Genomic DNA, 55,339 nt, shown 5'->3' with positions numbered 1-55,339 from the left:
CGGAAAAGGTGGCGTCGGAAAGACGACGGCGACGGTGAACCTCGGGACGACACTCGCACAGGCTGGCGAGCGCGTCGCGATCGTCGACGTCGACCTCGGGATGGCGAACCTCGCCGGGTTCGTCAGTCTGGCTCCCGATTCGACGACGCTCCACGACGTTCTGGCCGACGACGCGTCGGTCGAGGACGCCACGTACAGACTCACAGATAACATCGTCGCCGTCCCGAGCGGTGCGACGCTCGAGGAGTACGCGAAGACCGAACCGGGGCGACTCCGCGAGGTCGTCGAGACGCTCCGCGAAGCGTACGACTACGTCCTGCTCGACGTCGGTGCGGGCGTGAGCCACGAGACCGTCCTCCCGCTCGGGCTCGCCGACGCCGTCCTCCTCGTCTCGACGCCCGAACCCGCGGCCGTCCACGACACCAAGAAAACCATCGAGCTGACCGAGCGAGCCGGTGGCGAGGTGGAAGGAATCGTCATCAATCGCGTCCGTCCCTCCGATGGCATCTCCTACGAAGAGATCGCCGACCGACTCGACGTCGACCTCCTCGCGACGATTCCCGAGGATTCGTCCGTCCGCGAGAGCGCCTTCGCTGGAACGCCGCTGGTCGTCCACGCCCCCCAGTGTCCCGCGTCGACGGCGTACCGCAAACTCGCCGTCGAACTCGCGGATCTCGAGATTTCCGTGGTCGACGCCGACGGTGAGGAAACCGACGACGAGGACGACGGATCGGCCACCGCCTCACACGACGACGTCTCGAGTGCGATCACGGAAGCCGAGTCGAACACCCAGTAGTCGCGCCTCGAGCGGAGTCGCTGTCGACGTCGCGAGAATCGGTTCGAGCGTTCAGAACAGTTCTACATCGAGTTCGGTGCCTCGACGCCCAGCACCGCCAACGCGTTGGCGATCGTGTGCCGGGAGGCAGCAACCAGCGCGAGGCGTGCCTCGCGGACGTCGGGGTCGACGTCGTCGGCGAGCACCGGACACTCCCGGTAGAAGGCGTTGAACCGCTCGGCGAACTCGCGCGTGTAGGTCGCGACGCCGTGTGGCTCCAGATCGTCTGCGGCCTCCTCGATCACCGCCGGGAACCGGGCGATCGTCTCGAGCAAGTCGCGTTCGGCGTCGGTCTCGAGGATGGCGGCGTCGACGTCGGTCTCGAGGTCGGCCGCCGCGGTCTCGAGGTCGAGTCCCGCCTCCTCGAGAATCCCACAGCAACGCGCGTGGACGTACTGGACGTACGGCGCGGACTGGGCCTCGAAGTCGAGCGCGCGGTCCCACTCGAAGGTGATCGCCTTCGTCGGCTGCTTGGCGACGATGTCGTAGCGCACCGCGCCGATGCCGACCTGGTGGGCGATGCGTTCGACGTCCGCCTCGTCTAGGTCGTCGTCCCGGATGCGGTCGTCCAGCCGGCGCTCGACCTCCTCACGGGCGCGGGAAATGGCCTCGTCGAGCAAGTCGTCTAAGTCGATGCCCGTCCCGCGACGGGTCGACATCTTCCCCTCCGGCAGGTTGACGTAGGAGTAGAGCACTTGCTCGAGTTGGTCCGTCTCGTTGCCGAGGAGTCTGAGCGTCGTCCGGAGCTGTTCGGCCTGGAGCTTGTGGTCCTCGCCAAGCACCGTCACCGCGCGGTCGTAGTTGTCGAACTTCCACTCGTGGTGGGCGAGGTCGCGGGTGGGATACAGCGAGGTGCCGTCCGAACGGAGGAAGACGAGGTTCTTCTCGATACCGTGGTCGGTGAGGTCGAGCTGCCAGGCGTCGTCCTCGTAGACGGCCTCCTCGAGCGCTTTGAGCTGGTCGACGAGCTCGTCGGTCGAGCCGTCGAGCATGAAGCGCGTCTCCTTGACGAACTCGTCGAACTCGGCGGGCAGGCGGGCGAGACACTCCTTCATCCCGCCGAGCACCTGATCGACGACCTCGCTGACGCGCTCGTAGGTCTCCTCGTCGCCGTCCTCGAGTCCGCGCATGATCGCGTCGATCTCGGCTTCGGCCGCGGCGACCTCCTCGTCGGGTCCGTCCTCGAGGAAGGCGTTGCCCTTCCGGTAGTAGCGCACGAGGTCGTACTCGATGCGGTCGCGTTCGGGCTCATCCTCGAGGTCGGCCTCGTCGAACGTCTCGTAGGCCCACGTGAAGACGGCCATCTGGCGGCCGGCGTCGTTGACGTAGTAGTGACGGGAAACGTCGAAGCCCGCGAAGTCGAGGACGTTCGCCACCGCGTCGCCGATGATCGGGTTGCGGGCGCGGCCGACGTGGACCGGCCCCGTCGGGTTCGCGCTCGTGTGCTCGACGACGACCGACTCCTCGCGGTCGGGGAGGCGGCCGTAGGACTCGTCGGTGCCCGCCGCGAGCGTCTCGGCGAAGTAGGCATCACCCGGCAGGAAGTTGAGGTACGGCCCCTGGGTCTCGACGGCCGAGACGTACGTCAGCTCGTCGGGGTCGATCTCGGCGGCGACCTGGGCGGCCGCCTGCGGCGGCGCCGCGCCGAGTTCGCCCGCCAGCCGGAAGGCGACGCTCGAGGCGAGCACTGCCTCGACGTCTTCCGGGGGCTCTTCGATCCCGAGGTCGTCGGTCGGGAGCTCGAGGGCCGAGAGCGCCCCGCGAAGGGCGTCCTCGACCTCCGCGCGTAGGGAGAGGAACATACCCGCCCGTTCCCGGGCGGGGAGTAAAGGAATGTCGGGTTGAACCGACGGCGACCGTCAGTTCATCGTATAAAAAGTTACTTCCCGGATTTCCGGCCCGGAACCGGTCGAGTCGGCTTAAAGGGTATCCACCACACAGGTGAGAGTATGACAGAACCCGTGTCACGACGTCGGCTGCTCGCTGGCGGTGTGGTGACCGCCGCGGCTGCGCTCGCGGGCTGCGTCGCAGCCGGCAGCCGAGAGGTACAGGAAGACGAAACCGAGACGTTTGCAGTCGACGACCTCGAGTCCGTCTCCGTCGGCGCCAGGAACGGTCAGCTCACGGTCCGAAGCGAGGACCGAGAGACGATCGCGGTACGCCGGGTGACGAGAGCCGCGAGCGAGGACGACGCCGAAAACGTCTGGCTCGAGTCGACGCAGACGGGCGACCGGCTCGACCTCGCCGTCGAGCGTGAGGACAGTCCCGGACTGATACGGATCGGTCCCAGCCCCCGGATGGATCTCGAAGTGACCGTCCCCGAGGGGTTCGAGGTCGAACGCGCCGCCGTCCGGAACGGGACCGTCGACGTGGCTGACGTCGCGGGACCGCTGGTCGTGGAAGCGCGAAACGGGATCGTCGAGATCCGAGACGTCGACGGCGACCTGACGGCGACGGCCAGAAACGGTACCGTCGACGTCGCGGGCGTCGCGGGATCGTTGACCGCCGAGACGAGAAACGGCCCCGTCGAGTTGGCCAACGTCGCCGGGGACGTCGAGGTGCAGACCCGAAACGGCGAGGTCTCGCTCGAGGTCCCGTCCACGCTCGACGCCGTCATCGGGATCTCGACCCGGAACGGAGAGATCTCCGTCGACGGGATCGACGACCTGACCGCGACCTCGGGAGACTCGTCGTTCCACGGGACGGCCGGCGAGGGCTCCCGTCGAATCGCCCTCGAGACGCGAAACGGGGCGGTGACCGTGCGCGGTCGGGAGTGATCGGAGCGGCCACACGAGTGTGCTCGTAATTCGGCGCCGACTCCCTCGAGGATTCGATCCGCGGACTCGCTGGGACGCTCCTCGTCTTGCAGTCGATCGATCGGGCGTTCGTACAGCCCCTTCCGAAGCTCGATCGAGTTACAGCGCTTCCTTGTACGCCTCGAGCGTCTGTTCGACGTCTTCTTCGGTGTGGGCGTAGCTGACGAACTGCGCCTCGAACTGATTCTGGCTGAGGAAGATCCCCTGTTCTTTCATCCGGCCCCAGAAGATGCGCCGCCAGCGGTCGGTCTCGGCGCGTTTGACGTCGCCGCCGGTTTTCGGACAGTGGTCGTACCGCGGACAGGCCGGTCGCTGTCGACAGCCCGCGTCGCACTGTCCCTCGAGGCTGTCCTTGCGGGGCCCCTCCCGCGTGAAGATCACTTTGAACGTGCTGCCGGCGCCGACGACGGTGTAGCTCGGCGCCTGGTCGGCGAGGATCTCGGTCAGGCCGGATCGCAGGCGCTCGCCGAGTCCGTCGACGTGGTCGTAGACGTCGTTTTCGGCGGCAAACTGGAGCGTCTCGAGGCCGGCGGCCATCGTCACGGGGTGGCCGGAGAAGGTGCCGGCCTGGAAGACGTCGCCCGAGGGGGCGAAGTGCTCGATTATCTCGGCCTTGCCGCCGATCGCACCGACGGGGAAGCCGCCGCCGATCACCTTGCCGAAGGTGGTGAGGTCGGGGGTGACGCCGAAGTGACTCTGGGCGCAGCCGAGGCCGCCGATCCGGAAGCCGGTGATCACCTCGTCGAAGAGCAGCAGGGAGCCGTATTCGGCGGTGAGTTCGCGCAGGAACTCGAGGTAGCCCTCCTCGGGGTAGACGATGCCGTAGTTGGCGAGGATGGGTTCGGTCATCACCGCGGCGATCTCCTCGCCGTGTTCCTCGAAGACCTCGCGCATCGCCTCTTCGTCGTTGAACGGCACCGGGAGGGTGTGCTCGGCGAACGATGCCGGGATACCAGCCGAGGATGGGCTGGGGTTTTCGGCGTCGCCGTCGACGAGCGTCGACTCCTGGGCGCCGTGGTAGCCACCCTGCATGATGACGATCTTGTTTCGGCCGGTGTAGCCGCGAGCGAGCCGAACGGCGGAGGTCGTCGCCTCCGTCCCGGAGTTGACGAAGCGGATTTTCTCGACGCTCGAGACGTGGCGGACGACGAACTCTGCGAGGTCCACCTCGACCTCGGTTGGGGTGCCGTACATCGGTCCTTCGCTGGCTTTCTGCTGGATCACCGCCTGGACGGGGTCGGGCAGGTCGTGGCCCAGCAGCAGTGGGCCGAGTCCCATCACCCAGTCGACGTACCGGTTGCCGTCGGCGTCGATCACGTGGCCGCCGTCGCCCTTCCGGACGAAGAAGGGATACGGCTCGATCGCGGCTCGAACCGCCGAGTTCACGCCGCCGGGAAGCACCGACAGCGCACGGTCGTACAGCGCCTGAGACTGCTCGTCGTTCATACGCGGGCGTTGGCGGCGGGGTGGCAAAGTAGTACCGAGGTTCGACGGACCACGCGATCGCAACCAGTCCCCGTGTCGGTCGACCCGTACGAATACGTCATTGCCCGGGAATCATAGGGGGTTAGCTTCGGTTCTCATGCTTTTCAGTGTGGCAAATCACGGATATGTTGAACCCGGCGTGCAAGATACAGAGGATTAGTGCAGCACGACGACTCCGTTTCTTCCACGTTGAGAGCGGTGAACCATCTGCTCATTACACGTGCAAACTGAGCTACAGACGATTGTCTGATTTCACCGAGACACATCAAACCCTACTGACTACAGAGGAGTTTCTTGACCGGAAAACCTGGTATCCGTTATATGTCCATCCTGCTCGACGACTTGAGTATGAGCGTAATCGGTTCGCTATCGACTGCAGTATCAGTCCTTCGAAATAACCCTGTGATTTTGCTCATTGGGGTGTTTTTCATACTCCCTGGCGAAATATCGGTCCTGTTGGACATTTACGTGAGTCCGCTCGCCCAGTGGCTGTTCATTCTGATTTCACTTTTCGTTACGCCGTTTCTGCTCGGTGGCCTGATCACGATGATCAACGAGGGACTCGAGGGATCGACCCGTCTCGGATCGTTCGTTCGTGGCGGGAAGGAAAACTATGTGTCGCTGCTCGGGGCGACGTTCCTGTTCGTGGTGCTCTTGATGGGTGTCTCGTTCATTGGAAGTTTGCTGATGGTATTCGTCGGCGTCATTGCAGCGGTTGCCGGCGCAGGGTTGGCTGGCATAGTAGTCGGAGCCGTTCTCCTGCTCGCGGTCCTGGCGCTTCTGTTTCTGTTCATCCAGTTCTACGACGCCGCGATCGTGGTCAGCGATGCCAGGGCGATCGAGTCCTTTTCCCACAGCATCGGTCTCGTTCGGGATAATTTCCTCAGCGTCGTCGGTTTCTCGATCGCTTTCCTTGTGATCACCCTCCTCGGACAGGGACCAGGGATGGCACTCTACCTCTCGGCCGTCGAGTTCACCGACACCGGCGAGACCGTGCTCGCCTCCGAATCGACGCTGTACCTCTCGGTCGCGGTGACGCTCGTCATCGGGACGATCGCGATGGCCTACGCCTACACCTACTTTATCACCTACTATCGGAGTCTCGTCGACGACCCGGCCGCCGCGACGATCCAGTAGGCAACGACGGGGCAGTCCGACGCCACCGTCGGCCGACCCGATCTTGCACAACAGCTGGTTCGAACTACTTTACTCGTCCAGATCAGCATACAGCCGACTTAATCCACACTCAGAGCAGACGAAGGTGTTTACACTAAATTTTTGTTTGGCTCCGAGGGAACCAAGAATCCCCTCTCTATCTTCTTCAGAGACGAACTGTAGATTATAGCCACTTGCAGTAAGAGTCATTTCGTCCGTTCCGACACCACAATCCGGACACCGTGGAGGTACCTCAACCATATAACGTGAGTTCTTTCGCTAACCATATCAATATCAGCGTGACCGACATGCGCTCTGTATTCATCAGATCCTATCTCTCAACTACTGGAGAGAAACAAAACAAAATTATGAGTCGCGTTGCTAATCCCTCTCAGTATCGCACCAGTGTTCTACGACCGCGAGGACGAACTCGAGTAGCCGCTGCCGGCTCGAGAACGGTTCGTCGTCTCAGACCGCCTCCGGGCCGGTGTCGCCGGTGCGGACCTGGCAGGCGTCCGTCACCGGGAGCACGAAGATCTTCCCGTCGCCGGGTTCGCCCGTGTTGGCTGCCTCGCGGATCGCCTCGACGACCTCCTCGGCGGGCACGTCCGCGACGACGACCTCGATCTTGACTTTCTGGTGGAGGTCGACGGCGTACTCCTCGCCGCGCCACTGGCCTTTCTTCGCGGGCTGGGAGCCCCGACCGGAGACGTTCGTCACGGTCAGCGAGGGGGCGCCGACGCCCGCGAGGGACTTCTTGACGGCACTCAGGCGGTCGGGGCGAACGATCGCGGTCACCAGTTCGATGTCGGTCGCGTACCCCCCGTCGGTGCGCAGGCTCTCTTCCGGAACGCCTCCGTCGGTCGCGAGTTCGGGCCTGCCGAATTCGGGGTAGGTGTCGACGCCGTGCTCGGCGACGTCGAGGCCGTCGCGCTCGTGCTCGGGCGTCACGCGAGCCTGGCCGGCGAGTTTGAACGCACCCCAGACCGCCGCGGTCGCGAGGACGGTCCAGATCGTGATGACCGCGACGCCGACGAGCTGGGGAACGAACGCGCCCGCTTCGATCGAGAAGATGCCGCCGGCGATCACACCGTCACCCACGGTCGTCGCGCCCTCGGCATTCGACCACAGCGGGAAGAGGATCAGGCCGAGCATCCCCGCGCTACCGTGGACGGGGAAGACGGCACAGACGTCGTCGATCTTCAGGCGCTTCTCGACGAACCGGAAGACGATCGGGAGCTGGGCGCCGGCGATGAATCCGATCGCGAGTGCACCCATCGGGGTGAGCAGGTCGGTCGGCCCCGTGACGCCGACCAGCCCGGCGAGCATGCCGTTGGCGACGTAGAGGGTGTCGACCTTCCCGTTCAGGTACAGCGAGACGGTCGCGGCGCCGATCGCGCCCAGTCCCATCCCCAGCGCCGTGACCATCGCGACGCTGCCGACGTAGTCGAAGTCGGCCAGTTCGAAGGTGCCGGGATCGATCACCGTCGCGGCCGTCCCGACGTTGAAGCCGAACCAGCCGAAACAGAGGATCAGCGTGCCGAGCACGGCGAACGTCATCGAGTGGCCGGGGATCACGTTCGGCGAGCCGTCGTCGTCGTACTTGTCCATCCGGGCACCGAGAATCCAGGCCGCGGTGAGCCCGGCGACGCCGCCGACGCCGTGGACGACCATCCCGCCCGCGAAGTCGGCAAAGCCGAGGCTCGCGAGGATCGGCGTCCCGCCGGGGGCGTACCAGACCAGCGCCGCGACGACCGGGTAGATGACCGCTGCCAACAGGAAGGTGTAGGCGACGTACGCGCGCAGCTTCGCGCGACCCGCGACCGCACCGGAGACGATCGTCGCCGCGGTCATCGCGAACACCGCGCTAAAGAGCCACATCGCCCAGTCGAACGAGCCCGCGCCGAACATCGTCAACGGCGAGGACTCCCCGCCGCCGAGGATCGAGCCGACGTTGTTCGCGATCCCCATCCCGATCAGGAAGAAAACGCCGATGCCGACCGCCCAGGTCAGCATGTTCTTCGTCAGCTGGTTCGCCACGTTCTTCGAGCGCACCTGGCCCGCCTCGAGCATCGCGAAGCCGGCGTGCATGAAGAAGATGAGGAAGGTGACGGTGAGCGCCCACATCAGGTTCATCCCCGTCGCCAGCGACTCGAGGTCGCCCGTCGTCACCTCGAGGACGGTCGGCTCGATCATCCGGCCACCTCCTCGAGTTCGGCACTGTGTCCGAGAATTTGTAAACGTTCGTCTATCGAATTCGGCGAATATCCTGCGAGTATTTCGAACATCACGGTTGAATCGGATGTCTGTCTATAGTATAAGGATTAGCGTTGACGTTCGTCTATGTATAATGGTGTGATGGTGACGAGCGTACAGAGGTGGGTACAGTCTAGTCGATATAAGGTCTTCGACCGTCCAGAAATCGGCCGGTTTCGGGTCTGAAACTGGGCGAACGACGACCGTCACAACGCCCGACCGTCGTCGAATCCGACAATTCGGCCCGACCGTTGGTTCGTTCTCGCCCGTGCGCGGCAAATATTGTCACACCGGGGCGCTCGAGCGGGTCGAAATCGGACGGGGTGGACGTTCGTCGGGTTCGGCGGCTGAACGCGCCGGCGCGATCTTACAGCTGGGTGGCGACGTCCTCGGCGAAGTAGGTGAGAATCAGGTCCGCGCCGGCACGTTTGATCGACAGCAGCGACTCGAGGGCCGTCTCCTCGAGGTCGAGCCAGCCCTTCTCGGCGGCGGCGTGGAGCATCGCGTACTCGCCGGAGACGTTGTAGGCGGCGATCGGATGGTCGAACTCCCGGCGGAGCGCCGAGACGATGTCGAGGTAGGGCAAGGCGGGTTTGACCATCAGCACGTCGGCGCCCTGCTCGACGTCGAGGCGAACCTCCCGTAGCGCCTCGCGCGCGTTGGCGGGGTCCATCTGGTAGTGACGACGATTTCCGAAGGCGGGCGCGCCGTCGGCGGCGTCCCGGAACGGCCCGTAGAAGGCGCTCTCGTACTTCGCCGCGTAGCTCATCACCGGAATTTCGGTAAATCCCTCGCGATCGAGTGCGCCTCGCAACGCGGCGACCATCCCGTCCATCATTCCGCTCGGGGCCACCATGTCCGCCCCGGCCTCGGCGTGAGAGACGGCGATCCGTTCGAGGCTCTCGAGGGTCGCGTCGTTGTCGACGGTGAGCGAGGCGTGGCCGCAGTCACCCTCCCGGATGCCCGTCTCGAGCGTCCCACAGTGGCCGTGGTCGGTGTACTCACAGAGGCAGACGTCGGTGAGCACGTAGGCGTCTGTCTCCGTCGTGATCCGTCGCGTCGCCTCCTGGATCACGCCGTCGTCGGCCCACGCCCGGGTACCCTCGGCGTCTTTCTCGGTCGGGATGCCGAACAGCATGACGGCCTCGACGCCCGTCTCGAGTACCTCCTCGACGCGGGCGACGCTCTCCTCGAGCGGGACGCGTTCGTGGCCGGGCATCGACTCGATCGGAATCCGGCTGTCGGTCGTCGCGTCGACGAAGACGGGTGCGATGAAGTCCGTCGGCTCGAGGCTCGTCTCGCTAACGAGCTCGCGGATGCGATCCTGGCGGAGTCGCCGCGGGCGATGAGTGAGGTCCATGTCCAGTGCTCCGGCCGGCAGGCGAAAAAACCACGCGTTCGATCTTCGCTCGTGCTCGCGTTCGCGTCGGTGAAATCGGCATTTCAGTGTTCCGAAAACTTATGGCCCACACTGGACACGGTACCGACATGAACCGCCGCACCCTCCTCACCGCCACGGCCGGTGGCGCCGCCCTCCTCGCGGGCTGTCTCGGGGCCGACGACGACTCCGGAACGGATCCCGGGAGCGAACCAGAATCCGAAGACGACCCATCTGAATCGGACTCCGAACCGACGAGTCGGGACGACCCCGAACTGCCCGTGTTCGACGAACCGTCCGTCGTGGACTTCGAGACGGCGCCGCTGACGGCGGCCGTCGTCGGCGGTCGGATTCGCACCGACGACGGCCTCGAGGTCGGCCTCGAGTTCGCGGAACCGGCGACCGAGGAGTCGCCGGCGACGCTCGTCGCGGCCGTGCGAAACGGGATGTCGTACGAACAGACGTTCCGACCACGCCGGCTGGTGGCCTTCGACGACCCCACCACCGGACGAACTGCGGACAGGGAGACGGTGTACCTCGTCCCCGCGGGAGACCACCCGCTCGCGGAGACGTCACCGGACTATGCCCGCGACGACGACGACGGCCGCTGGCGGCTCGAGTCGGTGGGTGAGGACTGGTTCCCGGAGACGATCACCCTGGCTGGCGAGGAGACGGTCGTCGGCGAGCACTACCTGCTGGGACATCACGCGCGAAACGAGCCGCCGATCGACGTCGGCCGGTACGACTTCCGCTGGCGCGGCCGCGGGTTCACGATCGCCGTCTGGGAGACGGACGCGCCGGGCCCCGACGAGACGTCGCGATTCGACGGGGCGTCCGTGCCCGACCTGCCCACCGAGGACGAACTCGCGTGGTACCACGAGGCGACGCCCGCGGCGGAAGCGTACCTCGAGCCCGACGTCGAATCGGTGACGGCCCCGGCGAAGGTCTCGTTCGAACTTGTCAACCACAGCCGGGAGACCATGAGCGGCAATCCCTACTACTGGCGGCTGTACAAACTCGAGGACGACGCGTGGTTTCCGATCGGGCCGTGGGAGTGGGTGCTTCCGTACGCGTCTCTCAAACCCGGCGCCGTCGACGAAACTGCGTTGTTCCTCTACGACGGCGAGCCGATCGACAGGCGTGGCGAACGAACCGTCGGCTACCTCGGCGGCGGTCGGTACGCCTACACGGTCGATTACAGCCGAGACGGCGAGACCCACGCGGCGATGGTCGACCTCGAGGCACCCTCACTCGAGGTCGAGCCCGAACCCAACGCGACGATCGAGGACGAGGGGGAGACGATCGTCGTCGAGTTGCCGAATTACGCCGACGCCCGTCGACCGGCGACGGTCACCGTCACGCGCGCCGACGCCGACGTCGAGGAGGTCGACGAGCGGCTGCTCCCCGAGCAGCTTCCCCGGCGGCCGTTGCGTGGCTTTCGGAACGCACTCCCCCTGTTCGACGACGGCGTGAAGACCGTCCGGGTGAAGACCGACCGGGGGACGGCTCTCCGACGGTTCGGCTACGAGGAAAGCGAGCGACGCACGATCGCCTACGAGGGGCGGACGTTCGAGGCGACCGGCGCGCTCGAGGACGAGTAACGAACCCGTTCAGACCATCGCCTCGTCGCCGACGTCCGGATGCTTCAGGACGTACGCCACGAGACGATCGACGTACGATTCGAACGGCGGGCACTCGAGGCCGCTCCCCTCGAGCGCGCGATGGGTGTTCGGACAGGCATACCGGGTGGGGTGATCGAGATAGTCGAGTGCGGCCGGCTCGAGTGGCGCACCGCGGGCGGCGAGGCGTTCCATCGTCGCCCGGCCGATCGATTTCGTCGTCGGCACCGTCACGGTCCGGTGGCCCGTCGCCGTCGCGAGCGCGTCGACGAACTGCGGGACGGTCAGCGGGGCGGGGTCACAGAGCTGGTAGACCTCGCCGACGGTGTCCTCGCGGCCGCTCAGGTGGGCAATGGCGTCGATCACGAAGTCGCGGGGGACGACGTTCAGTTCGGCCTCGGCCGAGCCAGGGAGCGAGAACGAGAGCGAGCCCCACCGCGGCTGGGCGAGCAGCCACCGGAGCAGGTAGTACGGCCCGTCGTACTTGTCGGTCTCCCCGCTCTGGCTGTCGCCGACAACGATCGCCGGCCGGTAGATCGTCGCCGGGAGCCCCTCGACCATCCGATCTTGTACCGCGACCTCGGCCAGGTACTTCGTCGCCTCGTAGTGGTTGTTGAAGCCCTGACCCTCCTCGAGGTGGGCCTCGGTGAACACGCCGTCGTACCGGCCGCTGACGTAGCACGTGCTGACGTACTGGAACCGATCGACGGCGAGGTCCTCGGCGACGTCGAGGACGTGCTCGGTGCCGCGGACGTTGACCGCCTCGGCGAGCCCCCGGTCGACGCCCAGGTCGTAGACCGCCGCGAGGTGGTACAGTTCTTCGACGGAATCGAGGTCCTCGAGGGCGTCCCCCAGCCCCAGGTCAGGGTCCGTGATGTCGCCCTCGTACAGCTGGATCGAGTCGTCGCCGACGTCGGCCTCGAGTTCCTCGACGATCGCCGTCGCCCGCCGCTCGGCCTGGTCGCGGTAGGCCGGCTGGACCAGACACGCGACGGGACCGTCGCCGCGGGCGAGCAGGCGTTCGATCAGGGCGGAGCCGAGAAAGCCCGGAAAGCCGGTGAGGAAGATCCGGGGGTCGGCCATCACAGCCACCTCATCAGCCGCCGCCGGAACTGCGTGAGCCCGCTCAGGATGCGAACGAACGCCGACGCCGGCACGCCCGGCGGGGCGTCGAGCGGCCCCAGCCGGGAGACGGCGATCGTTCGGGGCTCGAGGTAGCGACGCAGCCCCTCGGGGCCGTGTCGTCTGCCGAGCCCCGAGTCGCCGACGCCGCCCATCGGCGCGTCGACGGCCGCCCAGCCCGCCGTGTAGGCGTCGTTCACGCAGACGGTTCCGCAGTCGATCTCGCGGGCGACCTGGACCCCTCGTTCGCGATCGGCCGTCCAGACGCTCGCGTTCAGGCCGTAGGGCGAGTCGTTGGCCGCCTCGATTGCCGACTCGATGTCGGCCACCGGCGTCACCGACACCACGGGGCCGAACGTCTCCTCGCAGGCGACCCGCGAGCCCGGATCGACGTCGGTCAGGATCGTCGGCTCGTAACAGTACGGCCCGACGTCGGGGCGGTGACGACCCCCCGAGAGCACCGAGGCGCCCGACTCGACCGCCTCGGCGACGTGTGACTCGACTCGCTCGAGCTGGGCGCCGTCGATCAGCGAGCCGACGTCCGGCCCGTACTCGAACTCGAGGCCCATCGAGAGCCTGCGGGTTGTCCCGACGAAGGCGTCGAGAAAGTCTTCGTACCGGGACTCCTCGACGTAGATGCGTTCCGGGGCGAGACAGAGCTGGCCGGCGTTGGTGAACGCCCCTTGCACCGCACCGCGGGCGGCCGCCTCGAGGTCGGCGTCGGCGAGGACGATCATCGGATTCTTGCCGCCGAGCTCGAGCGAGCAGCCGATCAGGTTCCGCCCGGCACGCTCGGCGACGGTCCGCCCCGTCTCCGTGCTGCCCGTGAACGCGACGTAGTCGACCCGATCGATCAGCGCCGGACCGACGGTCGGCCCCTCGCCGGTGACGACCTCGAGGACGCCCTCGGGCAGCCCCGCTTCCTCGAGCAATTCGGCGAGCGCGAGCGCGATAAAGGGCGTCTTCTCGTCGGGTTTGAGCACGACGGCGTTACCCGCCAGTAAGGCGGGGATCGCGTCGGTCACCGCGAGCGTCAGCGGGTAGTTCCACGGCGCGATGATCCCCACGACGCCCACGGGGTCGACCGTTACGCGAGCGTCGGTCGCCAGCGGAATCGCGCCGCCTCGTCGCTCGTCGGCGAGCATCGACGGCCCGCGCTCGGCGTAGTACGAACTCGTCAGCGGGACGTCGAGGACCTCCTCGACGCCGTGGCGTCGAGATTTGCCCGTCTCGAGCTGGAGCAGGTCGAGCAACTGCTCGCGGCGCTCGAGGACGAGGTCGCCGAACCGGCGAAGCGTCTCCGCACGGGCGTCGACGGGGACGCGCTCCCAGGACGCCTGCGCCTCGCGAGCGCGCTCGACCGCGGCGTCGACGTCTGCCTCGTCGCAGTCCGGAATCCGACAGATCTCGTCGTCCGTGATCGGGGTCCGGACCTCGATCCCGCCCTCGCGCTCGGCGTCGATCCGGCCGGCGAGGGACTCGAGTCGCCTGGTGGTCAGACGCGTCTCCCCGAAGATCGGTGGGGCCGAAGATCGTGACATGGGTTCACTGATATGTCGAAAACACCTGTAGCTGTTGGTCGCTCGAGCGAACGGCTGGTGCCGGTATAGGGGATCACGGTCTCGGCAGAACCATTTACCTGGTAGAGTCTACTACTACAACTATGTCCACGTCGGTCAAGGTCACTGACCGGACGAAAGACTGCCTCGAGAAACTTCAGGCGGAGATTCGTCTCGAGACGGGTCGGAAGGTGACCCAGCAGGAACTCCTCGAACGGATCGTCACGGACACGTACGAGTCGAGAGCCGAGGTGATCGACTCGTTTCGTGACGAGTTCGAACCGCTTTCGGACGAAGAGACCGAGCGGTGGCTATCTGGAACGGTCGCTTCGGGAGTCGAAACGGACGAAGACGACATCGACGACATCCTGTACGGCGAATGAGCGTGTTCATCGATACTGGCGTGTTTTTTGCCCATCACGACCGGGACGCGGCGAGACACGAGTCGGCGACAGCGGCACTCGACACCGTTCTCGGTGGCGAATTCGGCCAGCCGTACACGAGTGAGTACGTCTTCGACGAAACCGTGACGCTGACCCGAACCCGTACGGGTCGATACGACGCAGCCGTGACCGTCGGACGACGGATCCTCGGTCGAGGGAAGTACCCGTCGGTCGTTGAACTCCTGTACGTGACGGAGTCGATCTTCGAGGCGACGATCGAGACGTTCGAACAGTACGACGACCATACACTCAGCTTCACCGACGCGAACACCATCACGCTCCTCGAGGAGCACGAGATCGACGCCGTGCTCAGCTTCGACGACGACTTCGACGGGATCGTCGAGCGACTCGATCCCACTACGCTCGCCGACTAGTACTCCGTCAAGCGTCGACTGCAGGGTCGAACCGGCCTTCGGCGACGGATTCGACCCTGCAGATCAGGCTTGACAAAGCACTAGCGTCGTTCGCCCCTGGAGCCATCACCGACGAGCGACGGCGGCGGCGCGATCCCCAGCGTCCGGCGTACCAGGTACTCGAGGCCCGCGAGCACGAGGACGCCGACGAGGAGTGCCGACGCGCCCCACGCGTACAGCGTCAGCGGCGTCGGACTGATCCCGAAGCCCGGGCCCTCGGGCGGCAGGGTCTCGAGCGAGCGCAGCCACGTCCGGTAGCTCGCCCAGCCGAAGGCGACGAGAACGGCTGCTGGCGGGGTGAGGAGGCGGAGCCGCCCCGCGAGGACGACGGGCACCGCTCCGAGGAGGACCAGGCTCACGGTGAACGCGATCAGAAGGGCGAGTCCGTAGGGGTCGACGGCACCGAGTTCGGTCGGCGGCGGGAGGAGGGGGCGGTGCTCGAGCGCGGTCTTCAGTCGGTCGACCGCCAGCAGGTGGCCGACGCCGACGGCCAGCGCGAGCCACTCGAGTCGCGTCGGTCGGGACCGGTCTGCGGTCCTGCGGACGTGCTCGATCGGGACGGCGACCAGCGCGAACGGGACCACGACGACCGCGGTTCCACCGAGGACGAACCAGGAGTCGGGTGATTCGCCGAACGCGATGGGTGGAACGGCCGGAAGGACGAGCAACAGCCCCACGATACCGGCGGCCGCGACCCGACACCCCTGCTGCCAGCCGACCCCGAGCGTCGCGCCGACGAACCCGAACACCCCGACGAAGAACAGCCACGTCGTGGCGTCGTACTGTCGCCACCAGGAGACCGGCGAGCCGGCCGGCAGGATCGAAAACGCGACGGCGACGACGAGGAGGAGGCCTGCGGCACCGAGGAGCGCCGCCCGGGCCACCGCCCGCCGACTCGAGTCGAAACCGCCGTCGATCGTGGCGCGTTCGTCGCCCGTCATAGTACGAATCGAAGCCAGCCGACGACGAGGAGAACGACCGCGACGGGGTGCGCCGCCAGCGCGACAACCACGCGGCGCGACGGCCCCGACGCGTCCCCGGCTCGTCTTCGAGCCAGACTTCCGACGAGGTAGGCGACCGATCCGAGCGGGAATCCGAGCAGGAGGAAGCTCGCGACGCCGGCGGCGACGAGTCCCGGCTCGAGTCCCGACCTGACGGCCTCACCTGCCACGAAATAGCCCCAGATCCCGGCGATGGGGGCGCTCGAGGCGAGCCAGCTCACCAGGATGCCGCCGTCGAGGCGCGCGTGGAAGGTGGCCACAACCGTCCCGAGCGGAACCGCCAGGAGCGCGGCGACAGCCGCCGCACCCGCGACGCGGGTCGCCCCCGTGAGGGTGACGTCGACGGCGAGAAACGCGCCGAGGCCGAGTGCGACGCTCCAGGCGGCGGTCCGTCGGGTCTGCCTCGAGTCGTGACCGACGAGGAGCGCCTGCCGACCCGTCCGACGGGTCTCGTCGCGGTCGAACGCGCCGCGACGATCGGCGATGAGGACGGCGGCCAGACCGAGGAGGAAGGCGGCAACGCCGGCGACTACAGCGGATACCGTCGTCGCCTCCCCGGCCAGCGGAGCCGTCTCTGCGGCCCGCGTGGTCGTCTCCGCGGCGGCGTCGTCGCCGAGCATTTTGAGCCGTTCCGGGCCACGAGCGACGACGGCTGCGACCATCGCCACCAGCCCGACGAGCACCACGGGCGCGAACAGTCGCTCGAGGGCGTCCGCGAGGCGCTCGACCAGCCCAGGCTCGCCCGCGGCGACGATCACCGCTCGCTTGCTCGGCTCGTACACCCGGACCTCGCGGCCGTTCTCGCCATATCGCGTCTCGACGGGCTCGAGCAGGCCCGCGGACTCGAGTTTGTCGACGTGGTAGCCGACGTTCTGGATGCTGGTCTCGAGGTCGTCGGCCAGCTCGGATCGGGTCCGGCCGCGCTCATAACAGGCGGCGAGGACGGCCCGGGAGGTCTCAGAGCCGAGGGCGTCGAACAGCTTGTCGGCTTCCTCGTCGTCCAGTCCGACGACGGAGGGCTCTTCCGGCTCGCCGCGCAGACGCTCGACGAGTCGGCCGGCCAGACGGTCCATACGCGGTGATCGTTACGGCGAGTGAAAGAGTCTCGGGGAACTCAAAGTGCGATTTGAGTCGGGAAACGAGATGGGTGCGGTGTGCAAACACCGTCCTCGAGCACCGCGCTCACCAGTCGGTCAGGTCGGCGGTCGTCGAATACGCGTCGCCGAAGACGTGGTGTTCGGTGACGGTGACGCGCCGGAGGTCGCCGCGAACCGTCGCCTCGATGCGGTAGCCGGTTTCGACGAGGTCGTCCGAGCACGACATCGGCCATCGCGAGTCGTCGACGGCGGCGACGAGCAGGTCCAGTCGGGCCTGTGAGGTCTCGTACGCCGCGTGGGCCAGCTCGACCGTTCCGCACTCGCTTGACGCGTACTCGACCGTGCCCCGGACGACGACGGTGTCGCCGTCGACGGTCACGTCCGGCGGGTCGTCGACGCCCAGCTCGGTGCCGGTCAGTTCGAACGACGTGTCGAGGCCGATCCCCGGAATCCGGTCGAGACAGCCGGCGCCGGCGACGACGCCGCTTCCGGCCGCGAGCGCGAGAAACCGCCGTCGATCCATACTCGAGTCGACGAACGAGGAGAACAAGTGCCTTCGGGGAGGTCAAATACCGACTGCACCTAGGCCGTCGCTTCCTCGAGGCCGGCCCGTTCTTGGGCGCCGAGTGCCTCGACGAGCAACTCGGCGACGTCGACGATCTCGATGTCGTCCTCGAAGCCGCCGGTCTTGCGGCCGTCCTCGTACATCGTCATGCACATCGGGCAGGCGACGACGAACTTCTCGACCTCGGCGCCGGCGTCGGTGTCCTCGAGCGCCTCGCGCAGGCGTTCCTCGCTCGGCTTGGGCTCTTCCTCGAAGTCCATCCAGAGGCCGCCGCCACCGCCGCCACAGCAAAAGGAGTCGGCGCGAGAACGGGGCATCTCGTACAGTTCGGCGCCGGTCGCGCGGATGATCTCGCGGGGGGCCTCGTACTCGTCGTTGTACCGGCCGAGGTGACAGGGGTCGTGGTAGGTGACGGTGTAGTCGAGTTCTGTTCCCGACAAGTCGAGTGCGCCCTCGGTGACGAGTTCCTCGATGGCCTGGGTCCAGTGGAGCACCTCGACCTCGCCCTCGGCGTTCCAGAACTCCTCGTACTCGAACGGCATCATCGGGTCGTCGGCGAACTCCGCGAAGTCGACCTCCGGATACTCGTTCTTGAAGGTGTTGTACGAGTGTGGGTCGGTACAGATGAGCTTCTCGAACTCGCAGGCCTCGAAGGACTCGACGTGGTGGCCGGCGAGCTCGAGGTAGAGGAACTCCTCGCCGATCCGGCGGACGTCGTTGCCGTCGTACTTCTCGTCCTCGAAGAGGATGCCGAAGCTGACGTCGGCTTCCTGGAGGATGGTCGCCAGCGAGCGGGCGACCTGCTTGTTGCGCTCGTCGTAGCTGGGGTAGTCGCCGACGTACCAGAGGTACTCGACTTCTTCTTCGCGGGCGTCGGTGAGGTCGAACTCGAGGTCGTCGGCCCAGTCCGCGCGCGAGTGTGGTGAGTCGCCGAACGTATTCCCGTTTTGCATCAGGTTCTGGAAGACGTCCTGGACGTTCGGGTCGACGTCGCCCTGGTCGGCCATCTGGCGGTTGAGCCGGGTGAACGACTTGAGGTGTTCGATCTCGACGGGACAGGCGTCCATGCAGGCCATACAGGCCATACACGACTCCATCGTCCGTGTGTCGATCACGCCGCCGCCGTCGGCGACGATCGGTTTCTCCTCGCCGTCGGCGTCGAGCGATTCGCGGTAGGACTTGAGGTCGAGGATGACGTCACGCGGGTCGAGCGGTCGACTCGAGGCCTTCGCGGGACAGACGGCCGAACACCGGCCGCACTTGGTACAGGCGTCCTGGTCGAGCAGCTCCTTCCAGGTGAAGTCGTCGATGGATTCGGCGTTGGTCGCGTCGAGGTCGGCAGGGACGTTCGGCAGCCGCCGGCCGGCCTTCTCGTCGCGGGTGACGACGTTCGCGAACGAGGAGAGCATGTGGAACGGCTTGGCGTAGGGGATCCACGCGATGAAGAAAAAGGCGAGCAGCGAGTGGCTCCACCAGGAGAGCCAGTGGAGCGTCTCGGCGTTGGCCCCGACGACGCCAAGACCGAACTCCACCCCGCCGGCGGTCGGCAGGCCGACCGCGCCAAACAGCATCGCCAGCCCGTAGCCGACGAAGCTGACGACCTCGTGTTCGGGCATGCCGGTGATGTAGATGCGAAGCCCTTCCAGGAGAAATCCGCCGACGCCGAGGCCGAAGAGCGTCCAGATGAAGATGTCGTCCTCGTTCGAAGTGTGTCGACCCCAGAGGCGGTGGTTGCGGACCCAGTAGCGTCGGTACATCGCCATCCCGATCCCGACGACGAACAGCAGCCCCATCGCGTCGACCATAAACTGGTAACCGAGGTAGAAGTCGCCGTACCAGAACGACTCCCCGACGACGAGCCCGTAGGCGTACTCGTCGAACGCCAGGATCGACGTCGCGATGAACAGCGACAGGAACCCCCAGAGGATGAACGCGTGCATCAGCCCGCCGTACAGATCCCTGTTGAACTGCTTTTCGTTCGTGAAGACGATCTTCGTCGCCGATACGATCCGTCCCGGAAGTTCGTCGACGCGGGGGAACGAGTCGTCGTCGCCCGCCGCGTACCGTGCGAAGCGGGCGTAGACGCCGTACGCGAAGACGAGAATAGTGACGGCCGCGAGGAAGTAAAACAGCGCCTTCTCGACGCTGCTGATCCCCAGGTAGGTCTCCCTCGTTACGTCCGCCTGTGCTACGACCTGCATGTACTACTCCCGGTTCAGAGACGACTTAATTCTTGTCACACTGTCCCGAGCTAACCCCTGTGCCGTCTTCCGGGAATTATACCCTCGTTTCGAGTTTCTATGGATGTGTGTCGATCCCTCTCGTCCGACGCTATCTGGCAACAGGCTTAAATAGCCGCCCGTCGCCAGTGTCCATCCATGAACGAGAAAACGGAGGAACTCAGGGACATCTTCACCAGCGTCACCGACGGAGAGGAGACGATCACCGAATCCCAGGTGGATACCCGGGGTTCGCTCGAGCAGGACGAGCGAACGGTCGACGAACGCCTCGAGAGCGTCGTCGCCCAGATGCGCGAGCGCTACGGGTTCGACGCGGGGCTCGAGGACGAGGCGTACCTCACCGTCGCGAAGCGCTTCTACGAGGGCGAGAGCGACGAGGCGATCGCCGAGGAACTCGGCGTCGACGCCGAGACCGTCTTCGAGGCCCGGATGGCGCTGCATCTCGTCGCCGAGGACGATGCCGACGAGGTCGATCTGGTCGCGATCCGCGACCGCGAGGAGGACGACGCGACCCTCGCCGCGGAGTACGGCGTCGACGAGACGCGAATCCGTCGTTACCGGCGCGTCGCGGCGGCGAAAGACGAATCGCGGGCAGCCAACGACCGCTACCGCGACGAGTTCGACGACGTCTTAGCCGACTCCGCCCTCTCCGAGCGGCTGGCCACGGACGTCCGCGAGGACGGCCTCGCCGACGCCACGGAAGGCATGGAGACCGACGTTTCGTTCTGAGCCAGGCTTTTTATCGGATGCCGGGGCGAGAGCCCCCGTGACGCGGGTTTCGTTCAGCGACCTCAGGACGGCAGCGTACTGTCCACGGAAACTCTACTACGTCAGGCGTGAGGAGCGTCGCGAGCCGCCGCCCGAGGTCGACGCCGTTCGCGACCTCGCGTTTCGGTACGAGGAACTCCTCGAGACCGAAGACGAGGCGCTTGCGAACGAACCGATCGCGCTCCCGCCCGCGACGTATCGCGCCCGACTCGAGCGCACCCGAACGCGGCTCGAGGAACACGACCGCTGGACCGCGCTGTGTCACCCGAGCGAGCGCGACCACCTGACGACGGGGCGACACTGCCGCGGAGTCGTCCACAAGGTGCTCGCCGATCCGCTCGAGCCCGCGCTCGTCTCGCCGGGTCGACCACCCGACCGAGGCGTCTGGGAGCCCCACACCGTTCACGCCGTCGCCGCCGCGAAGGCCCTCGCCTGGGAACACGAGACGCCGGTCGAGACGGCCTGGCTCGAGTATCCCGCCTACGGAGCGATTCGTCGACTCGAGTTGACGACTCGCCGGAAGGCCCGCTACCGGCGGGCGCTCAGGGCAGTCCGGGAACTCGACGGGCCGCCCGCGCGGACACGAAACCGGGAGAAGTGCGCGTCCTGTTCGTACGCGGGAGAGTGTGGCGTCCGGACGCGGACGTTGCGGTCGTTGCTGGGATTCGGATGAATCGATCAGTTCACGGCGAGCCACTCGGCGATCTCGTCGGCCAGCGCACCTCGGCGATAGATCGCGTCGCTCGAGACGTCGACGACCGTGCTCTCGGTGCCGTCGGTCTCGCCTCCGTCGAGGACGACGGCAGCAGCGTCGGCGAGTTCGGGATCGAGGTCCGCGACGCGCCGGACGCTTTCCCGGCCGCTCACGTTCGCGCTCGTCGCGGTGATCGGCGTGCCGGCCCGTTCACACAGGGTGAGCGCGGCGTGGTGGGCGGGGACCCGGACGCCGACCCGATCGGCTCCCGACGTCAGGACGTCGGGGACGACGTCGCGGCGGCGACAGAGCACCGTCACGGGGCCGGGGAGGAACTCGGCCATGAACTGCCGCTCGCGATCGGTCACGCGGACGAACTCGAACGCCGCCGGCACCGACGGCACCGCGAGCGAGATCGGATTCGAGCGATCCCGACCTTTCACGTCGAAGACGCGTTCGACGGCGTCGTGGTCGAGGGCGTCGGCCCCCAGCCCGTACACCGTCTCGGTCGGGTAGACGACCAGCTCACCGGCGCGAATCGCCTCCGCAGCACGCTCGAGGTCCATATCCGGTGTCGGCTCGTGGTGGACAAAAACGTACCGCGTTCGCCGCGGACAGCGAGCCGTTTCGAACGAGAGATGGGGGTCGAAACGGTTCGTCACCGTGGAACAATCGGTGGCTGCCCGCACCCACTCGAGTGCTGCCCGACAGTACGTCGGCCATAATAATGGCTGCCGCCGTCTGGCACCGCGTATGGGCCTTCACTCGCCGCGGTCGTTCGAAGACGACGTTCGGCAGTCGGTGTACGAGTACGTCGAACGTCACGGGGCCGCCTCGCCGGCGGAACTCGCGCGCTCCGTCCGGATCGAGGACGAACCGCCACAGTCGAAACCCGCCCGCTCGGGAACGGATACTCCGGACGTCTTGCTCTCCCGCGACGCGCTCGAGGCTGCCATCGAGGGGCTGAAACGAGAGGGGCACCTCGTCGAGACCGACGGAAAGCTCCGGCTCGCCCTCGAGGGATCGCCGACCGAACGCGAGGTCGCTGCGGGCACGGTGACGATCCGCCCCGCTCGTGAGGAAGATCGGGCGGAACTGATCGCCGCAATGCGGACGGTCGGGAGCGAGGAGACCTACGTCGTGGCCGAGGACGTCGCCGACCACCTCGAGAGCGAACCCGCGCTCGTCCGCGTCGACGAGGAGCGATCACGCGTGTTCTTCGTCGCCGTCCTCGAGCGCGAGCCGGCCGATTCGGAGACGGGCCGCGACGAGGAGCGGGCGGCCGTCGAATCGACGGCGACGGTCGTCGGCTGGCTCCACGTCGACGCACCCGAACTCCCGTCGCTGTGTCACACCGCCGAACTCACCGTCGGCGTCGTCCCCGACCACCGCCGGGAGGGGATCGGCTCGGCGCTGCTCGAGTACGGTCTCGACTGGGCCGAAGGGGAGTACCGGAAGGTCTACCAGAGCGTTCCCGCGACGAACGAGCGTGCGATCGCGTTCCTCGAGGAGACCGGCTGGACGCGGGAGGGCGAACGGGAAGAACACTACCGGATCGACGACGAGTTCGTCGACGAGGTACAGTTCGCGATCTGGCCGTAGGATGATTTTACAGGCGGACTAGGGGAATTCCCCGGGATGATTCACCAGCAGCGCGCCTCGAAACGGCGCCGACTGATGACGGTTCCGCCACAGTCGGGACACGTATAGACGTCGCGAGTCGGCCGTTCGTGGAGGGCCCAGTCGCCGTCGACCGGACTCGCGTGATCACAGTGGGGGCAAAAGAGCACCCCCTTTCGGTTCGTTACCGCGGTCGGCGTGGATGGAGGGGCATTCACGGTATTCGAGGTAGGTGGCGAGCAGGCAAAACCCTGTCCGCGACGATCGTTCCTGACGATTTTGCGTCGAGCTGCGCCGACCGCTTGCTCGCGGCCGGGAACGAACCCGATCGTTCACGCTCGTCCGACAGAGTACCGAACTGCTCGCTCGAGGTGGGTCGGTCCATCCGGGCCTGCCAGTGAACCCCCCAGAAGTATGGTCCTCGGCGGGGTACGATCCTCGGACCGATGAGAGAGACGCACACGCACGACGTCGACCGCGAACTCGGAATCGAGTTCGGCGATCTCGAGTCGAAACTCGAGGCCCAGGAGTATCCCACGACGTGCGAGGATCTCCTCGAAGAGTGTGGTGATCACGTCGTCGAGCTTCCGAACGGGTCGGCGACGGTAGGTGAGGTCCTCGGCGTGCTCCCGACGGTGACCTACGAGTCGCCCGCGGACGTTCGACAGGGCGTCTTCACCATGGTCGGGAGCCGAGCGATCGGGCGACGGTACTACTCGGATCGGACGCCACCCGCCCTCGGCGAGCGTCGAGAGGACGACCAGCTGTCGTTCTGACCGGCCGACGACGCCGGCGATCAGGAGTCGTGTCGCCTGAACAGCGGCGCCTGGGCACCGTCGCCGAGTGCCTCGACGCGGAGGGTCTGCGCGTCGTCAGTCGCGCTCGCGAGGTAGAGCGCACTGTTGAGCAAGCCGATGTGGCTGAACGCCTGGGGGTAGTTCCCCAGGAGCGTCCCGTCCGGCCGGCCCATCTCAGAGAGCAAGCCGAGCGGCGACGTGAACTCGAGGACGCTCTCGAAGAGCTCCTCGGCCTCTTCGAGCCGTCCGGAGACGACGAGCGCGTCGACCAGCCAGAACGAGCAGAGCAGAAAGCCGCCCGGCTCGCGTGGGCGGGCTTCGCTGTTGGCGAACCGGTAGACGAGGCCCTCGTCGGTCGTCAGCTCGGAGCGCACGGTATCGATCGTCGACTGGACGCGCTCGTCGTCGGGCGGCAGGAAGTCATACAGCGGGATCAGCAGCGCCGTCGCGTCCAGTGCCTCCTCGGTGTCGTAGTGCTGGACGAAACTGCCGATCGACTCCTCGTAGCCGCGCTCGAGGAGTTCCGCTCTGATCGCTTCGCGCTCGCGCTCCCAGCGCTCGAGCGGCCCATCGCGGTCGTACTCCTCGGCGAGCTGGATCGCGCGATCGAGGGCGACCCAGCACAGGAGCTTCGAGTGGACGTAGTGGCGCGGGTCGTCCCGGAACTCCCAGATGCCCGCGTCGCGTTCGTCCCAGTGGGCACAGACGTAGTCGGCGAGGGCGTGGATCGACTCCCAGTCGTACGTCGAGAGTCCGTCCTCGTAGCGGACCGTCTCGTAGATCCCCTGGACGATCGTTCCGTAGACGTCGAGCTGTTCCTGTTTCGCGGCCGCGTTGCCGATCCGCACCGGCTGTGAGTCCCGGTAGCCGGCGAGGTGCTCGAGGAACTCCTCGCCGATGTTCGTCTCGCTGTGGAGGCCGTACAGCGGCTGGATCTCCGCGGGTTCTTCGTGGCCGATCTCCCGGAACCAGTCGAAGTAGCGTTCGGCTTCTTCGGCTTGCCCGACGTTGTACAGCGCCTGGACGGTGAATTTGGCGTCCCGGATCCAGTTGTAGCGGTAGTCCCAGTTGAGCTCCCCGCCGAGCTCTTCGGGCAACGAGGTCGTCGCCGCGGCGGGGATCGCCCCCGTCTCCTCGTGGATGAGCAACTTGAGGACGAGCGTCGAGCGGACGAGCGCGTCCCGCCACCCCTCCTCGAACGAGAAGAAGTCGCCCGCCGACTGCGCGCACGTCTCGAGCCAGTCCCGCCAGTAGGCGACCGTCTCCGAGAGCAGCTCCTCGCGCTCAGCGTGCGGGAGGCGTTGTGAGTGTTCGTACTGCAGGCAGAGCCACGCCGTCTCTCCCTCCTCGACCGACAGCGTCGTCGTCGCCTGCCCCGCCGCACACTCGGCGGAGACGTCCTCGGGGAGGTGCAGGTGCAGGTGTTCGCCCGCGGCGCTCGCGACGAGTTCGTCTCGACCCGCCGTCTTCACCGCAGTCGATTCACGGCCGTAGTCGAATTGTGGTTCGAATCGGACGTCGAGTGAAACCGACCCCGACGTTCCCTCGAGTTTGCGGTACACCGACTGCTGGAACCCCTCGTACGGTTGCGGGCCGTCGGTCACGGGCATGAAGTCGGTCATCGTTACCCGACCCGAGTCGGTTTCGAACGTCGTCTCGAGGACGTTCGTTTCCTCGAGGTAGGCGTGACTCGCGTCGTACTCGTCTGTGGGAGACACGGCGAAGCGCCCGCCGTCGTCCGCGTCGAGGATCGCCGCGAAGACGCTGGGCGACTCGAGGTGGGGAAAACAACACCAGTCGATCGAGCCGTCGCGGGAGACGAGTGCACAGCGATTGTCGTTGCCGATGATGCCGTAGTCGTCGATCGGCGGATATGCTGAGTCCATGGCGGCGTGCGGTTCGGCCGAGCGGTGGCTCGGTCCGTCGGGCGACGTACCACGTGAATCCCGAAAAGCGTGCGTTCCGCCCGCGAGGAAAGTCGTCGATCGAAGACGGTCTGGCCAGCTGTCGCGCCGACACGGCTGCGGTTCACCCTCGCGACGCTAGATGTCGACGTCGTCGAGCTCGAGCAGGTTCAGCTCGAGGTTCCAGAAGGACGCGGTCTCGGGCATCGTCCCGGAATCCCCTGGCTCCGGCTCGTCGTCGTCGTTGGGTTCGATCAGCAGGTATCCCAGTTGGATGCCCGGCCCATCGTCGTCGATACGGATCGCGTACACCTCCCAGTCGCTCGGGTCGTCGAACGCGTCCACGTCGTCGTAGTGCTCGAAGAACGTATCCCTCGCCAACGTCCCGAACTGTGCCAGGACGTCGAAATCCACGTCCGGACGGTAGTGTTGGGCCTGTATCACGACGGTCTCGTACTCCGTTGCCGCCGCGATCGCTCCCGGGGTGCTTACCGCCGCCCCGGTGCCGACTGCAAGGCCCGCCGCGCGCGCTCCAGTCTTCGTCCACTTTCGAGTCGACTCCGCTGCCTGTTTGTGCCCTTCGTCTCTCATTGTCGTCTCGAGTGAGACTCCAACGACGCGGTTCCTAAACCCCCACAGCCGTCACTGAAGGGGGACGCGTCCCGGGTTGGTTCGCTACCGAACGGTCCGGGACGGCGCCGGGCAGGCTGTCGGACCGAGCCGGGTTCGACACCGAACCAGGCTCGACGACAGCGCCGTCGTGCCCGACGGCGGGTCAATTTCGTCGTCCCCAGAAGAGGGAAATACCGCGCCCTCGAACCACCGACCGATGCTGCTGGTCCTCTGTGTCGACCTCGACGACGATCTCGGCCGCAAAACCGGCTTCTCGACGCCGGTCGTCGGCCGCGAGGCGGTCGAGGAGGCAGCCGTGGCGCTGGCGACCGCCGATCCGGAGGATTCGGACGTCAACGTCATCTTCCAGGGGCTGCACGTCTACGACGACCTCGAGACGCGCAACGAGAGCGTCGAGGTCGCCGTCGTCACCGGCAACGACGGCTCCGACGTCAGCGCCAATCGCGAAGTCGGGGAGGAGGTCGACACGGTCCTCGCAACGCTCTCGACGGGCGAGGACGTCAGCGCCCTCGTCGTCACCGACGGCGCACAGGACGAGTCCGTCATCCCCGTCATCCGCTCTCGCGTCCCCATCGACGGCGTCCGCCGCGTCGTCGTCCGACAGGCACAGGACTTAGAGTCGATGTACTACACGATCAAGCAGGTGCTCGACGACCCCGAGACGCGGGGGACGATCCTCATCCCGATGGGCATCCTGTTGCTCATCTACCCACTCGCCCTGATCGGCACGCTGCTCGAACTCCCCGGCCTCGTCCTCGGGACGACCTCCGCGCTGCTCGGCCTCTACCTCATCTCCCGCGGACTCGGCCTCGGCGAACGGATCGACACGGCCGCCGAACAAGCCCGTCGATCGCTGTACGCCGGTCGGATGACGCTGATCGCCTACGTCGTCGCCGCGGCGTTGCTCATCCTCGGCGGCGTCAGCGGCGTGAACACCCTCGAGCACCACCAGACGGCCGCCGACGGCCCGCTCGACATCCCGATCGTACTCGCGGCGCTCGTCTACGGCTCGATCCAGTGGTTCGCCGCCGCCGGCGTCACCACCAGCCTCGGCCAGATCACCGACGAGTACATCGCCGGCCGCCTCGAGTGGCGCTATCTCAACGCTCCCTTCTACGTCGTCGCGATCGCAGTCGTTCTGCACGCCGTGAGCGCCTTCTTCCTCGGCGAGGTCTCCATCGCGTACGTCGCGACCGCGCTGACCGCCGGGACGCTGCTGGGGATCGCGAGCACGCTCGCGTTCGCCATCGCCGAGTCACACTTCACCGAGGACGGAACCCGGCGGGCGGAAGGCGCGTGACGTCACGTAGCTGCCGCCGTCCCACTCATACGGATCGTCGTCCCGTGGTATCGATGATCGCCCCACCGTTCGAGCAATTACCGGTACCGAATCAGAACAGGCCAGATCACTCGAGGGGGTAACGGTGAGCTACCCCTGCTTACTCGCCGCTGTGTCCGTCTCGTGTCGCGTACCGAGCGCGGTGACCGTTGCAGAGATAACCGTGATAACGATCGAGATACTGCCGACGAATACTGCCAGAACACCACCAAATGCGACGTACCACACCGTAAACCAGATGGCGGAGATAACTGCGAGCCCCTCGGTCAACGCGACCACCGTGAGATAGGTAACGAGAACGAGACAGAAAAACACGATCGAACTCAACACGTCCGCAATGACCGCATAGCCGATGACGGTGGACAGTCGATCTTCAGACAGGTATGCTACTGTAATGCCACAGCCGACCGCACCAACAAGCCCTCCGACAGGATTCCCATTTCCAAGAATTGACGTCAAGAATAGCCCTGCCAGACCAGTGAGCAACCCGACAACAACGCCAGCTACTATCGGACTCCGAATCCGCAGTGACCCGACGCGAACATCGCGTTCCATAACACTCGATACTCACTAACCTCTGAATTCATCCTGACCCTAAAGGGTCAGGTATTCTCCTCGGTTTTGTATAAACCGACCGTCCGTCGATCGGTCGCTATCGTTCCCGTTCGACGACGAACTCGGCGAGCTCGAGCAGGTAGTCCCGCGCCGTGGTGTCGACCACGTCGACGGTCTCGAGGGCGTCGATGGCGCGGTCGGCCTCCGCTCGGGCGCGGTCGGTCGCTTCCTCGGGCGTGAGATCGGTCACCTGGACGAGCGACGGTCGTTCCATCTCCGCGTCGATGCCGGTCGGCTTGCCGAGCGCCCTCGGGTCGGCGACCGTATCGAGCACGTCGTCGCGGATCTGGAAGGCGATGCCGACGCGCTCGGCGTACTCGCCGAGGGCTTCGACGGTGAAGGCGTCGGAGCCGGCCGCGATCGCGCCGAGTTCGGCCGCCGCCCGAAAGAGCGCGCCGGTCTTCCGGCGAGCGAGCGTCATGTACTCCTCCTCGGTGGCCGGCTTCGCCGAGAGTTCGGTGGCCTCGCCGACGCCGAGTTCGACCATCGACTCGGCGACGACCTGCGTGGCTTTCGGATCCGAGGAGAAGAGCGCGAACGCCTCCCCGAGAAGCCCATCGCTCGTGACGATCGCCGGCCCGTGGCCGAATTCGGCCCACGCGCTGGTCGTCCCGCGGCGCAGCTCAGAGCGGTCGATGATGTCGTCGACGACGAGCGAGGCCGTGTGGACGAGTTCGATTCCGACGCCGAAGTCGACGGCGTCCTCGGCCGACCCCCCGACGGTTTCACAGGCGAGCACCGTTACCGTCGGTCGAACCCGCTTTCCCCCAGAAAGCACGACGTGTCGAACTTCGTCTCTGAGCGGCTCGGGTTCGACGCCGTCGACCACGGCGACGAGCCGCTCTTCGATCAGCGCCCGACGGCGCTCCAGAAGTTCCATTACACGCGCTTAGGAGGGGGTGAAAAAGTAGGTGACGGTTGTCGACGACTCGTACTGACTCGAGTCACCTGATACCACACCGTGCCACCCGTGGCGTTCGTCAGGTCGGCTCCTCCACGACGAGGGTCGCCCCACACGCCGGACAGACGAGCCCGGATTCCGCTCCCGTCGGAACCCGCATATGGTCGTGACCACAGTCGGAACACGCGACGTCCCGGTCCCCGAGGACTGGAATCCGCGAGATCCGGATGTCGTTCGTCTCGCGGGGTGCACCGAGCGCGAGCGCCACGACCGGCTCGTCCCCGTCGTTGGCACCCGTCTGGAACTCACCGGGTCCGAATCGGACCGCCTCGTCCTCGCCGACGACGACCTCGCCATCCTCGGTCTCGAACGTCGCTTCCCCCTCGAGGACGACGAACACCTCCTCCTGATCCACGTGGGCGTGGACCGAGCCGCTGAACCGTTCGCCGGGCTCGAGTACGTAGCGAGTGATCGCGACGTCCGACGTGTTCAACGGTTCGGACAGCGGCCGTCGGTCTGAGTGGTACTCGTCTGCCGGCTCCGGCGGAACGCCGTCGATCGAAACCTTCCGCATGCTCGCCCGTTCGGCTGTTCGAAACAAAAAGCCCCGCTCGTGCGGGTGGCTCTACTGGAACTGCTCGATCAGCGCCGGGACGACGTCGAAGAGTCCAGTCCCACCTTTTTTCCGTTCGGGTTCGCTCTATCGCGGCGCGAGCGCCGCGCGTCGCTCACCACTCACGCAAAAAAGCTGTCTGGCGAGACACGGAGTGTCTCGCTGACCGTCGTCTCGCGACGCTCGACGAGAGACCAAAAACGGCCGCACTCGCTTCGCTCGTGCGGGTCGCTCTACTGGAACTGCTCGATCAGCGCCGGGACGACGTCGAAGAGGTCGTCGTGGATGGCGTAGTCGGCGATGTCCATGATCGGGGCGTTCGGATCGGTGTTGATCGCGACGATCGTCTCGGAGCCTTTCATGCCGGCGACGTGCTGGACGGCGCCGGAGATGCCGACGGCGATGTAGACTTCGGGGGTGACGACCTTGCCGGACTGGCCGACCTGGCGGTTCGGCGGCAGCCAGCCTGCGTCGACGATCGGTCGCGACGAGGAGAGCGTCGCGCCCATCGCGTCGGCGAGCTCTTCGACCAGCTCGAGGTTCTCCTCGTCTTCGATGCCACGGCCGACGGAGACGAGGACTTCGGCGTCGGCGATGTCGACGTCGCCGCCGGCGACCTCCTCGAAGCCGGTGACGGTCGAGCCGACGGCGGCCTCGTCGATCGCGGCGTCGAACGCCTCGATCGCGGCGTCGCCGGTGCCCTCGGCGGGCGGCCACTCGGCCTCGCGGATCGTCACGACGGCGCCGTCGGCGGCGTCGACCTCGACGGTCGTCTCGACTTTGCCACCGTACATCTCGCGGGTCGCTTCGAGGGTGTCACCGTCGACGGCGACGCCGACGACGTCGGTCACCAGCGGGCGGTCGAGCTGGGTGGCGACCGCGGGGGCGTAGTCGAGCCCGTTGACGCTGTTGGGCGCGAGGACGAACCCTGGCTCGAGTGCGTCGACGAGCTGGGAGATGGCCTGGGTGTAGACGTCGTGGTTGAACTCCTCGCCGTGGGAAACGGTGTGGACGGCGTCGACGCCCTCGCGGTTGAGTTTCTCGGCGTACTCCTCGACGGGGCCACTGATCACCGCGAGGTGGAGCTCGCCGCCGGCGGCGTCGGCGAGTTCGCGACCCGCAGAGACGAGTTCGTAGCTGACGTCGCGCAGTTCGCCGCGGCGGTGGTCGGCAACCGCGAGCACGTCGGTCATTGTGCCACCCCCTTGTCGCGAAGCAGGTCAGCGAGTTGCCCGGCGGTATCGCTGGCGTCGCCCTCGAAGATCGTCACGTCGGTTTCGGTCTCGGGCTCGTACATGTCGGTGAGCGTCAGTTCGGCGGCGACGTCGTCGTCCTCGAGGCCGAGGTCGGCGAGCGTCTTCGCGGCGAGCTCCTTGCGCTGGGCCTGGCGGATGCCCCGGAGGCTGGCGTAGCGGGGCTCGTTGATCCCCGTCTGGATCGAGAGGACGGCCGGCAGCTCGACGTCGGTGAGCTCCTCGACGCCGCCCTCGAGTTCGCGGTGGACCGAGGCGACACCGGCGTCGGCGTCGAGCTCGAGCTCGTTGACGACGGCGGCCCACTGGACGCCGAGGTCGGCAGCCAGCGCGACGCCCGTCGCCCCGAAGCTGTCGTCACCCGTCTGGACGCCCGTCAGCACGAGGTCGGGCTCTTCCTCGGCGACGACCGCCTCGAGGATCGCCGTCTTCGCGCCGACGTCGAGTAAGTCGACGTCGGCGAGAGCGTCGTCCCACACCCGGATGGCGCGGTCGGCGCCCTTCGCGAGCGCCTGGCGGATGGTCTGTTCGGCGTCTTCGGGGCCGATGGTGACGGTGACGACCTCGTCGGCGACGCCGTCTTCTGTCAGCTGGACGGCCTCCTCGAGGGCGTACTCGTCCCACTCGTTCAGGTCCGCCCCCAGGAACCGGTCGTCGATCTCGGTCCCGGCGATCTCGAACTCGTCGTCGACGGTCGCGACCTCCTTGACCGTTACGAGAACTTTCATAATCGACCAGTGTGGGCCCGCCATCGTAAACGTTTTCGAAACGGCTGTACCTGCCCGACCAGTTGTCGAACCTTCGTCGGGATTTCGTCCCCGTCGTCTTCTCGAGACGCAAGCGGTTTAACGGCGCCACGAGTAGTGTACCGTATGCCAAATTGTCCACTCGCGGACGAGTGCCCGAGTTTTTCCGAGCGCATTGCCGGGATGGGTTGTCAACACTATGGCGACCGGGGTGGCAAGGAGTGGTGCAATCATTACAGTCAGCCGATTCAGGACCTGAAGACCCAGCCGGTCAAAGCCGGCGAAGAGGTTATCATCGACGTCGAGGACATCCACGAGAGCGGGGCCGGCGTCGGCCGCACCGAAGACGGATTCATCGTGATGGTCGACGGCGTCCTTCCCGAAGCCCGCGCCCGCGTCGAGATCACGCGGGTTCACAGCAACCACGCCCGGGCGGAGGAACTCGAGCGCTTGCCGATGGACCCCGAGGACGACGCTGACGACGAGGAGGAACCGGCCGACGCGGACCGGCGGCGCGGGCGTGAACGCCTCGGGAGCCGCGAGAACTTCTGGGGCTCCTGATCCCGCCGTCCGCGAGCGGGCCACACCACGAGCAGCAGCAATCGCACTCTTCCGTGGGTCGACGACCGTGAGCCGCGCGGATCAGGCCGACAGATGAGCGATGGTGGACGCGAGCCGCAAGGCTCATAGCGGCCGTCTTCGAGCCATCGGGTATGGCCGAATTCATCGTCTCTGCAGTCTTCCAGATCGCGCACCTGGTGTTCGCCGCGATCTGGGCCGGAAGCGTGTTCTACGTCGCACTCGTCGTCCTGCCACTTGCCCGGGACGGAACGTTCAACTCGACGAAGCCGCTCGAGGGTATATCCAGCAAGCTCACCACCATCTCGCGAGTGAGCGCGGTCGTGCTCTTCGTGACCGGCGGTCACATGGCCGGTACGCGCTACACGATCGGTGACAACGGTGGCGCCGACCTCTTTGCGTCGACGAACGGCCAACTCGTTCTCGTGATGCTCGCGCTCTGGCTCGTCATGGCTGCGCTGGTCGAGGTCGGGGCCAAGCGACTCGAGTCCGGACTCACCGGGAAGAAGCTCCGCGAGCCGGCCCGGGATGCGCTCCCGCTGTTTCGGGCTGCGGCCGTCGCCGGCGTCGTCCTGTTCGTCGTCGCGGGACTGATCACGACGGGACTGGCAACGCGGTACGTTTGAATCTCACGAGGGGGAGACCGTTCTCGAGGAGGGACACTCCGTCGAAAGATACTTAGTCAATTGCTGTAAGGTGAACGCATGGCCATCAGGGGGAAAGACCTGGCGCTGTCGGTGCTCGCAGTCGGCACGGCTGCGGTCGTGGGCTACCTCCTCCAGGGACGGAGCACGCGACAGCGCGGCGGACGGGTCAAAGCCGATGTCGGCGCACGAATCGTGACGGACGTCCCCGAAGACGCCACCGTCGTTGATGTCTCCTCTCGACAACTCAGGGAGTTACCCCTCGCTGACACGGTTATCCAGCGTGCGCTCAGCGACGACGCCCGCGAGGAGTGGGCGAACGCCACGCTCGAGCACGACCACGCCTGGGAGGTCGTCGACGCGCTTCGTCACTTGCTGCCGTACTACGAGGGCAATGGATCGACGTACAACGGCGTGTACGTCCGCTGTGATGATCGCATCGTCGTCCTCGACGCGATCGGCTGGGCGCGCATCGAGGAACCAGTCAGCTAACTGTACCGACGTCGAATCGAACTCGCCCGTCTTCGTAGTCTATATTCGATCAGTTTGACCGCGAGTTCTCCCGGCATCTGCCGACCGGTGACTTTTTTATTGGACCCACCAACACCGGAGACGCGAAGAAACGCTGACCAACAGCATCACAGTTTTGCTATGCATGCCACATTCGGTATGCTTTTACGTAGGTACTCCGAACCATCGAGTATGTCGACCACAGCGACGTCGGCCGTCGGGCAGGCCGAGCTCGCCGTTCTCAAGTTGCTCGCCATCGAGGGCGGACTCTCGGGTGATCTCAAAATCTCCTGTTCGGCGCTCGCCGACCAGCTCGACGCGTCGAACCAGACCGCCTCGCGCCGCCTCCAGCGCCTCGAGAGCGCGACGCTCCTCGAGCGCGATACGGTCAGCGACGGACAGTGGGTGGCCATCACCGACGCGGGCGAACGTGCGCTCCGCGCCGAGTACGAGGACTACCGCCGAATCTTCGAGGACGGGTCGGAGATCGAACTCGAAGGGACGGTCACCGGCGGGATGGGCGAGGGCCGACACTACATCTCGCTTCCCGGCTACAACCGCCAGTTCGAGGATCGCCTCGGCTACGAACCCTACCCGGGGACGCTCAACGTCGACCTGCTCGAGGAGAGCGTCCGCCGTCGGAGCGCCGTTTCCTCGCTCGAGCCGGTGCCGATCGACGGCTGGGAGGACGATGAACGGACCTACGGCCCGGCCGTCTGCTACCCGGCGACGCTCGAGACAGCCGACGGCGAGTGCTACGAGGGTGCACACACGATCGAGCCCGAACGCACCCACCACGACGACGACAAACTCGAGGTCATCGCACCGGCGAAACTCCGGGACGAACTCGACCTCAGCGACGACGACCACCTCACCATCTATGTCGGAGATCACTGATATGACCGGCCGATCCACCGGCGTCTCGGCGTTCGACCGCGCGCTCGACTCGCTCGCCGCCGGCGAACCGATTCTCGTCCACGACGCAGCCGACCGCGAGGGTGAGACGGATCTCATCTACCACGCGGATGCTGTCGTTCCCGAGGCCGTCACTCGGCTGCGAAACGACGCGGGCGGGCTGATCTGCGTCGCCCTCGGCCACGACGTCGCCGACGCGTTCGACCTCCCCTTTTTCACCGAGGCCGTCGATCACCCCGCGACGGACGGTCACGACCTCGGCTACGACGAACGCTCCTCGTTCTCGTTCACCGTCAACCACCGCGACACCTACACGGGAATCACCGACAACGACCGCTCGCTGACCATCCGCGCGCTGGCCGACGCCGCCGCGACCCCCGGCTCGACCGCGTTCGACGAGGAGTTTCGCGTTCCCGGCCACGTCCACGTCCTCAAGGGCGCGCCGAAGCTGCTCGCCCAGCGCGAAGGCCACACCGAACTCGCCCTCGCCCTCGCCGACGCCGCCGAATTGCCACCCGCCGTCGTCGTCTGTGAGATGCTCGACGACGAAACCGGCGAGGCGCTCACCCCTGGCGCAGCCCGGTCCTACGCCAACCGACACGACCTCACCTACCTCGAGGGCGCGACCGTCCTCGAGCGGCTGGGGTAGTGGCCCCCGACGTCGAGCTCCGACCGGCAGAACGGGGCGACCGCGAGTACGTCGAGTCGACCCTCGAGCGCTGTGGGCTGCCGACGGCAGACCTCGAGACGGCCCTCGAGCACCTGTTCGTCTGTTCGGCCGACGGTCGTCGAATCGGCGTCGGCGGCCTGGAGCCCTGTGCGGAGTACGCGCTCCTTCGGTCGGTCGCCGTCGAGCCGTCGGCGCGAGGGGAGGGCTACGGGACGGCGATCACCGAACGGTTGCTCGAGCACGCACGCGAGGACGGCTTCTCGACGACGTACCTGCTGACGACGACGGCCGCGGACTTTTTCGCCGACCGCGGGTTCGAGCCGGTCGATCGAGCCGCCGTTCCCGAGCCGGTCTGCCGTACCGAGGAGTTCACCGACATCTGCCCGTCGACGGCCATGTGTATGCGTCACGACCTCGAGTGATCGCCGCGTCCGGTCGTCCGGTCGGCCGCCGCCGGATCCTCCCGCACTCGCCGTTCGAGAACGAGAGTGCGAGGAGCCGTACCAATCGAGAACGTTCATTACGGAGGCATCCGTCACGCTGCGTATGAGCTTCGACGAGATGGACGTCGACACGATCTGGATGGATGGCGAGTTCGTCGACTGGGACGACGCGCAGATCCACGTGCTCACCCACGGACTTCACTACGGCACCGGGATCTTCGAGGGGGCGCGGTGTTACGACACCGAGGAGGGGCCGGCGATCTTCCGCTGGGACGAACACGTCGAGCGTCTCTTCCAGTCCGCAAAGCCCTACGAGATGGAGATCGACCACGAGCCCGAGGAACTCACCGAGGCGACGGCCGAACTCATCCGCCGCCAGGAGCTTCCCTCCTGTTACATCCGGCCGATCGTCTTCTACGGCTACGACAGCCTGGGAATCAGCCCGGGTGGCTGTCCCACTCGAACCGCCATCGCCGTCTGGCCCTGGGGGAGCTACCTCGGCGAGGACGCCTTAGAGAACGGCATCGACGTGATGGTTTCGTCCTGGCGAAAGCACGCCTCGAGCCAGATCCCGACGAACGCGAAGACGACGGGGCTGTACGTCAACAGCTTACTGGCCGGCGAGGAAGCCCGCCGGCACGGCTACGCGGAGGCGATCGTCCTCAACAAGGAGGGCAACGTCGCCGAGGGACCGGGTGAGAACCTCTTCCTGGTGCGAGACGACGAGCTCTACACGCCTGGGCTCTCGGAGTCGATCCTCGACGGGATCACCCGCGACACGGCCATCACGCTCGCGCGCGACCTCGGATACACCGTCCACGACAACGTCTCGATCTCTCGCGGTGAGCTCAACACCGCCGACGAGCTCTTTTTCACCGGCTCCGCAGCGGAAGTGACGCCGATCCGTAAGGTCGACAACGTCGTCATCGGCGACGGGTCGCGTGGCCCGGTCACCGAAGAGATCCAGTCGACGTTCTTCGAAGTCGTCGAGCGTCGCACCGACGAGTACGACGAGTGGTTCACCTACGTCTGAGCCGCTCTCACGCCACCGAACCGAGTTCTGCGATCTGTTCGTAATACCACGGAGTTATCTCTCCCTGTCGACAACGAAGAGCGATGGCAACGGAGGCGACGACTCGAGAGCGCGGTACGGTCGGGGCGTTCGTGCGACAGCTGGGACCGACGTGGCTCGCCGGCGCGATCGCGGCGGGGCCGGCGACGATGGTGAGCCTGCTGATCGCCGGCGCGAGCTTTGGCTACGCGCTGTTGTGGGTCGTCGTGTGCTCGGCGGTTCTCGGCACCGTCGGACAGTACCTCGCGACCCGGCTCGGGCTGCTCACCGAGGCGGGGATCGTGACCGTCGTCGACGAGCATCTGGGCTCGTTCTGGGCGTGGGTGCTCGTGATCGACGTCGTGCTCGCCGCAGGGTTAGCCCAGCTGGTGATCATGAAGACGCTGGCGGAGGTCAGCGCAGCGATCGTCGGGGACCTGGGAATCGCCGTCCTGGCTGACCCACGGATCTGGGGCGTCGCCTGGGCGGTCGTCCTCGCCGTCGGGCTGGCCGGCGGCGGCTACCGCGTCGCCGAACTCGGGGCGAAGGTGCTCGTCTCGCTCGTGGTCCTCACGTTCGTCGTCGCAGCCGTCGTCGTCCCGATCGATCCTGCGCAAGCGGCGACCGGTCTCGTTCCGCAGATCCCGGCGGGCGTCGGCGGCGCGCTCGTCGCTGCCGGCGTGCTCGGCGGCGCCGTCCACGTCACGCTCCTGACGATGCAGAGCTACACGATGCGCGCTCGAGGGTGGACCCGCCGCGACGCCGACGCCGCGACGTTCGACGTCGTGAGCTCGATGCTCGTCGCCTTCGGGCTCTACAGCCTCGCGATCTTCCTCGTGGCGGCGACCGTCTTACCGGCACTCGGTGTCGACCCGGGAACGATCGATCAGATCGGGGCCGCCGAGGCGCTCGGCCCCGTCGCCGGCGAGTACGCGACGTGGCTGTTCCTCGCCGGACTGCTCGGGGCGGCCGTCTCGACGCTCGGCGGGAACACGCTGGTCCCGCCGTACCTCCTCGCGGACAAACTCGGCTGGGAGCGCTCGGTCGAAGACCACCGGTACCGCACGTTGCTCGCTGCCGTGGCCCTGCTGTCGGCCGTCGGGCCGTTCCTCGGGGGTGCGTTCTTCCAGCTGCTCGTGCTCGTGCTCGCGTTCGGACTCGTCGGCACGCCCTTCGCACTCGCCGTGATTCTGGTCCTCCTGAACGATCCCGACGCGGTTCCCGAGACGAACGGCCGGGTGGCGAACGCCGGCGGCCTCGTGCTGTTGCTCGTCGCGACCGTCGTCGCCGCCGAGTTCGTTCGCGACGAACTCGCGACCGTCACCGAACCGCTGTCGGCGTTCGTGGTGGCGTTCGCCGCCGCGATGGTACTGGCGATCGTCGGCCTCGCCGGAACCTATTATAGTAGCCACTGAACGTCAGTGCACACCTGCTCGCGACTCAGCGGCCAGCACTGGCCGTTCCGCTGCGAGCAGTGTGTAACCCGTTTCAGTTGTTACTGCGTGTAACCCGTTTCAGTTGTCACTCTACCTCAGAACGACCGTGCTGGTGCGGTGAGCAGCGCCACCAGCGGTATCACGGTGAGAGAGAATCGTCGGTACCTCGTCGAGAACGAGCGAGCGGTCACGCCACGCAGTGAACGCAACTCGCTTGAGCCATCCCTCGATTCGCCGATGCTCGGGCAGGAAATTCCGGCCGGATCGAGGTCAGCCGAAGAACGCACCACCCATCGAGCCGGGTGCAGGCGGCTCGTCGTCGGTGTCGTCGTCCGCTTCGTCCTCGAGTTCTTCCTGTTCTTCGAGGTACTCCGCGAGTTCGACCGCGTAGATGGCGATCACCATCCGCGTCTCGTCGTCCTGCATCGCGAACGCCTGGACGACGTACGACGGCACTTGCGACGAGTCCAGCATGGATTCGGCGTACGATGCGATCTCTCGGAGCTCCTCCGCGGAGTGCTCCTGGAACCGTTCGACGATGAACGAGGGCACGCCATCGTCGGGTGCGGGTGGGACAGTCACACCAGTTGAATGGCGTAACCATTAGAAATACTTTACTGGTTTCCTGATACGATTTCGGTCAATTCGAGGCGATCGTCGTCAAAAAATGATATTCTGTTCACAAATACCGCGTGTACGTTTACGGTTTCGATCGTCGGTAGCCGGCGTTTATACCGTGGTTCGTGGTACTGCCAACTGGTGCCGTGAATGGTATCAACTAACACACTCGAGCGGATGTACGAGGAGATGGTGACGGCACGCCACTACGAGGAACGACTCCAGGAGGAGTACCTCGAGGGGAAACAACCGGCCTTCGACATCTCAGCGGGGCCGATTCCCGGCGAGTTGCACCTCGCAGCGGGCCACGAGGCGTCGGGGGCGGGCGTCTGTGCTCACCTCAGAGACGACGATACGGTAACGGCGCCCCACCGACCACACCACGTCGCGATCTCGAAGGGCGTCGACCTGAAACGAATGACTGCGGAGATATTCGGCCGGCAGACGGGCCTCTCGAAGGGAAAGGGCGGTCACATGCACCTCTACGATCCCGACGTGAACTTCGCCTGCAGCGGGATCATCGCCCAGGGCTGCCCGCCGGCGGTCGGCGCGGCGATGGCCGCGAAGAAACGAAACACCGACGCCGTGGCCGTCGCCTTCCTCGGCGAGGGGGCGGTCAGCCAGGGGGCATTCCTCGAATCGCTCAACCTCGCCGCCGTGCAGAACCTGCCCGTCGTGTTCGTCATCGAGGACAACGACTGGGCGATCAGCATGCCCAAAGAACGCGTGACCGACGTCGAAGACGCCTCGCAGCGAGCCGACGGCTTCGAGGTACACGGCGAACGCGTCGACGTCGACGACGCCGTCGCCGTCTACGAGGCCGCAGGGGAGGCGATCGGGCGCGCCCGCGACGGCAACGGGCCGACGGTGCTCGAGGTACAGCTCCATCGCCGGATGGGCCACTTCATGGGCGACCCCGAAGCGTATCGCCCGGACGAGGACGTCGAGGCGGCCCACGAGCGCGACTCGATCGAGCGGATGGAGCGTCACCTCGAGGACCACGGGCTCGGAGACGAGGACCTCGAGGAGATCCGCGAACGCGCCCACGAGCGCGTCGAGGAGGCCATCGAGTGGGCGAAAGACCAGCCCCAGCCCGATCCCGAGGAGGCCTACGAGGACGTTTTCACGGACGAACTCGAGGGCTGGCCCGAGCGTCCGGATAAGGAACTGGCCGCGGCCGACGGAGGTGAGGAGTGATGGCGCAGGCTGACGTCCCCGACCCCGAAACGATCGACCGTGAACTGACGATGAGCCGGGGGATGGTCGAGGCCATCGCCCACGAACTGCGCGAGAGCGAGGACGTCTTCGTGATGGGGGAGGACGTCGCCGACTACGGTGGCATCTTCGACTCCACGCAGGGGCTGCTCGAGGACTTCGGCCACGATCGAATCATGGACGTCCCTATCTCGGAGACTGGATTCATCGGCGCGGGTGTCGGCGCGGCCATGCAGGGGATGCGTCCCATCGTCGAGTTGATGTTCGCCGACTTCTTCGGCGTCGCGATGGATCAAATCTACAACAACATGGCGAAGAACGCCTACATGTCCGGGGGCTCGGTCTCGGTCCCGATGGTGTTCATGACGGCCGTCGGCGGCACGTACAACGACGCCGCCCAGCACTCCCAGACCCTGTACGGGACCTTCGCTCACCTGCCGGGCATGAAGGTCGTCGTTCCCTCCACCGCATACGACGCCAAGGGGCTGATGCACGCCGCGATCCGGGACGACGACCCCGTCGTCTACATGTTCCACAAACGGCTGATGGGCCTGGCGTGGATGCCCGCCCCCGACGGGCCCAAAACCGGCGTCCCCGAGGAGGACTACGAGATCGAGTTCGGCGAGGCCGACGTCAAACGCGAGGGCGACGACGTGACGATCGTCACTCTCGGGCTGCACGTCCATCGCGCGCTCGAGGCCGCCGCCGACCTCGCAGAAGACGGCATCGACGCGGAGGTGATCGACCTCCGGACGCTCGTTCCGCTCGATACGGAGACGGTGCTCGAGTCGGTCCGAAAGACGGGGAAACTCGTGGTCGTCGACGAAGACTACCACTCTTACGGCGTCAGCGGGGAACTCGTCGCGCGGGCCACGGAGGGAGCGCTCGACGAGCTCGAGGCCGTTCGTCGGGTAACGATGCCGGACGTGCCGATCCCGTACGCCCGCCCGCTCGAGAACGAAGTGCTGCCCGACGCCGGAGACGTCGAGGCCGCGGTTCGCTCGATACACGAATGAGCGACGTGATCGAGGTCGACGCGGCGACCGCCTGGCCCGAGGACGCCGAGGACGTCGACGAGGGCGTCATCGCGACGTGGTTTGCTCGAGAAGGCGGGACCGTCGAGGAGGGCGAGACGATCTGTGAGATCCAGGTCGAGAAGGTGAGCGTCGACGTGCCCGCGCCGGCGTCGGGGACGCTCACCGAGATCGTGGTCGGCGAGAACGAGGAGTTCCATCGCGACGACGTGCTCGGACGGATCGAACCCGACTGAGCCCGTCTCCGGATGACCGATCGTTCGGGCTCGAGTGCGCGCCGTATCGAGGTGGCGGTCGCTGCCGACGAACGGAGCGTTCGCGACACTTTTCGAGGTCGTGACGTGCCGAAAAACGGAATGCAGCCGACGGGGAGTTCTACGACAGGTTTTCGATGTTGGCGACGACTTCCTCGGCGAACTCGCTCGTGGCGAGCTTCTCGGCGTCTTCGAGCTGACGTTCGAGGTCGTAGGTAACCTTGCCCGAAGAGATGGTCTCCTCAACGGCGTCGCGGACGAGGTCGGCGGCGTCGTTCCAGCCCATGTACTCGAGCATCATGCGACCGGAGAGGATCATGGCGGTCGGGTTGACCTTGTCCTGGCCCTCGTATTTGGGTGCCGAACCGTGAACGGGTTCTGCGAGCATGCGGCCCTCACCGAAGTTGCCACCGGGTGCGATGCCGAGCCCACCGATCTGGGCACCACAGGCGTCGGACATGTAGTCGCCGTTTAAGTTCATCGTCGCGACGACGTCGTACTCGTCGGTACGGGTGAGAATCTGCTGGAGCATGTTGTCGGCGATCCGGTCGTTGACGACCACCGCGTCCTCGGGCATCTCGCCGTCGCGCTCCTCCCAGAGGGTGTCCTCGGTGATGACCTCGTCACCGTACTCCTCGTCTGCGACCTCGTAGCCCCAGTCGCGGAACTGCCCCTCGGTGAACTTCATGATGTTGCCCTTGTGGACAAGGGTGACGGAGTCGCGGTCGTTCTCGAGGGCGTAGTCGATGGCTTCCCGAACCAGGCGCTTCGTCCCGAACTCCGTGATCGGCTTGACGCCGATGCCGACGGGGCCGTCGTGGATGACGCCCGTTGCGCCCATCTCCTCTTCGACGAACTCCTTGACCTGCTCGACTTCGTCGGTGCCGGCTTCCCACTCGATGCCGGCGTAGACGTCCTCCGTGTTCTCACGGAAGGTGACCATGTCCATCTTCTCCGGCTCCTTGACCGGTGACGGGACACCGTCGAGGTGGTAGGTGGGTCGGACGTTCGCGTAGAGGTCGAGCAGCTTGCGCAGGCCGACGTTGAGCGAGCGAAAGCCCGCGCCGACGGGCGTCGTCAGCGGGCCCTTGATCGCGACGCGGTGTTCTTTGATCGCCTCGACGGTCTCGTCGGGCAGGTTCTCGTCGTATTTCTCGCGGGCGGACTCGCCGGCGTAGACGCGCATCCAGTGGATCTCGCGACCGGTGGCCTCGGCGGCAGCCTCGAGCACCTTCTGGGCGGCCGGACCGACGTCGCTTCCGACGCCGTCACCGTAGATGATCGGGATGATCGGGTTGTCGGGCACCTCGAGTTCGGTGTCAGACCCCTCCTTGAGCGTGATCTTCTCTCCGTCCTCGGGAACCTCGATTTTGTCGTAGCTCATCTCGTTCCTAACCTTCTCATACGCTCGCTAAAAGGGCTGCCATTTGGGTTTGCATCGGAAAATATTACGATCGACCCTCGAGTATGGGGGATTTAGACCTAACAGTTGTGGTTTTCTGGACGCGACTGCTCGGCGTCGACGCAGTCGTCGTTACCAGTCGTCGACGATCAGCGCCACGCCGACTGCGATCGTGACCACTCCCAGCGCGATCAGCAGCGGCCCGACGCCGGCCGGCGACCACTCCACTTGCAGGTCGAGCCAGACGAGGACGAACGCCGTGACGCCGACGACCAGGAGGCTCGTTCCCACGTCGATCGGCTCCCGTCGATCTGCAAGCGCGAGTTTGCCGACGGCGATGATCACCATCAGACAACAGAAGACGGCGAGCAGCGCGACGGGCGTCATCGTCGGCGGTACTCGAGCACGCGTCGTAAGTGTAGGGGTTCGTGGTCGTTCGGCCGCGGCGATCGGCCGTCGTCCGGAATCGGGACGATTATCCCGGCCCGCACGCAGGTCCGGCGTATGCACGTCATCGTTCACGGCGGTGCCGGCGGCGAGCCGGAGGAGCCGGATGCACGACAGGCTGTCCTCGAGGAGTCCGCCGAAGCCGGCGTCGACGCGGAGACGCCGCTTTCGGCCGTCGAAGCAGCAGTTCGAGTGCTCGAGTCCTCGCCCCGGTTCAACGCGGGCGTCGGCGGCGCCGTCCAGAGCGACGGCGTCGTTCGAACCGACGCGGGTATCATGACCGACGACCGTCGAGTCGGCGCGGTCTGTTCGATGCCGGGCGTCGAGCACGCCGTCAGCGTCGCCCGCGTCGTCCTCGAAGAGACGCCCCACACCTTCGTCGCCGGCGAGCACGCCGTTTCGCTCGCCGAGGACTACGGCGTCGAGACCGAGGTCGACCTCTGGACCGAGCGGACGCGCGAGCGCTGGGCGGAACTCGAGGCGCCCGAAGGGGGGTCGCGAGCTCAGCTCGAGTGGATTCAGGCCCGGTTCGGCCAGCGAGATCAGTTCGGGGAGGAGACGCCGGGAATCGACGACGAACACGATCACGACACGGTCGGCGCGGTCGCCTTCGACGGCGAACGGCTCGCCGCGGCGACCTCCACGGGTGGCCGCTGGCTCGCCCTCGCCGGCCGCGTCGGTGACGTCCCGCAGATCGGGTCGGGATACTACTGTTCGCCTGCCGGCGGCGCGAGCGCGACGGGAGCCGGCGAGGACATCGCGCGCGTCACGCTCTCCCGGCGCGTCGTCCGTCACCTCGAGCGCGGGCTCGACGCCCAGGGGGCGACGGAACTCGCGATCGAGGAGTTCGGCGAACTCACGGGTTCGTCGGCCGGCGTTATCGCGATCGACGCGAGCGGCTCCCTCGGATCGGCGTACAACAGCGACGCGATGCAGACCGCTCGCGCCCGTCGGTAACGCCGTTTCGGCCGGGCACGGCGGGGCCGCCACCTACCTGATTTCGACGTTCGTCGTAGGGAGAGTTTATTATCGTCGAAACCATCGTGACGGCTGATGCTTAGACCACCGCAGTACGCGTCCCGGTCGTGTCCGAACTGTGATTCGACGCTCTCGAACGTACAGGGCGTCGACACCTGTTCGGAGTGTGCCTGGATCGACCGCGGCGGCGACTCGACGTAGGACGGTTCTTGTGCGAACAGTTACAGTAGCCACTGAAAGTCATTGCACACCTGCTCGCGATCAAGCGGCCAGAACTGGCAGAGTAAGCCAGTTCTGGCCGCACTACCGCGAGCAGTGTGTAAACCGTTTCAGTTGTTACTGTAGAGTAGCCACTGAACTGCAGTGCACGTCCGATCACGAACGGCCGCGGTCAGCCTCGGTCTCGTTGCCGAGGCTGGCCGCTCGACTGTGATCAGGCGGAAATCGTTCCGACGACCACTCCAGCGACGACCGTTCGCTCGAGGTCGACGGTTTCACCCTGCGAACGGTGTGGCTTCTCTCGGCGGCCTGGAGAGTGACCGTGCCGTCTTCACCGTTTCCAGTACGTCGGCGGCGACAGACGTTCTCGGACGCCTCGACGGGAGGCACCGACGTCGAGCTCGCCGATGGGGTCTCCGTCTACCGTCTCTACCCGGCGCACTTTGCCCGTAGCAGGCACGAGCCCGAGTGCGTCGTCCAACACGTCTTCCGCCGCCGACGGTGCCGTCCGAACGATCGTCGCTACCTCTCCGGTCGGCCGCTCGAACTCGACGATCGCCGTGTGTCCGTCACTGTCGTGGGTCATCTTCGATCACCCCTCGCCCGACCGCGCCGTCTTCGAATCGGTCGGCCCGTAGCCGCGGATGATGTGATAGTGTGTCTCATTGTTCCTCGAGCGGTGGGCTGTTCTACGGTAAACGGCCAGTCGTCACACACGCCGTACCACCTCCCCCACAGCGTGTGCGTTCGCGAGTGTAATAACAACTCGCTAACCCGAACGTACGTTCCCAGTTACCTGAAAGTAACTTAGATTGGCTTTCCTCATAGGTGAGTTTAGAGTAAGCTAGTAGGTTACCCATACATCACATGATATACATCATAATTCGATCGGATAAACTCTTCAATGGGGCGATAAGTAAACGGTGCCCCTGCTCGAGGTGCACAGCCGTGTCAGATATTGGTATCGTACTCCCTGTCCAGGGGCAGCGAACGCGAAATCGGTCTGGATGACAACCTTACGAACGAACACTAACGATGAACGATAGACGAACGTTACAACGGCGAACGGTTCTCGGGGCACTCGCAGCGACTGGTGTCGGAACACTGGCGGGTGTCGGGAGCACAAGCGCCAGAAACGGCGACGTACAGAAAGCGGTAGCAGCCCAAAGCGACGATCACGTCGCCGACTATGCGAACCGTGTCGGTCGTGTCATGACCGACGGGTTAGACGATGCCTTCGACGATTGGAGCGACGGCGACATCACTACTGCAGAACTCGATGACGTCATCGACGCGTGGAACGAAGGAACCCGCGTCGTAGACAAAGAGGTCATCGAACTATCGGACGACGTCACGGAGGATACGACGTGGGAGGCACATCCGCCTGAGGCAACCGGTGACGACCCCGTCGTCTACAAGGTTACCAGTACTATCCACGTAGAGGCGACGCTGACGATCAAACCGAACGTCAGAATCGAGTTCGAACAGGGTACGCGTCTCGATTTCAACGAGGGAAGCACCTGCCTTATCGAGGGAACGGAAAGCGAACCGGTCCTGCTCACGTCCACGAGGGCCTATCGTGGCTGGTGGGATGGCGTCTATATGAACACCGACGACCTCGAGAACTCAATCGAACACACGACGATCGAGTACGGTGGTGGCGAAGGGACGTCCACTATTCGAAATTATCCGCTCCGGAGTAATCTCGACCTCTCGAGCAAGGGTGGGTCGTACGGCGAACCAAGTTCGGTCACGCTTTCGAACTGTACGTTGCGACGGAGTGGAGGCCACGGTATGTGGATGGGTTCGGGTGCCGAACTGAGAGGAGACAGCGGCGGGAGCACGTACGAATACAACGCCGAAGGGCCGGTCCGCACGCGATCGACGCAGATCCACATGTTGTCGGCAGATTCCTCCTTCCAGAACAACGACGAGGAGTTCGCACGCGTCTACGCCACGAGTCTCGACGATGGGATGGGTGAGGACTCGATCACGTGGTCGGCCATCGACGTTCCCTACCGGATGGACGGCAAGACGTCCGTCGAAGACGTGACGGTAACGATCGATCCCGGCGCGACGTTCGAGTTCACAACTCGAGTTCGAGGAAGGCTGCGGCATGCGCGTCGAGGGTACCGAGGAGGATCCAATCCTGTTCACCGGCACCGAGGAGACGCGCGGCTGGTGGGACGGGATCTACGTCCAGACCGTCGACCTGAACAACGTCCTGTCCCACGCCGTCATCGAGTACGCCGGCAACGACCTCGACGGCGGCCTCGAAATCGCGACCAAGACCGGGGCTGCCGCCGACGACGCCGAACTCGAGCTCTCGAACTGCACGATCCGGGAGAGCGCAGGCCACGGACTCGTCCTCGGTCGGAACGCCACACTGTTCGACGGATCGGGCGAGAATACCTACACCGATAACGACGACAGCCCAGTCTGGACGCGCTCGAGCCGGATACACATGCTCTCTGACACTTCGAGCTACACGGGCAACGGCGACGAGTACGTGTTCGTGGAGGCGCGGGACGGCGAAGACATTAGCGATAGTCGCACCGAAGAGGACGCAATCAGCTGGGACGCTATCGAGGTACCGTACCGAATGGACGGCCACACAGAGATCCACGACGTCGAACTGACCGTCGACCCCGGCGCGTACTTCGAGTTCACGCAGGACTCGATGCTCGAGTTCCAGGAGGAGTCCGCGGTGATCATGCGGGGTGTCATCGATGGTGGAGACGGCCGAGACGAACAGGTAGAGGAGATAACGTTCACTGGCACCGAGGAGACGCGCGGCTGGTGGAACGGCCTCTACATCCAGACCACCGCGGCCGACAACGTGCTGGAGCACGTGATCGTCGAGTACGGTGGCGCGACCGACGAAGACAGCGCGAACGTTAGAGTTGCGACCCGGACCGGATCGGCCGGTGGCTCCGGTGAACTCGAACTCACGGGCTGTACGTTACGCGAAAGCGACGGACACGGCCTCGTGCTCGGTCGGGACGCCGAGCTACGGGACGAATCCAGAGCGAACACGTACACCGCCAACACGTCCGGACCGGTCAAGGCACGGTCGGACAACGTCCACACGCTGGATTGGTCGTCGGATTTCACCGGCAACGACGACGATACCGTGCTGGTCGAGGGGAAGACCCGGGAAACCGACGGCGACGTTTACTGGGCGGATCTGGGCGTCCCTTACCGACTCGACGGAGGGACGTCGTCGTTCGAGATGAACGGCGAGTTCGAAATTGCACCGGGGACCGACGTCGAATTCGAGCAAGAGGCGAGGCTACGGATCGGCGACGACAACGCCGAGACCGACATCAGGTTCGTCGGCACCGAAGACGACCCGATCACGTTCACTGCCACTGAGGCCGGTCGGGACGCGGGAATACGGGGCTGGTGGGACGGAATTAACGTTCGTTCCACGAGCATGCTGAACCAGATCCACCACGCGACAATCGAGTACGGCGGTCGGGACCTCGAGGGTAACGTCGACGTCGCGACTGGCGCCACTCACGACGGTGCGCTCGACCTCAGGGACTGTACCATCCGTGAAAGCGGCGCAGCAGGCGTTGCCGTTGGCGGAAACGAAGAAATCAACGGCGACGTCTGTGCAGTAAACGAATTCGAGAACAACGACGGAGTTGATTGTGATGTCTGACACTGTTACCCTTTCAATTGGCCATATGAGCCGAGTAGTTCAAGAGACGGAAGTCGCCTTCGGCGAGAGTACCACCGTCGAGGTCGCCGTCGAAACCGAGGACGAACTCGGCGAGATGGAACTCGTCCGTATCGACGAGCAGTTCTCGCCGGCGTTTGCCGACGTCGAAGTGCTCGACTTCTCGCCCGGTGGTGGGAACACCGACGCCGGCCCTGACAACGACGAACTCATCGCCGTCTGGAACGAGGATGCAGAAACGTACTCGGTTACCTACGAGGTGACGCTGCCAACGGATGCCGACGCCGGGTCGACGTTCGATCTCACCGGCACGATCGAGGTCGGCGACCAGGAGCAGTCCCTTCCGAGCGGGACGATCACAGGTGCAATACCGGAGGAGACGAGCCTCGAACTCCGGCCGGCCGACGCCACGGCCACGACCGACGACGAGGCCACGCTCGAGGTCGTCGTGATCGCGCCAGACGAGGGCGTCAGCGCCTTCGACGTCGAGATCGATCTCGATCCCATCGACGTCGCCGAGTTCGTCGACTACGAGCTAATCAACGCCGCAGCAACCGACGACAGCGAGATCGCCGCCGACGGCTCCTCGGTGAGCCTCGACGTCGACCTCGCCGAGGATCACGACCCGGACTTCGGCGTGGTCGTCGCCGAACTCGTCCTCGAGACCGCCAACGCCAGCGGGACGACCGACCTCACCGTCGACGATGCCACCGTCACCGATACGAACGGCGCGGACTACGACCTCGAGACGCTCGAGGGGGCGACCCTGACCGTCCAGGACAATCCGCTGTGTGCCTACACCGAGGCCGACGGCACCGTCAGCACGAACGGCCTTCGGGACGCCATCGACGCCTGGCGAGGCGGTGAGATCGACACTAACTTGCTCCGGGATGCCATCGACGCCTGGCGCAGCGGTGATCCAGTCGACGGCTGCTGAGCAATCGCCGCTGAACTCTCGGCCACGACGTAGCCTCAAGAACGCTGTCTACGATCTTTTCACGCCACGTCTCTCGCCCGGGCCGGACGTTCCGTTCTCACAGCACCAATTTGTCGGGGGCCGGGATCGACGGTTGCCGAGCTCAGACCTCGAGTTCCTCGAGCTGACGCCGTGCTTCGACGTACGCCTCGTCTGACTCGAGGCGCTCGGTCGGGTAAATCGACTCGAGGAGTGCTAGCCGTTCTGCAAGGGCTGTGCGTTCGCGTTTCTCGGCGGGTTCACCCTGGCGATTCAGTTGTTCGTCGATCGCTTCGAGGATCGACTCGCGGACGGTCGGTTTCCGGAGGACGTCGTCGCAGTCGAGCTCGAGCAGGTCGACGCCAGGGCGGTCGCCGACGAGCGCGATCGTCCGATACTCTGAGCCGACGATTTCGGAGAGTTCGTAGGGATCGACGCCGGGGAGCCCCTCGTCGAAGAGCACGACGTCGACGGCGTCGTCGAGGGAGTCCTCGAGTTCGTCGCCGTCGTGTACTCGGGAAACCGTGTACCGATCGGTCAGCCACTCGCTGTACATCCCGGTGATTCGCCGATCGGCGTCGGCGAGCAGAACGGTCGGGGTCGTCGATTCGAGGTGGCGGGTTCCCCAGACGGCGAGCGCTTCGAAGATCGGCTCCATGTCGCGACCAGCTTCCGTGAGCTGGTACTCGACCCGGAGTGGTGAGTCGCTCACGACGGTTCGTTTGACCAGCCCGGCGTCGGAAAGCGCCTCGAGCGTTCCCGAAAGTACCTTGCCGGAGACGTCCGGGATCGCTTCGAGGAGTTCGTTGAATCCCATCGGCCCGTGGCGGGTGAGAACGGCAACGACGACGGGGTGCCACTTCTTCGAGAGCAGAGAAAAGACGCTGAGCGCAACACGTTGTCCTTTTGATACGTCGGTATTGTGGCTGATCATGGCGCTCGTTTCCGGTGGAACCATATAACTGTTGAGCACACATACAGGCAACACTATCCGAGATGCTCTCATGTTCACACAGTTCAGCGACGCTCAGTCCACGGGTACGCTCGGAGGGGGTACCTCGACTGGATCGAGTCGGTTGGTCGTCGTCCCACGGGTCGAGGTGAGCGAGTAATGACTACCGAAGGAACCGACGTGGAACTGCTGCTCGTCGAGGACAACCACGACGACGCACGGTACGTCGAACGACTGATTCACGAGCACCGGCTCGCCCGCAACGTCGACGGGGGGACGGGACCGATCGAGATCACCGAAATCGATCACGTCGACCGGCTCACTGACTCCCTTGAACGGGTCCGCACGAACCCGCCGGACGTCGTCCTCCTCGACCTCATGTTGCCGGACAGTCAGGGACTCGAGACGATCGATCGGATGGTCGAACACGCACCGGGCGTCCCGATCGTCGTGTTGACCGGACAGAACGAGACCGACGTCGGCGTCGAGGCGATCCAGCGTGGCGCACAGGATTATCTCGCCAAGGGGACCGCCACGAGCGAACTGCTCTTGCGAACGCTCCGGTACGCCATCGAGCGCGCACGCAACCAGCGTGAACTCGTCGATCGAAACCACCGGCTCGCACTGCTGAACCGAATCGTGAGACAGGACATTCGCAACGACGTGAGCATGATCGTCGGACTCGGCGATCAGCTCCGAGATCGGGTTGACCCGGACGACGAGGCGACGGTCGAGATGGTCCTGGAGGCGGCCCAACACGTCGTCGAACTCACGGACACGGCGGCGGAGGTGATGGACGTGCTTTCGACCGACGACGTCGACCGCGAGCCGTGTGATCTCTACGCCAGTCTCGATGCGGCGGTAACCCGACTCCGGCGGGAACACGACGTCGAGCTCACCGTCGACCGACACGATTCCGGTGACGATCCAGTGATCGTCTACGCCTCGCCGATGCTCGGCTCGGTGTTCGACCACCTCCTCACGAACACCGTCGACCACTCAGATCGATCTACGCCAGCGGTGACGGTGAGCGTCGAGGCGACGAGCGAACGATCGACGGTGGAGATCGCAGACGACGGCGTGGGCATCTCTGACGCCCAAAAACAACTCCTCGTTGACCCCGACGCTCGCTTCGACGATCGATCGGGAATGGGAGTCGGCCTGTATCTGGTGACGACGCTGATCGAGGCGTTCGAAGGAACGCTCGAGATCGACGACAACTACCCGAGCGGAACGATCGTCTCAGTGACGCTCGATCGAGTCCACGGCGCCTGACTCGATCCGACACCTCGATCCACCGTTCGTCGGCTACGGGGAACGCCACCGGAACGTCTCAGTCTGGCGTTCAGTTTCGAGCCCGACCGCACGTCCACCGAAGGAGTGGGACTGAATCGCTCGAGACCGCCCCCCTTCGAGTGAGCGTATGACAATCATATGTCTGTTTTAAGTACATTCATTACTGTATAACCGAAACTCGACACAGAGTCGATCGGACCGGCTTCGACGGGATCCAGCATGGCCTGGCAACACACGATCTACGCCTACCCGATACTGTTTGTAACGGCGATTTCGCTCTTGCTCGCCGCCCACGCGATCGGCTACAGTCGTCGGCACGAACGCGCACCGACGCTCTACGTGTTCGCTGCGATGAACGTCGCGATCGCAATCTGGACCGGGTTCTCGGCGATCAAACTGTTGAGCACTGATCCGGCAGTACAGTTTCACGCGTACCGACTGCTCTATCTCGGCAGTTCGTCCGTCGGGCCGCTGTTGCTCCTGTTCGCGCTCGCGTATACCGATCGAACCCGGTGGCTTCGCCGCCACGTCGTCGTCGGCGTCTTCGTCGTTCCGGTCGTGTTCTGGATCCTCCTCTGTACTAACCCGTACGACGTGGTGATCGTCGAGACGCGAATCGTCGAGGTCGACGGACTCGTGATCATGCGTGCGACGACCGGCCCTGCACGCGTGGCGTTCAGCTTCGTCTACGCAGGGGTGATCGCCGTTCTCACGCTGGGCATCGTCCTGTCAGAAGCCCATCGCCGGGGTCGATCGTACCTGCCACAGGCGTCCCTGCTGGGGCTCGCCATCGTGACGCCGATGGCCGTGAGTTTTCTCACCGCAGCCGGCGTCCACCCGTTCGATCTCGACGGCGTGAACTTCGTGCCGGTCTCGACGGCAGTCTCCTCGGCTGCACTGGGATTCGCGACGTTCAGGTATCGGCTGCTCGACCTCCAGCCGATCGCACACCGGACGGTCGTCGATCACTCCCCCGACGGCGTTCTGGTTCTCGATTCCAACGGGCGGATCGTGCACGCGAACGAGACCGCTCACTCGCTGCTCGGCGAGAACGCGCCGACCGTCGGTGATCCGCTGGAGTCCGTTCACCCGGCGTTAGACGTGGCGCCCGGATCGGACGTGACGGTCGAACTGTCGGCAGACGCAGGTGACACCACCTTCCTCGACGTCCGCTCACAGCCGTTGCAACGACGCGGCCAAGCGGTCGGCTCGGTCGTCGTCCTCAGAGACGTCACCGAGCGACTCCGACGCGAACGCGAACTCGAGGCGTTCACGGGCGTGATCTCACACGATCTCCGAGAGCCACTGCGGACGACAGAGCGGTACCTGGCGTTGCTCGAGGACAGTTCAGCATCGTCTCTCGACGAAGAATCGCTGGCGTTGCTGGCTGTCGCACGCGAGAACAATCAGCGAATGCAAGCGATGATCACGGAGCTGCTCCGGTACACCCGGATCGGCGCCACGGACGTGGAGTTCGGCCCGGTCGACTGCGATCGGCTGATCTCGGACGTCCTCGAGGTGTTGCGGTTCGAGATCGAAGACCGCGACGCGACCATCGACGTCGACACCCTCCCGGCGGTCCACGGCGTCGACCACCTGCTCCGTCGCCTGTTCCAGAACCTGCTGGTGAACGCGCTCAGACACGCCGATAGCGAGGCGCCGACGGTTCGCGTCGCCGCCACTCGAGAGGGCGACTTCTGGCGCTTTTCGGTTCGTGACGACGGCGTCGGTATCGAGCCCGCAGACCTCGAGTACGTCTTCGAGCTGTTCACTCGCGGCTCCGGGTCCGACCCCGATTCGGGCACTGGAATGGGGCTCGCGATCTGTCAGAAGATCGTCGAGCGCCACGGCGGGACGATCGACATCGAGTCGACGCCGGGCGTCGGCACGGAGGTGACGTTCACGCTCCCCGTCACGCAGCGAGTTCCACGCCCCGAAGACCGAGCGCAGACCGCGTCTCGAGCCGACGAACGGCGCCACGTGCCGGAGAAACTCCACTGATCGGGTTCGTGTACAGCCCGCAGCAGGCGTCGACGTCGGTCTCCGGACTGGCAGTCTCGTTTCACGACGGAATTCGCAGCCTCTGGCTACGTGTCCGTGGGGAGTACCGTCTCCGACGGCCGCTCGAGCGACCCGGAGCGGCATCGGTCTCCCACGGCCCCGATCCAGCAGCCGTTGACCGTCAGTGCACCCCCGGTCACGAATGTCGGCCGCCAGGCTCGGCAACGAGGTCGAGACTGGCCGCCTGGCTGTGACCGAGCGTAAGTCGCTTCGACGAGCACGGGAGAAGCCCGCGTTCGCTCACCTGACGATCATCACTGGCGTCGGCGCTCGCTTGACGACAGTCTCGGCGACGCTCCCCAGCAGGAACCGGTTCGTCCCGGTTCGGCAGTTGCTTCCCATCACGATCCGATCGACGTCGTGTGTCTCGGCGTACTCGACGATGACGTCCTCGGGGTCGCCGAACTCGAGGACGGTCTCGACGGTCCGGTCGCGTTCGGCGGCCTTCTCGCGGGCCTCCTCGAAGACCGCTTTCGCCTTCGTTTCCGCCTTCTCGTGCCACTCGCGCCAGTATTCCGGCGAGACCGACCCCGGCGGCGAGCCGTCGTGGAAGGTCGGCCGCATGACGTCGATGAGGCCGAGACCTGACCCGATCGGATCTGCGACGTGCAGGACGACGACCTCGGCGTCCGGATAGTCGGCCAGCGCCGTCTCGAGCGCCTTCGTCGAGAGTGGCGATCCCTCCGTCGGGACGAGTATCGTCTGCGTCATACGATTCGGTTCGAGCCCCGCGATGAAGTAGCCTACCCCGCGTAAACGGTCGGGGCCCTGGCTGAGAGCGTCCGTCGCGACCGCTGGTCCGCTCGAACGCCGGAACGTCGGTCGGTGCCCCGATTCAGGCCTGTTCGATCGCCTGATCCAGGTCGGCGACGATGTCGTCGACGTCCTCGATGCCGACCGAGAGGCGCACGAGCTCGTCCGTCACGCCGCTTGCGAGCTTCTCCTCCTCGGTGAGCTGCTGGTGGGTCGTGCTCGCGGGGTGGATGATCAGCGTCTTCGCGTCGCCGACGTTCGCGAGCAGGCTCGCGAGCTCGACTTCGTTACAGACCGTCTCGGCGGCGTCGTAGCCGCCCTCGAGGCCGAACGTGATCATGCCGCCGTAGCCCCCATCGAGGTACTTCGTCGCGTTCTCGTGGGTCTCGTGGCTCTCGAGGCCGGGGTAGGTGACCCAGGACACTTTCGGGTGATCCTCGAGGTACTCCGCGACGACCTGGGCGTTCTCACAGTGTTTTTCCATGCGAACGGGGAGCGACTCGAGTTTCTGGAGCGTGTTCCAGGCGTCGAACGGCGACTGCTGGTTGCCCAGGTCGCGCAGCCCGCGGGTACGGGCGGCGATGGCGAAGGCCTGCTCGCCGAACGTCTCGTAGAAGTTGACGCCGTGGTAGGCCGGGTTCGGTTCGGCGAGTTCGGGGTAGTCGCCTTCGTCCCACGGGAAGGTGCCGCCGTCGACGAGGATGCCGCCGACCGTCGTGCCCGCGCCGGTGAGCCACTTCGTCGTCGAGTTCCACACCAGGTCCGCGCCGTGTTCGATCGGCCGGCAGAGGTACGGCGTCGCGAACGTGTTGTCGACGAACAGCGGGACGTCGTGGTCGTGGGCGATGTCGGCGATTCGCTCGATGTCCGGGGTGACGAGCGCGGGGTTGCCGATCGTCTCTAAGTGGACGAACGCGGTGTCCTCGTCGATCGCCTCCGCGTAGGCGTCGTAGTCGAGGGTGTCGACGAACGTCGTCTCGATACCCCGCTTCGCGACGGTGTGGGTGAGGTAGGTGTAGGTCCCGCCGTACAGCGCCGACGCCGAGACGATGTTGTCCCCGGCCTCGGCGAGGATGAACGTCGCGAGGTCGAACGCCGCCATTCCAGACGAGGTGGCGAGCGCGCCGACGCCGCCCTCGAGGCTCGCGAGGCGCTCTTCGAGCATCGCGTTCGTCGGGTTCATGATCCGCGAGTAGATGTTGCCGAACTCCTTCAGCCCGAACAGGTTCGCGGCGTGGTCGGTGTCCTCGAAGACGTAGGAGGTGGTCTGGTAGATCGGTGGCGCACGCGCACCGGTCGTCGGGTCGGGCTCCTGGCCGGCGTGGACGCTTCGCGTCGAAAATCGCTGCTCGAGT

The 55,339-nt window shown here is 65.7% G+C and carries 54 protein-coding genes (2 of these 54 cut by a window edge); 28 read left to right on the top strand and 26 right to left on the bottom strand.

Going from position 1 to position 55,339, the window contains the following annotated elements:
• A protein-coding gene (gene minD, locus NMQ09_RS05110) for a cell division ATPase MinD (protein WP_255193367.1) crosses the window boundary here: on the top strand, positions 1-796 show its 3' portion. 32 nt of this gene lie to the left of the window's left edge; the window shows 796 of its 828 coding nt (coding positions 33-828); the start codon falls outside the window, past its left edge; it ends in the stop codon at positions 794-796.
• A gap of 62 nt (positions 797-858) precedes the next feature.
• Here the strand turns inward: minD and argS are convergent, their stop codons facing one another.
• Positions 859-2,637: an arginine--tRNA ligase gene (argS, locus tag NMQ09_RS05105; RefSeq protein WP_255193366.1), complete on the bottom strand. Its 1,779-nt coding sequence runs from the start codon at positions 2,635-2,637 to the stop codon at positions 859-861.
• 147 nt (positions 2,638-2,784) lie between these two features.
• Between argS and NMQ09_RS05100 the strand changes: the two genes are divergently transcribed.
• Positions 2,785-3,612, top strand: coding sequence for a DUF4097 family beta strand repeat-containing protein (locus NMQ09_RS05100; RefSeq protein ID WP_255193365.1), 828 nt, complete (start codon positions 2,785-2,787; stop codon positions 3,610-3,612).
• 138 nt (positions 3,613-3,750) lie between these two features.
• On the opposite strand, the gene hemL is transcribed toward NMQ09_RS05100, so the two are convergent.
• Positions 3,751-5,097 carry a glutamate-1-semialdehyde 2,1-aminomutase gene (hemL, locus tag NMQ09_RS05095; RefSeq protein ID WP_255193364.1) on the bottom strand — a complete coding sequence of 449 codons (1,347 nt, stop codon included), beginning with the start codon at positions 5,095-5,097 and terminating at the stop codon, positions 3,751-3,753.
• A 360-nt stretch (positions 5,098-5,457) separates the two neighbouring features.
• On the opposite strand from hemL, the gene NMQ09_RS05090 reads away from it, so the two are divergent.
• The gene (locus tag NMQ09_RS05090; RefSeq protein ID WP_255193363.1) at positions 5,458-6,273 is read left to right on the top strand and encodes a DUF7847 domain-containing protein; all 816 of its coding nucleotides are present in this window, start codon (positions 5,458-5,460) and stop codon (positions 6,271-6,273) included.
• Positions 6,274-6,759: 486 nt separating this feature from the next.
• On the opposite strand, the gene NMQ09_RS05085 is transcribed toward NMQ09_RS05090, so the two are convergent.
• A complete protein-coding gene (locus tag NMQ09_RS05085; protein ID WP_255193362.1) occupies positions 6,760-8,487 on the bottom strand; it encodes an ammonium transporter in 1,728 nt (575 codons plus the stop codon).
• Positions 8,488-8,914: 427 nt separating this feature from the next.
• Positions 8,915-9,907 carry a porphobilinogen synthase gene (gene hemB / locus NMQ09_RS05080; RefSeq protein WP_255193361.1) on the bottom strand — a complete coding sequence of 331 codons (993 nt, stop codon included), beginning with the start codon at positions 9,905-9,907 and terminating at the stop codon, positions 8,915-8,917.
• 128 nt (positions 9,908-10,035) lie between these two features.
• On the opposite strand from hemB, the gene NMQ09_RS05075 reads away from it, so the two are divergent.
• A complete protein-coding gene (locus NMQ09_RS05075) occupies positions 10,036-11,526 on the top strand; it encodes a hypothetical protein (protein WP_255193360.1) in 1,491 nt (496 codons plus the stop codon).
• Positions 11,527-11,535: 9 nt separating this feature from the next.
• Here NMQ09_RS05075 and NMQ09_RS05070 read toward each other — a convergent pair whose 3' ends face one another.
• The gene (locus NMQ09_RS05070; RefSeq protein WP_425607259.1) at positions 11,536-12,627 is read right to left on the bottom strand and encodes an SDR family oxidoreductase; all 1,092 of its coding nucleotides are present in this window, start codon (positions 12,625-12,627) and stop codon (positions 11,536-11,538) included.
• Positions 12,627-14,207, bottom strand: coding sequence for a succinic semialdehyde dehydrogenase (locus NMQ09_RS05065; RefSeq protein WP_255193358.1), 1,581 nt, complete (start codon positions 14,205-14,207; stop codon positions 12,627-12,629). The genes NMQ09_RS05070 and NMQ09_RS05065 overlap by 1 nt, the downstream gene beginning before the upstream one ends.
• Before the next feature lie 122 nt (positions 14,208-14,329).
• On the opposite strand from NMQ09_RS05065, the gene NMQ09_RS05060 reads away from it, so the two are divergent.
• Together NMQ09_RS05060 and NMQ09_RS05055 are read left to right on the top strand one after the other, a co-directional pair.
• Positions 14,330-14,608, top strand: a complete 279-nt coding sequence (locus NMQ09_RS05060; protein WP_255193357.1) for a hypothetical protein — start codon at positions 14,330-14,332, stop codon at positions 14,606-14,608.
• On the top strand, positions 14,605-15,042 hold the full coding sequence (locus tag NMQ09_RS05055) for a type II toxin-antitoxin system VapC family toxin (RefSeq protein WP_255193356.1): 438 nt from the start codon (positions 14,605-14,607) through the stop codon (positions 15,040-15,042). Before NMQ09_RS05060 ends, NMQ09_RS05055 begins: the two co-directional genes overlap by 4 nt.
• A gap of 80 nt (positions 15,043-15,122) precedes the next feature.
• Here NMQ09_RS05055 and NMQ09_RS05050 read toward each other — a convergent pair whose 3' ends face one another.
• The 4 genes from NMQ09_RS05050 to NMQ09_RS05035 all read right to left on the bottom strand — a co-directional run bounded on the left by NMQ09_RS05050 (position 15,123) and on the right by NMQ09_RS05035 (position 19,945).
• Entirely contained in the window at positions 15,123-16,022 is a 900-nt protein-coding gene (locus tag NMQ09_RS05050; RefSeq protein ID WP_255193355.1) for a hypothetical protein, read from the bottom strand.
• The gene (locus NMQ09_RS05045) at positions 16,019-17,155 is read right to left on the bottom strand and encodes an ArsR/SmtB family transcription factor (RefSeq protein ID WP_255193354.1); all 1,137 of its coding nucleotides are present in this window, start codon (positions 17,153-17,155) and stop codon (positions 16,019-16,021) included. The genes NMQ09_RS05050 and NMQ09_RS05045 overlap by 4 nt, the downstream gene beginning before the upstream one ends.
• A gap of 109 nt (positions 17,156-17,264) precedes the next feature.
• Positions 17,265-17,702 carry a hypothetical protein gene (locus tag NMQ09_RS05040; RefSeq protein WP_255193353.1) on the bottom strand — a complete coding sequence of 146 codons (438 nt, stop codon included), beginning with the start codon at positions 17,700-17,702 and terminating at the stop codon, positions 17,265-17,267.
• Between the two features lie 59 nt (positions 17,703-17,761).
• A complete protein-coding gene (locus NMQ09_RS05035) occupies positions 17,762-19,945 on the bottom strand; it encodes a heterodisulfide reductase-related iron-sulfur binding cluster (protein WP_255193352.1) in 2,184 nt (727 codons plus the stop codon).
• Positions 19,946-20,122: 177 nt separating this feature from the next.
• Here NMQ09_RS05035 and NMQ09_RS05030 point away from each other — a divergent pair, with 177 nt between their 5' ends.
• Both NMQ09_RS05030 and NMQ09_RS05025 read left to right on the top strand, forming a co-directional pair.
• Positions 20,123-20,713: a conditioned medium-induced protein 4 gene (locus tag NMQ09_RS05030; RefSeq protein WP_255193351.1), complete on the top strand. Its 591-nt coding sequence runs from the start codon at positions 20,123-20,125 to the stop codon at positions 20,711-20,713.
• A 37-nt stretch (positions 20,714-20,750) separates the two neighbouring features.
• On the top strand, positions 20,751-21,425 hold the full coding sequence (locus tag NMQ09_RS05025) for a CRISPR-associated protein Cas4 (RefSeq protein ID WP_255193350.1): 675 nt from the start codon (positions 20,751-20,753) through the stop codon (positions 21,423-21,425).
• A gap of 5 nt (positions 21,426-21,430) precedes the next feature.
• On the opposite strand, the gene NMQ09_RS05020 is transcribed toward NMQ09_RS05025, so the two are convergent.
• Positions 21,431-22,012 (bottom strand): L-threonylcarbamoyladenylate synthase, encoded by a 582-nt coding sequence (locus tag NMQ09_RS05020; RefSeq protein ID WP_255193349.1) that lies wholly within the window; start codon positions 22,010-22,012, stop codon positions 21,431-21,433.
• Between the two features lie 187 nt (positions 22,013-22,199).
• Here NMQ09_RS05020 and NMQ09_RS05015 point away from each other — a divergent pair, with 187 nt between their 5' ends.
• Entirely contained in the window at positions 22,200-23,048 is an 849-nt protein-coding gene (locus tag NMQ09_RS05015; protein ID WP_255193348.1) for a GNAT family N-acetyltransferase, read from the top strand.
• A gap of 41 nt (positions 23,049-23,089) precedes the next feature.
• On the opposite strand, the gene NMQ09_RS21220 is transcribed toward NMQ09_RS05015, so the two are convergent.
• Positions 23,090-23,236 (bottom strand): DUF8106 domain-containing protein, encoded by a 147-nt coding sequence (locus NMQ09_RS21220; RefSeq protein WP_486637753.1) that lies wholly within the window; start codon positions 23,234-23,236, stop codon positions 23,090-23,092.
• Between the two features lie 276 nt (positions 23,237-23,512).
• Here NMQ09_RS21220 and NMQ09_RS05010 point away from each other — a divergent pair, with 276 nt between their 5' ends.
• On the top strand, positions 23,513-23,842 hold the full coding sequence (locus NMQ09_RS05010; protein ID WP_255193347.1) for a DUF5789 family protein: 330 nt from the start codon (positions 23,513-23,515) through the stop codon (positions 23,840-23,842).
• Positions 23,843-23,862: 20 nt separating this feature from the next.
• On the opposite strand, the gene NMQ09_RS05005 is transcribed toward NMQ09_RS05010, so the two are convergent.
• Positions 23,863-25,749, bottom strand: coding sequence for a glycoside hydrolase family 15 protein (locus NMQ09_RS05005; RefSeq protein ID WP_255193346.1), 1,887 nt, complete (start codon positions 25,747-25,749; stop codon positions 23,863-23,865).
• Positions 25,750-25,905: 156 nt separating this feature from the next.
• A complete protein-coding gene (locus tag NMQ09_RS05000) occupies positions 25,906-26,358 on the bottom strand; it encodes a calcium-binding protein (protein WP_255193345.1) in 453 nt (150 codons plus the stop codon).
• 238 nt (positions 26,359-26,596) lie between these two features.
• Here NMQ09_RS05000 and NMQ09_RS04995 point away from each other — a divergent pair, with 238 nt between their 5' ends.
• Positions 26,597-27,700: a DUF373 family protein gene (locus NMQ09_RS04995; protein WP_255193344.1), complete on the top strand. Its 1,104-nt coding sequence runs from the start codon at positions 26,597-26,599 to the stop codon at positions 27,698-27,700.
• Between the two features lie 129 nt (positions 27,701-27,829).
• Here the strand turns inward: NMQ09_RS04995 and NMQ09_RS04990 are convergent, their stop codons facing one another.
• The 5 genes from NMQ09_RS04990 to NMQ09_RS04970 all read right to left on the bottom strand — a co-directional run bounded on the left by NMQ09_RS04990 (position 27,830) and on the right by NMQ09_RS04970 (position 31,849).
• Positions 27,830-28,294 carry a hypothetical protein gene (locus NMQ09_RS04990; RefSeq protein WP_255193343.1) on the bottom strand — a complete coding sequence of 155 codons (465 nt, stop codon included), beginning with the start codon at positions 28,292-28,294 and terminating at the stop codon, positions 27,830-27,832.
• A gap of 97 nt (positions 28,295-28,391) precedes the next feature.
• Positions 28,392-29,234 (bottom strand): polyprenyl synthetase family protein, encoded by an 843-nt coding sequence (locus NMQ09_RS04985; protein ID WP_255193342.1) that lies wholly within the window; start codon positions 29,232-29,234, stop codon positions 28,392-28,394.
• 100 nt (positions 29,235-29,334) lie between these two features.
• Positions 29,335-29,829: a cupin domain-containing protein gene (locus NMQ09_RS04980; RefSeq protein WP_255193341.1), complete on the bottom strand. Its 495-nt coding sequence runs from the start codon at positions 29,827-29,829 to the stop codon at positions 29,335-29,337.
• 272 nt (positions 29,830-30,101) lie between these two features.
• Entirely contained in the window at positions 30,102-31,061 is a 960-nt protein-coding gene (locus tag NMQ09_RS04975; protein ID WP_255193340.1) for an electron transfer flavoprotein subunit alpha/FixB family protein, read from the bottom strand.
• Complete coding sequence (locus tag NMQ09_RS04970; protein WP_255193339.1) at positions 31,058-31,849, bottom strand: electron transfer flavoprotein subunit beta/FixA family protein; 792 nt, start codon at positions 31,847-31,849, stop codon at positions 31,058-31,060. Before NMQ09_RS04970 ends, NMQ09_RS04975 begins: the two co-directional genes overlap by 4 nt.
• A 144-nt stretch (positions 31,850-31,993) precedes the next feature.
• Here NMQ09_RS04970 and NMQ09_RS04965 point away from each other — a divergent pair, with 144 nt between their 5' ends.
• From NMQ09_RS04965 to NMQ09_RS04930, 8 genes are all read left to right on the top strand, one after another.
• Positions 31,994-32,428: a TRAM domain-containing protein gene (locus tag NMQ09_RS04965; protein ID WP_255193338.1), complete on the top strand. Its 435-nt coding sequence runs from the start codon at positions 31,994-31,996 to the stop codon at positions 32,426-32,428.
• 152 nt (positions 32,429-32,580) lie between these two features.
• The gene (locus NMQ09_RS04960; RefSeq protein ID WP_255193337.1) at positions 32,581-33,072 is read left to right on the top strand and encodes a CopD family protein; all 492 of its coding nucleotides are present in this window, start codon (positions 32,581-32,583) and stop codon (positions 33,070-33,072) included.
• Between the two features lie 78 nt (positions 33,073-33,150).
• A complete protein-coding gene (locus NMQ09_RS04955; RefSeq protein ID WP_255193336.1) occupies positions 33,151-33,582 on the top strand; it encodes a hypothetical protein in 432 nt (143 codons plus the stop codon).
• Positions 33,583-33,792: 210 nt separating this feature from the next.
• A complete protein-coding gene (locus NMQ09_RS04950; RefSeq protein WP_255193335.1) occupies positions 33,793-34,497 on the top strand; it encodes a CTP-dependent riboflavin kinase in 705 nt (234 codons plus the stop codon).
• Positions 34,481-35,164, top strand: coding sequence for a 3,4-dihydroxy-2-butanone-4-phosphate synthase (ribB, locus tag NMQ09_RS04945; RefSeq protein ID WP_425607258.1), 684 nt, complete (start codon positions 34,481-34,483; stop codon positions 35,162-35,164). The genes NMQ09_RS04950 and ribB overlap by 17 nt, the downstream gene beginning before the upstream one ends.
• Positions 35,164-35,607 carry an arsenic resistance N-acetyltransferase ArsN2 gene (gene arsN2, locus NMQ09_RS04940; protein WP_255193333.1) on the top strand — a complete coding sequence of 148 codons (444 nt, stop codon included), beginning with the start codon at positions 35,164-35,166 and terminating at the stop codon, positions 35,605-35,607. The genes ribB and arsN2 overlap by 1 nt, the downstream gene beginning before the upstream one ends.
• Before the next feature lie 124 nt (positions 35,608-35,731).
• Entirely contained in the window at positions 35,732-36,661 is a 930-nt protein-coding gene (locus NMQ09_RS04935) for a branched-chain amino acid transaminase (RefSeq protein ID WP_255193332.1), read from the top strand.
• Between the two features lie 83 nt (positions 36,662-36,744).
• A complete protein-coding gene (locus tag NMQ09_RS04930) occupies positions 36,745-38,094 on the top strand; it encodes an NRAMP family divalent metal transporter (protein WP_255193331.1) in 1,350 nt (449 codons plus the stop codon).
• A 291-nt stretch (positions 38,095-38,385) separates the two neighbouring features.
• Here NMQ09_RS04930 and NMQ09_RS04925 read toward each other — a convergent pair whose 3' ends face one another.
• Positions 38,386-38,697, bottom strand: a complete 312-nt coding sequence (locus NMQ09_RS04925; RefSeq protein WP_255193330.1) for a hypothetical protein — start codon at positions 38,695-38,697, stop codon at positions 38,386-38,388.
• 213 nt (positions 38,698-38,910) lie between these two features.
• Between NMQ09_RS04925 and NMQ09_RS04920 the strand changes: the two genes are divergently transcribed.
• From NMQ09_RS04920 to NMQ09_RS04910, 3 genes are read left to right on the top strand one after another with little or no spacing between them, the layout of a single operon-like run.
• The gene (locus tag NMQ09_RS04920; RefSeq protein ID WP_255194555.1) at positions 38,911-39,930 is read left to right on the top strand and encodes a thiamine pyrophosphate-dependent dehydrogenase E1 component subunit alpha; all 1,020 of its coding nucleotides are present in this window, start codon (positions 38,911-38,913) and stop codon (positions 39,928-39,930) included.
• The gene (locus NMQ09_RS04915; protein ID WP_255193329.1) at positions 39,930-40,964 is read left to right on the top strand and encodes an alpha-ketoacid dehydrogenase subunit beta; all 1,035 of its coding nucleotides are present in this window, start codon (positions 39,930-39,932) and stop codon (positions 40,962-40,964) included. The genes NMQ09_RS04920 and NMQ09_RS04915 overlap by 1 nt, the downstream gene beginning before the upstream one ends.
• Positions 40,961-41,218 carry a lipoyl domain-containing protein gene (locus NMQ09_RS04910; RefSeq protein ID WP_255193328.1) on the top strand — a complete coding sequence of 86 codons (258 nt, stop codon included), beginning with the start codon at positions 40,961-40,963 and terminating at the stop codon, positions 41,216-41,218. Before NMQ09_RS04915 ends, NMQ09_RS04910 begins: the two co-directional genes overlap by 4 nt.
• Positions 41,219-41,357: 139 nt before the next feature.
• On the opposite strand, the gene icd is transcribed toward NMQ09_RS04910, so the two are convergent.
• Complete coding sequence (gene icd, locus NMQ09_RS04905; protein WP_255193327.1) at positions 41,358-42,620, bottom strand: isocitrate dehydrogenase (NADP(+)); 1,263 nt, start codon at positions 42,618-42,620, stop codon at positions 41,358-41,360.
• Between the two features lie 150 nt (positions 42,621-42,770).
• Entirely contained in the window at positions 42,771-43,025 is a 255-nt protein-coding gene (locus tag NMQ09_RS04900) for a hypothetical protein (protein ID WP_255193326.1), read from the bottom strand.
• 117 nt (positions 43,026-43,142) lie between these two features.
• Here NMQ09_RS04900 and NMQ09_RS04895 point away from each other — a divergent pair, with 117 nt between their 5' ends.
• Both NMQ09_RS04895 and NMQ09_RS04890 read left to right on the top strand, forming a co-directional pair.
• Positions 43,143-44,042, top strand: a complete 900-nt coding sequence (locus NMQ09_RS04895) for an isoaspartyl peptidase/L-asparaginase (protein ID WP_255193325.1) — start codon at positions 43,143-43,145, stop codon at positions 44,040-44,042.
• Positions 44,043-44,138: 96 nt separating this feature from the next.
• Complete coding sequence (locus NMQ09_RS04890) at positions 44,139-44,264, top strand: hypothetical protein (protein WP_255193324.1); 126 nt, start codon at positions 44,139-44,141, stop codon at positions 44,262-44,264.
• A gap of 349 nt (positions 44,265-44,613) precedes the next feature.
• On the opposite strand, the gene NMQ09_RS04885 is transcribed toward NMQ09_RS04890, so the two are convergent.
• Positions 44,614-44,868 carry a hypothetical protein gene (locus NMQ09_RS04885; RefSeq protein WP_255193323.1) on the bottom strand — a complete coding sequence of 85 codons (255 nt, stop codon included), beginning with the start codon at positions 44,866-44,868 and terminating at the stop codon, positions 44,614-44,616.
• A gap of 1,530 nt (positions 44,869-46,398) precedes the next feature.
• On the opposite strand from NMQ09_RS04885, the gene NMQ09_RS04880 reads away from it, so the two are divergent.
• Both NMQ09_RS04880 and NMQ09_RS04875 read left to right on the top strand, forming a co-directional pair.
• Positions 46,399-47,949, top strand: a complete 1,551-nt coding sequence (locus tag NMQ09_RS04880) for a hypothetical protein (protein WP_255193322.1) — start codon at positions 46,399-46,401, stop codon at positions 47,947-47,949.
• Positions 47,950-47,974: 25 nt separating this feature from the next.
• Positions 47,975-48,904, top strand: a complete 930-nt coding sequence (locus tag NMQ09_RS04875) for a hypothetical protein (RefSeq protein ID WP_255193321.1) — start codon at positions 47,975-47,977, stop codon at positions 48,902-48,904.
• Between the two features lie 142 nt (positions 48,905-49,046).
• Here NMQ09_RS04875 and NMQ09_RS04870 read toward each other — a convergent pair whose 3' ends face one another.
• Positions 49,047-49,856, bottom strand: coding sequence for a winged helix-turn-helix transcriptional regulator (locus NMQ09_RS04870; RefSeq protein ID WP_255193320.1), 810 nt, complete (start codon positions 49,854-49,856; stop codon positions 49,047-49,049).
• A gap of 177 nt (positions 49,857-50,033) precedes the next feature.
• Between NMQ09_RS04870 and NMQ09_RS04865 the strand changes: the two genes are divergently transcribed.
• The gene (locus tag NMQ09_RS04865) at positions 50,034-51,149 is read left to right on the top strand and encodes a hybrid sensor histidine kinase/response regulator (RefSeq protein ID WP_255193319.1); all 1,116 of its coding nucleotides are present in this window, start codon (positions 50,034-50,036) and stop codon (positions 51,147-51,149) included.
• Between the two features lie 240 nt (positions 51,150-51,389).
• Positions 51,390-53,171 carry a histidine kinase N-terminal 7TM domain-containing protein gene (locus NMQ09_RS04860; RefSeq protein WP_255193318.1) on the top strand — a complete coding sequence of 594 codons (1,782 nt, stop codon included), beginning with the start codon at positions 51,390-51,392 and terminating at the stop codon, positions 53,169-53,171.
• A gap of 300 nt (positions 53,172-53,471) precedes the next feature.
• On the opposite strand, the gene NMQ09_RS04855 is transcribed toward NMQ09_RS04860, so the two are convergent.
• Entirely contained in the window at positions 53,472-53,942 is a 471-nt protein-coding gene (locus NMQ09_RS04855; protein WP_255193317.1) for a universal stress protein, read from the bottom strand.
• 124 nt (positions 53,943-54,066) lie between these two features.
• Positions 54,067-55,339, bottom strand: the 3' portion of a protein-coding gene (locus tag NMQ09_RS04850; protein ID WP_255193316.1) for an O-acetylhomoserine aminocarboxypropyltransferase/cysteine synthase family protein. Its footprint extends 14 nt past the window's final position; only the last 1,273 of its 1,287 coding nucleotides appear in the window; its start codon lies off the right edge, out of view; the stop codon is at positions 54,067-54,069.

The organism is Natronobeatus ordinarius (assembly GCF_024362485.1).
GTDB classification, from domain to species: Archaea; Halobacteriota; Halobacteria; order Halobacteriales; family Natrialbaceae; genus Natronobeatus; species Natronobeatus ordinarius.
The sequence above is the reverse complement of the archived record's forward strand: the minus strand, read 5'-3'. Positions and strand labels throughout refer to the sequence as shown.

Coding starts and splice junctions, on each gene's coding strand:
- argS (WP_255193366.1), bottom strand. CDS start 2,637: ATGTTCCTCTCCCTACGCGCGGAGGTCGAGGACGCCCTTCGCGGGGCG.
- NMQ09_RS05100 (WP_255193365.1), top strand. CDS start 2,785: ATGACAGAACCCGTGTCACGACGTCGGCTGCTCGCTGGCGGTGTGGTG.
- hemL (WP_255193364.1), bottom strand. CDS start 5,097: ATGAACGACGAGCAGTCTCAGGCGCTGTACGACCGTGCGCTGTCGGTG.
- NMQ09_RS05090 (WP_255193363.1), top strand. CDS start 5,458: ATGTCCATCCTGCTCGACGACTTGAGTATGAGCGTAATCGGTTCGCTA.
- NMQ09_RS05085 (WP_255193362.1), bottom strand. CDS start 8,487: ATGATCGAGCCGACCGTCCTCGAGGTGACGACGGGCGACCTCGAGTCG.
- hemB (WP_255193361.1), bottom strand. CDS start 9,907: ATGGACCTCACTCATCGCCCGCGGCGACTCCGCCAGGATCGCATCCGC.
- NMQ09_RS05075 (WP_255193360.1), top strand. CDS start 10,036: ATGAACCGCCGCACCCTCCTCACCGCCACGGCCGGTGGCGCCGCCCTC.
- NMQ09_RS05070 (WP_425607259.1), bottom strand. CDS start 12,627: ATGGCCGACCCCCGGATCTTCCTCACCGGCTTTCCGGGCTTTCTCGGC.
- NMQ09_RS05065 (WP_255193358.1), bottom strand. CDS start 14,207: ATGTCACGATCTTCGGCCCCACCGATCTTCGGGGAGACGCGTCTGACC.
- NMQ09_RS05060 (WP_255193357.1), top strand. CDS start 14,330: ATGTCCACGTCGGTCAAGGTCACTGACCGGACGAAAGACTGCCTCGAG.
- NMQ09_RS05055 (WP_255193356.1), top strand. CDS start 14,605: ATGAGCGTGTTCATCGATACTGGCGTGTTTTTTGCCCATCACGACCGG.
- NMQ09_RS05050 (WP_255193355.1), bottom strand. CDS start 16,022: ATGACGGGCGACGAACGCGCCACGATCGACGGCGGTTTCGACTCGAGT.
- NMQ09_RS05045 (WP_255193354.1), bottom strand. CDS start 17,155: ATGGACCGTCTGGCCGGCCGACTCGTCGAGCGTCTGCGCGGCGAGCCG.
- NMQ09_RS05040 (WP_255193353.1), bottom strand. CDS start 17,702: ATGGATCGACGGCGGTTTCTCGCGCTCGCGGCCGGAAGCGGCGTCGTC.
- NMQ09_RS05035 (WP_255193352.1), bottom strand. CDS start 19,945: ATGCAGGTCGTAGCACAGGCGGACGTAACGAGGGAGACCTACCTGGGG.
- NMQ09_RS05030 (WP_255193351.1), top strand. CDS start 20,123: ATGAACGAGAAAACGGAGGAACTCAGGGACATCTTCACCAGCGTCACC.
- NMQ09_RS05020 (WP_255193349.1), bottom strand. CDS start 22,012: ATGGACCTCGAGCGTGCTGCGGAGGCGATTCGCGCCGGTGAGCTGGTC.
- NMQ09_RS05015 (WP_255193348.1), top strand. CDS start 22,200: ATGGGCCTTCACTCGCCGCGGTCGTTCGAAGACGACGTTCGGCAGTCG.
- NMQ09_RS05010 (WP_255193347.1), top strand. CDS start 23,513: ATGAGAGAGACGCACACGCACGACGTCGACCGCGAACTCGGAATCGAG.
- NMQ09_RS05005 (WP_255193346.1), bottom strand. CDS start 25,749: ATGGACTCAGCATATCCGCCGATCGACGACTACGGCATCATCGGCAAC.
- NMQ09_RS05000 (WP_255193345.1), bottom strand. CDS start 26,358: ATGAGAGACGAAGGGCACAAACAGGCAGCGGAGTCGACTCGAAAGTGG.
- NMQ09_RS04995 (WP_255193344.1), top strand. CDS start 26,597: ATGCTGCTGGTCCTCTGTGTCGACCTCGACGACGATCTCGGCCGCAAA.
- NMQ09_RS04990 (WP_255193343.1), bottom strand. CDS start 28,294: ATGGAACGCGATGTTCGCGTCGGGTCACTGCGGATTCGGAGTCCGATA.
- NMQ09_RS04985 (WP_255193342.1), bottom strand. CDS start 29,234: ATGGAACTTCTGGAGCGCCGTCGGGCGCTGATCGAAGAGCGGCTCGTC.
- NMQ09_RS04980 (WP_255193341.1), bottom strand. CDS start 29,829: ATGCGGAAGGTTTCGATCGACGGCGTTCCGCCGGAGCCGGCAGACGAG.
- NMQ09_RS04975 (WP_255193340.1), bottom strand. CDS start 31,061: ATGACCGACGTGCTCGCGGTTGCCGACCACCGCCGCGGCGAACTGCGC.
- NMQ09_RS04970 (WP_255193339.1), bottom strand. CDS start 31,849: ATGAAAGTTCTCGTAACGGTCAAGGAGGTCGCGACCGTCGACGACGAG.
- NMQ09_RS04965 (WP_255193338.1), top strand. CDS start 31,994: ATGCCAAATTGTCCACTCGCGGACGAGTGCCCGAGTTTTTCCGAGCGC.
- NMQ09_RS04960 (WP_255193337.1), top strand. CDS start 32,581: ATGGCCGAATTCATCGTCTCTGCAGTCTTCCAGATCGCGCACCTGGTG.
- NMQ09_RS04955 (WP_255193336.1), top strand. CDS start 33,151: ATGGCCATCAGGGGGAAAGACCTGGCGCTGTCGGTGCTCGCAGTCGGC.
- NMQ09_RS04950 (WP_255193335.1), top strand. CDS start 33,793: ATGTCGACCACAGCGACGTCGGCCGTCGGGCAGGCCGAGCTCGCCGTT.
- ribB (WP_425607258.1), top strand. CDS start 34,481: ATGTCGGAGATCACTGATATGACCGGCCGATCCACCGGCGTCTCGGCG.
- NMQ09_RS04935 (WP_255193332.1), top strand. CDS start 35,732: ATGAGCTTCGACGAGATGGACGTCGACACGATCTGGATGGATGGCGAG.
- NMQ09_RS04930 (WP_255193331.1), top strand. CDS start 36,745: ATGGCAACGGAGGCGACGACTCGAGAGCGCGGTACGGTCGGGGCGTTC.
- NMQ09_RS04920 (WP_255194555.1), top strand. CDS start 38,911: ATGTACGAGGAGATGGTGACGGCACGCCACTACGAGGAACGACTCCAG.
- NMQ09_RS04915 (WP_255193329.1), top strand. CDS start 39,930: ATGGCGCAGGCTGACGTCCCCGACCCCGAAACGATCGACCGTGAACTG.
- NMQ09_RS04910 (WP_255193328.1), top strand. CDS start 40,961: ATGAGCGACGTGATCGAGGTCGACGCGGCGACCGCCTGGCCCGAGGAC.
- icd (WP_255193327.1), bottom strand. CDS start 42,620: ATGAGCTACGACAAAATCGAGGTTCCCGAGGACGGAGAGAAGATCACG.
- NMQ09_RS04900 (WP_255193326.1), bottom strand. CDS start 43,025: ATGACGCCCGTCGCGCTGCTCGCCGTCTTCTGTTGTCTGATGGTGATC.
- NMQ09_RS04895 (WP_255193325.1), top strand. CDS start 43,143: ATGCACGTCATCGTTCACGGCGGTGCCGGCGGCGAGCCGGAGGAGCCG.
- NMQ09_RS04890 (WP_255193324.1), top strand. CDS start 44,139: ATGCTTAGACCACCGCAGTACGCGTCCCGGTCGTGTCCGAACTGTGAT.
- NMQ09_RS04885 (WP_255193323.1), bottom strand. CDS start 44,868: ATGACCCACGACAGTGACGGACACACGGCGATCGTCGAGTTCGAGCGG.
- NMQ09_RS04880 (WP_255193322.1), top strand. CDS start 46,399: ATGCGCGTCGAGGGTACCGAGGAGGATCCAATCCTGTTCACCGGCACC.
- NMQ09_RS04875 (WP_255193321.1), top strand. CDS start 47,975: ATGAGCCGAGTAGTTCAAGAGACGGAAGTCGCCTTCGGCGAGAGTACC.
- NMQ09_RS04870 (WP_255193320.1), bottom strand. CDS start 49,856: ATGATCAGCCACAATACCGACGTATCAAAAGGACAACGTGTTGCGCTC.
- NMQ09_RS04865 (WP_255193319.1), top strand. CDS start 50,034: ATGACTACCGAAGGAACCGACGTGGAACTGCTGCTCGTCGAGGACAAC.
- NMQ09_RS04860 (WP_255193318.1), top strand. CDS start 51,390: ATGGCCTGGCAACACACGATCTACGCCTACCCGATACTGTTTGTAACG.
- NMQ09_RS04855 (WP_255193317.1), bottom strand. CDS start 53,942: ATGACGCAGACGATACTCGTCCCGACGGAGGGATCGCCACTCTCGACG.